General features: G+C 37.7%; 51 protein-coding genes (2 of these 51 cut by a window edge). 35 read left to right on the forward strand and 16 right to left on the reverse strand.

Features of this window, described 5'->3' with window-relative positions; translation table 11 throughout:
- Positions 1 to 104, reverse strand: partial view of a Crp/Fnr family transcriptional regulator gene (locus G6N06_RS11630; RefSeq protein WP_163516917.1) — the 5' end (the start) only. It extends 529 nt beyond the left edge of the window; the window shows 104 of its 633 coding nt (coding positions 1-104); it begins with the start codon at positions 102 to 104; its stop codon lies off the left edge, out of view.
- A gap of 911 nt (positions 105 to 1,015) precedes the next feature.
- Here G6N06_RS11630 and G6N06_RS11635 point away from each other — a divergent pair.
- Together G6N06_RS11635 and G6N06_RS11640 are read left to right on the forward strand one after the other, a co-directional pair.
- Positions 1,016 to 2,689 (forward strand): BCCT family transporter, encoded by a 1,674-nt coding sequence (locus tag G6N06_RS11635; protein ID WP_163516918.1) that lies wholly within the window; start codon positions 1,016 to 1,018, stop codon positions 2,687 to 2,689.
- Between the two features lie 52 nt (positions 2,690 to 2,741).
- On the forward strand, positions 2,742 to 3,620 hold the full coding sequence (locus G6N06_RS11640) for a universal stress protein (RefSeq protein WP_163516919.1): 879 nt from the start codon (positions 2,742 to 2,744) through the stop codon (positions 3,618 to 3,620).
- A 224-nt stretch (positions 3,621 to 3,844) separates the two neighbouring features.
- On the opposite strand, the gene G6N06_RS11645 is transcribed toward G6N06_RS11640, so the two are convergent.
- Genes G6N06_RS11645 through G6N06_RS11665 form a run of 5 tightly spaced genes read right to left on the reverse strand, consistent with a single transcriptional unit; the run spans position 3,845 to position 7,477 of the window.
- Positions 3,845 to 4,168: a metal-sulfur cluster assembly factor gene (locus tag G6N06_RS11645; RefSeq protein ID WP_163516920.1), complete on the reverse strand. Its 324-nt coding sequence runs from the start codon at positions 4,166 to 4,168 to the stop codon at positions 3,845 to 3,847.
- Entirely contained in the window at positions 4,165 to 5,445 is a 1,281-nt protein-coding gene (locus tag G6N06_RS11650; protein ID WP_163516921.1) for a cytochrome C oxidase subunit I, read from the reverse strand. The genes G6N06_RS11645 and G6N06_RS11650 overlap by 4 nt, the downstream gene beginning before the upstream one ends.
- A 1-nt stretch (position 5,446) precedes the next feature.
- Positions 5,447 to 6,259, reverse strand: coding sequence for a DUF2249 domain-containing protein (locus G6N06_RS11655; protein WP_163516922.1), 813 nt, complete (start codon positions 6,257 to 6,259; stop codon positions 5,447 to 5,449).
- Complete coding sequence (gene ric / locus G6N06_RS11660) at positions 6,259 to 7,206, reverse strand: iron-sulfur cluster repair di-iron protein (RefSeq protein WP_163516923.1); 948 nt, start codon at positions 7,204 to 7,206, stop codon at positions 6,259 to 6,261. Before ric ends, G6N06_RS11655 begins: the two co-directional genes overlap by 1 nt.
- Before the next feature lie 40 nt (positions 7,207 to 7,246).
- Positions 7,247 to 7,477 (reverse strand): DUF2249 domain-containing protein, encoded by a 231-nt coding sequence (locus G6N06_RS11665; RefSeq protein WP_163516924.1) that lies wholly within the window; start codon positions 7,475 to 7,477, stop codon positions 7,247 to 7,249.
- Between the two features lie 429 nt (positions 7,478 to 7,906).
- Between G6N06_RS11665 and G6N06_RS11670 the strand changes: the two genes are divergently transcribed.
- Positions 7,907 to 8,659: a DUF2249 domain-containing protein gene (locus G6N06_RS11670; protein ID WP_163516925.1), complete on the forward strand. Its 753-nt coding sequence runs from the start codon at positions 7,907 to 7,909 to the stop codon at positions 8,657 to 8,659.
- A 43-nt stretch (positions 8,660 to 8,702) separates the two neighbouring features.
- On the opposite strand, the gene G6N06_RS11675 is transcribed toward G6N06_RS11670, so the two are convergent.
- On the reverse strand, positions 8,703 to 9,239 hold the full coding sequence (locus tag G6N06_RS11675) for a hemerythrin domain-containing protein (RefSeq protein ID WP_163516926.1): 537 nt from the start codon (positions 9,237 to 9,239) through the stop codon (positions 8,703 to 8,705).
- 465 nt (positions 9,240 to 9,704) lie between these two features.
- On the opposite strand from G6N06_RS11675, the gene G6N06_RS11680 reads away from it, so the two are divergent.
- From G6N06_RS11680 to G6N06_RS11690, 3 genes are read left to right on the forward strand one after another with little or no spacing between them, the layout of a single operon-like run.
- Positions 9,705 to 10,487, forward strand: a complete 783-nt coding sequence (locus G6N06_RS11680; RefSeq protein ID WP_163516927.1) for an MlaE family ABC transporter permease — start codon at positions 9,705 to 9,707, stop codon at positions 10,485 to 10,487.
- On the forward strand, positions 10,488 to 11,237 hold the full coding sequence (locus tag G6N06_RS11685) for an ABC transporter ATP-binding protein (RefSeq protein ID WP_163516928.1): 750 nt from the start codon (positions 10,488 to 10,490) through the stop codon (positions 11,235 to 11,237).
- 4 nt (positions 11,238 to 11,241) lie between these two features.
- A complete protein-coding gene (locus G6N06_RS11690) occupies positions 11,242 to 12,231 on the forward strand; it encodes an MlaD family protein (RefSeq protein WP_163516929.1) in 990 nt (329 codons plus the stop codon).
- Between the two features lie 103 nt (positions 12,232 to 12,334).
- On the opposite strand, the gene G6N06_RS11695 is transcribed toward G6N06_RS11690, so the two are convergent.
- Positions 12,335 to 13,942, reverse strand: coding sequence for an FMN-binding glutamate synthase family protein (locus G6N06_RS11695; protein ID WP_163516930.1), 1,608 nt, complete (start codon positions 13,940 to 13,942; stop codon positions 12,335 to 12,337).
- Between the two features lie 437 nt (positions 13,943 to 14,379).
- On the opposite strand from G6N06_RS11695, the gene G6N06_RS11700 reads away from it, so the two are divergent.
- From G6N06_RS11700 to G6N06_RS11745, 10 genes are all read left to right on the forward strand, one after another.
- Positions 14,380 to 15,552 (forward strand): acyltransferase family protein, encoded by a 1,173-nt coding sequence (locus tag G6N06_RS11700; RefSeq protein ID WP_163516931.1) that lies wholly within the window; start codon positions 14,380 to 14,382, stop codon positions 15,550 to 15,552.
- A 69-nt stretch (positions 15,553 to 15,621) separates the two neighbouring features.
- Positions 15,622 to 18,603, forward strand: a complete 2,982-nt coding sequence (locus G6N06_RS11705; protein WP_163516932.1) for a serine hydrolase domain-containing protein — start codon at positions 15,622 to 15,624, stop codon at positions 18,601 to 18,603.
- A gap of 319 nt (positions 18,604 to 18,922) precedes the next feature.
- Complete coding sequence (glk, locus tag G6N06_RS11710; RefSeq protein WP_163516933.1) at positions 18,923 to 19,999, forward strand: glucokinase; 1,077 nt, start codon at positions 18,923 to 18,925, stop codon at positions 19,997 to 19,999.
- Positions 20,000 to 20,345: 346 nt separating this feature from the next.
- On the forward strand, positions 20,346 to 20,705 hold the full coding sequence (locus tag G6N06_RS11715) for a DUF2200 domain-containing protein (protein ID WP_163516934.1): 360 nt from the start codon (positions 20,346 to 20,348) through the stop codon (positions 20,703 to 20,705).
- A 68-nt stretch (positions 20,706 to 20,773) separates the two neighbouring features.
- Positions 20,774 to 21,199 (forward strand): VOC family protein, encoded by a 426-nt coding sequence (locus G6N06_RS11720; protein WP_163516935.1) that lies wholly within the window; start codon positions 20,774 to 20,776, stop codon positions 21,197 to 21,199.
- Between the two features lie 222 nt (positions 21,200 to 21,421).
- Positions 21,422 to 21,793 (forward strand): VOC family protein, encoded by a 372-nt coding sequence (locus G6N06_RS11725; RefSeq protein ID WP_163516936.1) that lies wholly within the window; start codon positions 21,422 to 21,424, stop codon positions 21,791 to 21,793.
- Positions 21,794 to 21,822: 29 nt separating this feature from the next.
- Positions 21,823 to 22,332, forward strand: a complete 510-nt coding sequence (locus G6N06_RS11730; protein ID WP_163516937.1) for a DinB family protein — start codon at positions 21,823 to 21,825, stop codon at positions 22,330 to 22,332.
- 299 nt (positions 22,333 to 22,631) lie between these two features.
- Positions 22,632 to 23,063 carry a DUF1801 domain-containing protein gene (locus G6N06_RS11735; RefSeq protein ID WP_163516938.1) on the forward strand — a complete coding sequence of 144 codons (432 nt, stop codon included), beginning with the start codon at positions 22,632 to 22,634 and terminating at the stop codon, positions 23,061 to 23,063.
- A 177-nt stretch (positions 23,064 to 23,240) separates the two neighbouring features.
- Positions 23,241 to 23,756, forward strand: coding sequence for a Gfo/Idh/MocA family oxidoreductase (locus G6N06_RS11740; RefSeq protein ID WP_163516939.1), 516 nt, complete (start codon positions 23,241 to 23,243; stop codon positions 23,754 to 23,756).
- A gap of 3 nt (positions 23,757 to 23,759) precedes the next feature.
- Positions 23,760 to 24,047, forward strand: coding sequence for an aspartate dehydrogenase domain-containing protein (locus tag G6N06_RS11745; protein ID WP_262890115.1), 288 nt, complete (start codon positions 23,760 to 23,762; stop codon positions 24,045 to 24,047).
- A gap of 140 nt (positions 24,048 to 24,187) precedes the next feature.
- Here the strand turns inward: G6N06_RS11745 and G6N06_RS11750 are convergent, their stop codons facing one another.
- Positions 24,188 to 25,186, reverse strand: a complete 999-nt coding sequence (locus G6N06_RS11750) for a baeRF7 domain-containing protein (RefSeq protein ID WP_163516941.1) — start codon at positions 25,184 to 25,186, stop codon at positions 24,188 to 24,190.
- A gap of 451 nt (positions 25,187 to 25,637) precedes the next feature.
- On the opposite strand from G6N06_RS11750, the gene G6N06_RS11755 reads away from it, so the two are divergent.
- Positions 25,638 to 25,982 carry a carboxymuconolactone decarboxylase family protein gene (locus tag G6N06_RS11755; RefSeq protein ID WP_163516942.1) on the forward strand — a complete coding sequence of 115 codons (345 nt, stop codon included), beginning with the start codon at positions 25,638 to 25,640 and terminating at the stop codon, positions 25,980 to 25,982.
- Between the two features lie 379 nt (positions 25,983 to 26,361).
- The gene (locus tag G6N06_RS11760) at positions 26,362 to 26,769 is read left to right on the forward strand and encodes a hypothetical protein (protein ID WP_163516943.1); all 408 of its coding nucleotides are present in this window, start codon (positions 26,362 to 26,364) and stop codon (positions 26,767 to 26,769) included.
- A gap of 139 nt (positions 26,770 to 26,908) precedes the next feature.
- Here the strand turns inward: G6N06_RS11760 and G6N06_RS11765 are convergent, their stop codons facing one another.
- A complete protein-coding gene (locus G6N06_RS11765; RefSeq protein WP_163516944.1) occupies positions 26,909 to 28,015 on the reverse strand; it encodes a mechanosensitive ion channel family protein in 1,107 nt (368 codons plus the stop codon).
- 361 nt (positions 28,016 to 28,376) lie between these two features.
- On the opposite strand from G6N06_RS11765, the gene atpD reads away from it, so the two are divergent.
- The 9 genes from atpD (at position 28,377) to G6N06_RS11810 (ending at position 35,474) form a co-directional block, all read left to right on the forward strand.
- Positions 28,377 to 29,786: a F0F1 ATP synthase subunit beta gene (atpD, locus tag G6N06_RS11770; protein ID WP_163516945.1), complete on the forward strand. Its 1,410-nt coding sequence runs from the start codon at positions 28,377 to 28,379 to the stop codon at positions 29,784 to 29,786.
- A 4-nt stretch (positions 29,787 to 29,790) separates the two neighbouring features.
- Entirely contained in the window at positions 29,791 to 30,192 is a 402-nt protein-coding gene (locus tag G6N06_RS11775; protein ID WP_163516946.1) for a F0F1 ATP synthase subunit epsilon, read from the forward strand.
- A 2-nt stretch (positions 30,193 to 30,194) separates the two neighbouring features.
- The gene (locus tag G6N06_RS11780) at positions 30,195 to 30,518 is read left to right on the forward strand and encodes an AtpZ/AtpI family protein (protein ID WP_240338049.1); all 324 of its coding nucleotides are present in this window, start codon (positions 30,195 to 30,197) and stop codon (positions 30,516 to 30,518) included.
- Complete coding sequence (locus G6N06_RS11785) at positions 30,511 to 30,825, forward strand: ATP synthase subunit I (protein WP_163516947.1); 315 nt, start codon at positions 30,511 to 30,513, stop codon at positions 30,823 to 30,825. The genes G6N06_RS11780 and G6N06_RS11785 overlap by 8 nt, the downstream gene beginning before the upstream one ends.
- The gene (locus G6N06_RS11790; RefSeq protein ID WP_163516948.1) at positions 30,815 to 31,519 is read left to right on the forward strand and encodes a F0F1 ATP synthase subunit A; all 705 of its coding nucleotides are present in this window, start codon (positions 30,815 to 30,817) and stop codon (positions 31,517 to 31,519) included. The genes G6N06_RS11785 and G6N06_RS11790 overlap by 11 nt, the downstream gene beginning before the upstream one ends.
- A gap of 511 nt (positions 31,520 to 32,030) precedes the next feature.
- Positions 32,031 to 32,297 (forward strand): F0F1 ATP synthase subunit C, encoded by a 267-nt coding sequence (locus tag G6N06_RS11795; RefSeq protein ID WP_163516949.1) that lies wholly within the window; start codon positions 32,031 to 32,033, stop codon positions 32,295 to 32,297.
- Between the two features lie 7 nt (positions 32,298 to 32,304).
- Positions 32,305 to 33,060 (forward strand): F0F1 ATP synthase subunit delta, encoded by a 756-nt coding sequence (locus tag G6N06_RS11800; RefSeq protein ID WP_163516950.1) that lies wholly within the window; start codon positions 32,305 to 32,307, stop codon positions 33,058 to 33,060.
- A gap of 1 nt (position 33,061) precedes the next feature.
- A complete protein-coding gene (locus G6N06_RS11805) occupies positions 33,062 to 34,600 on the forward strand; it encodes an alternate F1F0 ATPase, F1 subunit alpha (protein WP_163516951.1) in 1,539 nt (512 codons plus the stop codon).
- Positions 34,593 to 35,474 (forward strand): F0F1 ATP synthase subunit gamma, encoded by an 882-nt coding sequence (locus G6N06_RS11810; RefSeq protein ID WP_163516952.1) that lies wholly within the window; start codon positions 34,593 to 34,595, stop codon positions 35,472 to 35,474. Before G6N06_RS11805 ends, G6N06_RS11810 begins: the two co-directional genes overlap by 8 nt.
- A 212-nt stretch (positions 35,475 to 35,686) precedes the next feature.
- Here the strand turns inward: G6N06_RS11810 and G6N06_RS11815 are convergent, their stop codons facing one another.
- Both G6N06_RS11815 and G6N06_RS11820 read right to left on the reverse strand, forming a co-directional pair.
- Positions 35,687 to 35,992 carry a hypothetical protein gene (locus G6N06_RS11815; protein WP_163516953.1) on the reverse strand — a complete coding sequence of 102 codons (306 nt, stop codon included), beginning with the start codon at positions 35,990 to 35,992 and terminating at the stop codon, positions 35,687 to 35,689.
- A 375-nt stretch (positions 35,993 to 36,367) separates the two neighbouring features.
- Positions 36,368 to 37,228, reverse strand: a complete 861-nt coding sequence (locus G6N06_RS11820) for a universal stress protein (protein WP_163516954.1) — start codon at positions 37,226 to 37,228, stop codon at positions 36,368 to 36,370.
- Between the two features lie 408 nt (positions 37,229 to 37,636).
- On the opposite strand from G6N06_RS11820, the gene G6N06_RS11825 reads away from it, so the two are divergent.
- The 4 genes from G6N06_RS11825 (at position 37,637) to G6N06_RS11840 (ending at position 41,507) form a co-directional block, all read left to right on the forward strand.
- Complete coding sequence (locus G6N06_RS11825) at positions 37,637 to 38,710, forward strand: saccharopine dehydrogenase family protein (protein WP_240338050.1); 1,074 nt, start codon at positions 37,637 to 37,639, stop codon at positions 38,708 to 38,710.
- A 51-nt stretch (positions 38,711 to 38,761) separates the two neighbouring features.
- Positions 38,762 to 39,526, forward strand: coding sequence for an exodeoxyribonuclease III (locus tag G6N06_RS11830; RefSeq protein WP_163516955.1), 765 nt, complete (start codon positions 38,762 to 38,764; stop codon positions 39,524 to 39,526).
- A gap of 432 nt (positions 39,527 to 39,958) precedes the next feature.
- Positions 39,959 to 41,119 (forward strand): RtcB family protein, encoded by a 1,161-nt coding sequence (locus tag G6N06_RS11835; RefSeq protein ID WP_163516956.1) that lies wholly within the window; start codon positions 39,959 to 39,961, stop codon positions 41,117 to 41,119.
- Positions 41,120 to 41,321: 202 nt separating this feature from the next.
- A complete protein-coding gene (locus G6N06_RS11840) occupies positions 41,322 to 41,507 on the forward strand; it encodes a YtxH domain-containing protein (RefSeq protein WP_163516957.1) in 186 nt (61 codons plus the stop codon).
- 352 nt (positions 41,508 to 41,859) lie between these two features.
- On the opposite strand, the gene G6N06_RS11845 is transcribed toward G6N06_RS11840, so the two are convergent.
- Together G6N06_RS11845 and G6N06_RS11850 are read right to left on the reverse strand one after the other, a co-directional pair.
- On the reverse strand, positions 41,860 to 42,489 hold the full coding sequence (locus G6N06_RS11845) for a phosphoribosyltransferase (protein WP_163516958.1): 630 nt from the start codon (positions 42,487 to 42,489) through the stop codon (positions 41,860 to 41,862).
- Between the two features lie 390 nt (positions 42,490 to 42,879).
- Positions 42,880 to 44,712, reverse strand: coding sequence for a pyruvate kinase (locus G6N06_RS11850; protein ID WP_163516959.1), 1,833 nt, complete (start codon positions 44,710 to 44,712; stop codon positions 42,880 to 42,882).
- 793 nt (positions 44,713 to 45,505) lie between these two features.
- Between G6N06_RS11850 and G6N06_RS11855 the strand changes: the two genes are divergently transcribed.
- Both G6N06_RS11855 and G6N06_RS11860 read left to right on the forward strand, forming a co-directional pair.
- The gene (locus tag G6N06_RS11855; RefSeq protein ID WP_163516960.1) at positions 45,506 to 49,150 is read left to right on the forward strand and encodes a PAS domain S-box protein; all 3,645 of its coding nucleotides are present in this window, start codon (positions 45,506 to 45,508) and stop codon (positions 49,148 to 49,150) included.
- Between the two features lie 48 nt (positions 49,151 to 49,198).
- Positions 49,199 to 50,269, forward strand: coding sequence for a response regulator (locus tag G6N06_RS11860; RefSeq protein WP_163516961.1), 1,071 nt, complete (start codon positions 49,199 to 49,201; stop codon positions 50,267 to 50,269).
- 234 nt (positions 50,270 to 50,503) lie between these two features.
- Here the strand turns inward: G6N06_RS11860 and G6N06_RS11865 are convergent, their stop codons facing one another.
- On the reverse strand, positions 50,504 to 50,833 hold the full coding sequence (locus tag G6N06_RS11865; protein ID WP_163516962.1) for a YtxH domain-containing protein: 330 nt from the start codon (positions 50,831 to 50,833) through the stop codon (positions 50,504 to 50,506).
- Positions 50,834 to 51,049: 216 nt separating this feature from the next.
- Here G6N06_RS11865 and G6N06_RS11870 point away from each other — a divergent pair, with 216 nt between their 5' ends.
- Positions 51,050 to 51,550, forward strand: a complete 501-nt coding sequence (locus tag G6N06_RS11870; protein ID WP_163516963.1) for a hypothetical protein — start codon at positions 51,050 to 51,052, stop codon at positions 51,548 to 51,550.
- A gap of 863 nt (positions 51,551 to 52,413) precedes the next feature.
- Positions 52,414 to 52,629 carry a hypothetical protein gene (locus G6N06_RS19730; RefSeq protein WP_205334764.1) on the forward strand — a complete coding sequence of 72 codons (216 nt, stop codon included), beginning with the start codon at positions 52,414 to 52,416 and terminating at the stop codon, positions 52,627 to 52,629.
- A gap of 466 nt (positions 52,630 to 53,095) precedes the next feature.
- On the opposite strand, the gene G6N06_RS11875 is transcribed toward G6N06_RS19730, so the two are convergent.
- Positions 53,096 to 57,671, reverse strand: partial view of a GH36-type glycosyl hydrolase domain-containing protein gene (locus tag G6N06_RS11875; RefSeq protein WP_205334765.1) — the 3' portion only. Its footprint extends 4,076 nt past the window's final position; 4,576 of the gene's 8,652 nt are visible here — the last part of the coding sequence; its start codon lies beyond the right edge, outside the window; it ends in the stop codon at positions 53,096 to 53,098.

Consider the following 57,671-nt stretch of genomic DNA (forward strand, 5'->3'; position numbering starts at 1 on the left):
TTGAAACCTTCAGGAATCTCTTTGAAAGTCCCTGCCTGGACTATTTCATTGAGTAAAGCATCTTCAAATAAGTGCCCGTAACTTTTTTTTAATTCATTGATCATTTTTAGATTGCGTTTAGTTATTTAAAATTGATTTTAATTTAAAATAAGATCCATGTTATTGATCAGGTCCCAATCGTACAGGGTTTGTTCTTCTTAATGTTTAACGACATGATATATTGGTGTTTTGAAATGATGCTATAATAACTAATTGCAAGTTTATCCCATTTCAAAAATACCGGTTCAAGATAATAAAGTAAGTGACTATGTTAGGTAGAGATTTTACTTTTATTTTTTAGGGAGAGTATACGATTTGTTTTTTATTCCCACCAGTGGGTTTTAATACCCCGAGGTTCTTGATTCTATCATAAGAGATCTAGTTTTCATCAATATAGCTTTTGTAAAATTCAATACCACGATTGAAATTTTAAGTTGTGGTGTGTGATCAGCGAACTTTAGAATTTTGTGGGCTTAAAAAAATGTTACTATTTTGGAAACGATATTAAAATGGCTTCCAAAACAGAGGTTTGTTTTGCCGTCAAGTGTTTTACTTGTTCAGACCAATGTTGATCAAAATCCATTGAGTTCGAGCAAAATTACTTAAATCTTATCTGTTTCATGATGATTCTCAGTATTCAATGGAAGTTCTTAGAAGATTAGACGCTAAAAGTTTGTAAAGAACATTATAATATGCTATTATGAGCGGCACTAATAATTATAATATTTTTATGAAGATCATTAAACTTCATTTTTCTGTAATCCATAGAATTCATAACATTTTTTATACTTTATTATTGAGGCCTCATGCTATCCGAGGCAAAAACCGCTGACGCTTTTCATTATTTTTAGTAATTTTAAGATGCACTAAATAAAGACATCTCAAAAATTACATTTCCTATTTTTTCTATAGAGAAGAACTAGTCTAACTATTCATTTTATATATATATATATATATATATATATACCATTTTTTTATGTCGATTAAAGTTACCAGAAAAGAAAGTGCATCAAGATTCTTAGGTCTCGTTGTAAATAAAACTGTTTTTTTAAGCGCAATTTCTGTCATTATTTTTAGCATTGGCTTCACTCTGATATTTGAGCAGGAAGCCGATTATTATTTTGGAATGGCCCAAACTTTTGTATCTGCCCACGGCGGTTGGATTTACACTCTAGCCGTAAACTTATTTATTGTTTTTTGTTTATATATGGCCTTTAGTAAATTTGGTGCCATACGAATTGGAGGAAAGAATTCAAAACCTGAGTTTAGCCTATGGGCTTGGTTTGCAATGCTCTTTAGTGCTGGAATTGGAATTGGATTGGTACTTTTTAGTATTGCAGATCCTGTAAGGGATTTTTTAAATCCGCCGCGATTGGCGGGTCAAGAACCTGCGCTTATTGCCCAAGAGGCCATTAATTTTTCTTTTCTGCATCACGGCATACATGGCTGGGCTATTTACTCAGTTGTTGGTCTTTCATTAGCTTACTTTACGTTTAATAGAAAAATGCCCCTTACCTTACGTTCAGCTTTTTATCCTTTGCTAGGAAACCGAATCCACGGGTGGATGGGAGATTTGATTGATATTATGGCGGTAATTACGACGCTCTTTGGTCTGGCAACGACCATCGGGTTTGGTGTAGGGCAGATCAACTCAGGGCTTACCCATGTGTTTGGCGTTCCGAATGCCTTGTTCTATCAGGTTCTTATAATTTTGGGTGTTACGTTAGCGGCCACCATTTCAGCGTTTAGCGGAGTGAACAGAGGTGTTCAAATGCTAAGTAAACTCAACGTTAGAGTAGCATCTGCTATCTTTTTATTAGTTCTTATTTTAGGCCCTACAACCTTTATTTTTAAGTCTTATATCCAAAATATTGGAAGTTATTTGGTACATTTTGTAGATATGTCCACTTGGACCGAATCTTTACAAGGTACCGATTGGCAAAAAACAAGGACCATCATGTATTGGGGTTGGTGGATTTCCTGGTCGCCATTCGTCGGAACTTTTATCGCCCGGATTTCTCGGGGACGAACCATAAAAGAGTTTGTTCTGTGCGTTCTTATTCTTCCGGCCTTAGTTACTTTCCTATGGTTTAGTGCTTTTGGAGGAACTACCATGCGCGATATTCTCCTTGGAGATACAGCCATGATTGCTGCGGTAAATGATAATATTTCTACGGCACTTTATGTGTTTTTTGACAAGTTTCCATTAGCAATGTTGTTGAAGGTTTTGGGCGTGATCCTGATTTGTAGTTTTATTATTACCTCGGCAGACTCAGGAGCATTGGTCGTAGATAGTATTACCTCTGGTGGAAAATTAAAGACGCCAAGATACCAAAGAGTGATTTGGGCAGTTGCCACTGGGTTGATTGCTGCGGTCTTGATGTATGGAGGGGGACTGAACGCACTCCAAACCGTAGTGACCATTTCCGGATTGCCTTTTGCCATACTTTTGGTAATGATGTGTTTATCACTATACAGAGGAGTTAACGAAGATTATCAAAAGTCAGAACGAAAGGAAAAACTTTTGGAAAGGGAATCTTACAGAAAAAATATAATTGAATTGGTAAACAAGGAGCGAGAAGAGAGAAACTTGAAAAAAATAGACCCTGAAATCCAACCTAAAAAGAAGCCTAAAATAACTGATATATAAGTATTTGCAAATCGATGTTACGATTAAAGCTAGTAACCCTTAAACTATAAAAATGACAAAGAAAATAAAATTAGATAACGATTTAAAACTGATGGTCGCTTTAGACCTTACCGAAATGGATCCCATTTTGCTAAGTTACGTCAGCTTTCTTTGTAATGTGTGGAATATTGAGCATTTATATTTTACGCATAACATCAAACAATACAAGTTATACGATCTATACGATGAGTTCCTGGAAGAAGGCATTACAGTAGAGGATATTGTAGATAGAGGCTTGGAAAGATCAATCCAAAGGCATTATACAGCTGCCGTACCACATACCGTATTGATCACTTCCGATGATTATACGGAGAGCATTTTGACCCATCTCGCCAAAGAGTATAAAATCGATATTATGGTCACCGGCAATAAGGATGAACTGCAGGGTACTGGTGCATTGACCCAAAAATTGGTGCGAATGCTTGATGCCCATGTTTTATTGGTCCCTGAGGAAGCCAAGCACAGAATGGAAAACGTCTTGGTCCCGACCGATTTTAGCTCGGACTCCGCAAAGTGTTTTTCAGTTGCCGAAAGTTTGGTCGAACGTTCTGGCGGAAAAATAGAAGGTTTACATGTTTATAATATTCCTTCATTTTTCTTCCCCTATATTAACACAGAAAAGGCGATTGATAAAACGGAGCATCATCTAAAGGAAAAAGTCAAACAATTTCGAAAGAAATATAAACTTCGGGAAGAAATTCCGTTTCGCTACACCGATAGAGAAAATCTGTCCGTAGTCGAAGCCATTGAGCTTCACGCAGAAAAGGGGGATTTTGATATTGTCGTGGTTTCAGCTCGAAGTGGAAACACTATCACTTCCTTGTTTGTAGGAAGTGTGACCAACGATTTATTGATTAGAAATAGAAAAATGCCATTATTGGTGATACGGTAAATAACATTTTTCAAAATTAGGTTTTTGCTTTTGATGGCCTCTCTCGATTCTTTCAGGAGAGGCTATTTTCAATGGTCAACCTGTTTTACCCAAACTATGGTTTAATATGGAGGTTTCTAGTCGATTCCTATCAAATTTGTGCTGAGCGAAATCTGCACGAGAAATTTTATACTTTTTGACCAACACACAGAGACCTGCAATTATGAGGTCCTATTTTTAAAATGCTAAAGACTCAAAAATTTATTGCCTTCCTCAGAAATCATACTGACATCCCAAGGTGGATTAAAAGTGAGATTGACCCTAATTTTATCATTGGGAAACGATTGTTGCATAGATTGTGTTGTGGCATCCACGATGGATTCACCCATCGGACAGAAGCGGGTGGTCAAGGTCATCGTGACAACATTTTCTTTTTCTTTCTCGTTGAAATCGATCTGATATACCAGACCTAAATCGACGATATTCAAATCAATTTCTGGATCCATGACATGATATAACCCCTCTAGGGCGATAGCTTTTTTACTTTCGTTATTTGTTTTTATGTTCATTTTAGTTGTGCTTTATGAAATAAAATTTTGAATACATTTAAATTATATAATAGTGCGGTAGCAAGTAAGAAAACAGCCCCTACTTTTAATATAAGCAAATCCGTACTAACGATGCCGTATCCAAATACTACAAACCCTATGATATAAGCTGCCGTGGTAGCTATGAAAATTGGCGTACTGAAAAGTTCTTTGGGATTTGGAGTTTTGCCTAAGCCCGCAATATTGTGATATACTTTATTCCAGATAATGAAAGGAAGTGTTTTAAACGTCATGCCCAGAATGATGGCTGTGATCCATCCAAAAAATATGGTAAAGCCGTATAACAATACAAATTTTACGTTATTCATTGAAGTGAACACTGTAATGATCCCAACCAGAATGAGCACTGGAACGACCATGAAAGCAACAGAAACCATAGATATTCTCACTTGACCATCTACTTTTTTTCGAATACGCTTGCTATAGGATTGCTTTATATAATATCCAAAAAGTATAATGCCCATACCAATTAATACTATGGGGATGAGGTACAAACCAAATTCCAGCGACATAAAAATGATAGGAATGAAACTCAGCAATCCTCCATTAATAAGCGCATATACGAACCAAAGTATTTTTTTGTTTTCATATTTTGAAATTAGGAACATGGGTATCAATCGGAACCCCACGCCTAAGACCATAACTAGAAACCAACCAATAATTCCCATATGCGCATGAAAAGAAAGGTAATATAGAGAATCTTGTGAAAGAATATTATAGGTGAAATTATAAATCAACAATAACCCTAATCCGGTAGTCAGTATTAGCCAAAAGGCAGCAGTAATCGCAAATATGGCATGCACATTTCCTTTTTTGCTTTTGGAGATACTCATTATGAGATTGGCAATATAACAGATGATGGAAAGGTTTATAAGAATTGCTCCGGTCTGTGCTACGATTCCCATATTAAATTTATAAAATGAGAAAACTAACAAAGGAATTCCAATGGCGGCAAAATAGAAGGATAAGTGTGCCAATAAATTGCTGTGTAATTTACCTTCAATCAGTACTGGAAATAGCTGATGGCTCGCTCCAAGAATAATCATTGTGCCCCAGCCCAAGGCTAAAGTATGCGTAATTGCCAAGGTATAGGGGTTAAAATAATGCTGGGTAAATGCAACAGTATTTTGCATGATCAAAATGGTTGATAGTAAAAACGATAAAGCTGCATAGCCATAAAAAGGAATGACCACTTTATATGACGTGTTTTTAACTAAGTTGCCACCAGCTACAAACATGTTAATTTTTATATATTAAGAGCTGTACATTGCCATCGCTGATTTCATTGATGCGATATTCAAATTTCTGATCTGCCAATTCGGGCAGTAAAAAAACAGGAATACGTTTATGATATACAAACAAAGCTTTGTCCCTTGGTAGTTTATCAAGCTCAGTTAAAATGGTGTGCATGGGAAGTGGCATTTCAAGTTGACGTACATCTACCGTGACTAAATAGTCCTTATATCTATCCATGACCTCATCCCAACCGTTGCTGGCACTTGCTTTAGGTGTTGTTGAAATAGCTTCCGTTTCCGTTTTTTTATGAAAATAGGTTTCCACCAAATCATCACTTATCACATCTGAATAAACAGCGAATCCTTGATTTTCAAGCATTTTAATCAGCGGAACTGGTTCAAACGTGTTAATGATCTTTAAAGCTTGACCCGACTGGACGGTTTTAATTTTATTTAAAATTAAGTTAAGCGGATCTTTGCCTGATGCCAACAATTCACGCACATCAAAATCAATAATCTGCTCCTTAGACAGTTGGGAGATAAATGCGGGTAGCTTTTTTGTTTGCTCCTCTACGGGCAAAATTGCCTGGTCAATCTCAAATCCCAACGGTTTGAGTTTATTAAAGAAAACCGTCATCTCGCATCCCGCCATTTCTGCTGCCATGGCTAAGGTTGTCCTGCCAACAAACACTTTTCTCAATAGCGGATTTCTATAGGTCTCAAACTTTGAACTGATGTTGATAATCGCCTCCAGAGCATCCGGATGTTCTTTTATGATACGGGCGATTTTGGTATTGGCGTTAATTGGTTTCATCATTATTTTTCTAATTGAATGGCCTTAGGAAACAGAATGTTATTTTCTAAATGAATGTGCAGTAGCGTATCTTCTTCAAATTCCCTTAACATTCGATACAATAAGGAATAACTCGCGCAAGCATCTTCGGGCAAGACGTAGTTATGGGTAAGTGTCTTGATTCTATTCAAACTATTTCCAACGGTCTCGTGTTCCTTTTCATGATTTCCGACAACATCTTCTATAGATTTGAAATAAGCTGATTGGGGCCGTGGCGTACTTTTATCTGTACGAGCCAATTCTTTGATATAAGGAAACAGCATCTTTTCTTCTTTTCCTATATGTTCTATTAATTCGGAGTTTAAAGCTTTTACAAGATGATTGATTTCCACTAACTCAGGGTGGAGATCACTGTGGACTTCCATTACTTTATTCGCATTTGTAGTGATATCTGGAAGGTTTTTTCGAAGAAAACGGTGATGAGTGTTTACAATATAATCTACAAGAAAGTCTAATTCCCATTCATCATAAGGCATAGGGTGTGAGGCAGGTACCTTATCAGTTTGCTGTAATTCCTGTTCTACTTTAGTCACATCAAGTCCTTTCTCGGCACAAGCTTCTTTTACCGTTTTTTTCCCGCCGCAACTAAAATCTAGACCATACTTTTTAAAGACTTCCGCTTTGCGTAAATCCTTGGCTGCAAGTTCTCCCATGGTTTCATCGATTTCTCCAGCAATATTCTTTCTTATTTTAACTTTCCACCAGACAGGACCTTCCTCCAAATACTCCCAGGTAAATACATTTCCTCGCTCTCCAAGAAGTTGATAGTACAGGGGTTTAGGATCGTGATCATTATGAATGATTAAGCTTTCTCCTTCGTTTAGCGCATCGTAGCGCAAAAAAATGGTAGGATGTTTATGCTTAGGCTCTAACAAGGTGACATTAAGAATGTTATCTATTGTTGTTTCCATTTTGTCCAAAATTATTTAATATACGGGGTTGCCCGATTGTTTATTTTTTAGTGATTTTTATTTTAAACCATTCAGGGCCTTGCTCTAAGTATTCCCATATAAACACATCGCCTCTTAGTTGAATCAGTTGGTAATAAGGCGGCTTTGGATCATGGTCATTGTGTAAAATAAAATGCTCTCCCGGTTGAAGCGCATCATATCGGGCAAAGATGGTAGCGTGTTTAATTCTCGGTTCAAGAAGGGTTGCATTGAGTATGTTTGAATTTTCCATTTTTATTTGATTTAATAGATTATAGTATTTATTTCTTATGATTATAAATTGAGCCTGCATCACTTGTTTTTTGCAGGCCCTATTTTGGGATTTAATTTTCAGATTTTTGCCTTTGTTAATCAAATTTGTGTTGAATTGACAGGGTATGTCAAAGAATTTTATTTGGATGTTGTCTGATTTCTTAAAAACGATTAAGCATCAAAGAATAGGGTGTTTTTTTGTTTCTTACTTCCATAACTCTAAAAACAATTTTGCTGATTTTGGGTACAAATTTAAACAAAATTCTTTATTTAGGACAAAATTGTCCGATATAATTTATGTAGTGTAAATGAAACTATTTATCTTCGCCGTTAAGAATTATATGCTCTTGGATAGAGCGTGTAAATCATAAGAAAATCGTTAAAAATTCACATCTTAAACTAAATCATTTTGAATACTAAAACAGAGATAGATGCATTGGATATGCGCGTGCATATTCCCATTGAAAGACATCGACAATTACTTCAGCTTTTCAAGGAATTACCCGTTGAGGATAGTTTTGTTTTTATCAACGATCACGACCCGATTCCACTTTATTATGAGTTTCGCTCAATTTATGGCGATGTGGTTGGGTGGGAATATCTTAATAGAGGAGGTAGGGAATGGACTGTAAAAGTTACTCGAACAGAAGCATCACAAGGTAGAGAGTTTACCGAAATATCGACTTTGCTCGATCTTCGGAACGCTGACGAAAAAGAGTGGAAACAAATTGTCTTTCACCGTTATGGCATGATGGAACCAGGAGATATCTTGGAAATAATCGCTGCTGAAAATCCAAAGGAAATCCATGATATTTTTACTCAGAAATTTGAAGGACAACATTCTTGGACCTATAAAAAGCAAGAGCCAAATGAATATGTGGTTCATATCACTAAAAAAGTTAAAAGCGGATTAGGTGATGATGGATTTGCCATAGTAAATGAATTCGATTTGCGTCCGTTCCCACCAACAGAACGCCATGACATGTTTTACAAAGCCTTTGCTGATACAAAACTTGGAGAAGCGTTTGAATTCATTAACGACCACGATCCTATACCTCTCTATTATCAGATGGAAGCAGAAAGCGAAGACCCTTTTAGATGGGAATACATTGAAAAAGGTCCTGACCAATGGAAGGTCAGAGTCATCAAAACCAAAGAATGATTATTTAGGGAGCCGAGAAGGTTCCCTTTTTTCATGTTCCCTTTTAAATGTGTTTATTATTTTGGCTTTCAGCGTTTCGGAGCATGTTATCATAATCATAACCAGCTCTTTCCAAGGCACGCCTGGCGGATGCCATTGCAATTGGTGCGGGGTTGGGTGGATGGACTGGAACTTCTTTGGTAGCGAGAAGTTGGTCTAAAATCTCTTGGGTTTGACCCTGAGTCAAGCGCTCACACACATCGTATAAACCACCTGGTTCCTCCTCAGCCAGATCATGTTTATCTAACAGATACCGTATCACTTTTATTAATGACATGTTAGGTGGAGGCACCATAAGCGCGGTCAGTGCACCATGTTCAAGTCGGTACTGAGGAAGAAGTGCCTTTGCCACATCAGGATTTACTTTTTTGACGGCTGGAAATAGAATTTTTTCTTCCATTTTAATATGTCTTAATAATTGTGTTCGGAATTGATGATAATAGGCCATATCAATTCTGTCAGGGTTTTCAGTCGCGTTATTCAATATCTTCTCAATGCGATGATGATCTTTGGTGAAAAACTGGTGTAAGATTTTGTTCATGGATTCTTAAGTTCTAAATTCAATTCGCTTATATAGCTAATAAATTATATAGACATATCTCCTAACAAATATAGAATTTTCGTAGGAAAGCTGTTTGTATGCTCGTAATGGATGTTGATTTATGATTTTAAAATTGGTGATCAATTATTCCTAAAATAGCTTCATGATTCTGACTTCAGATCTTTGATGTCAGCGAGGTAGTCCATAAGTTTAATGAATGTTGTGGGAATTCAAATAAATAATTTGTCATCTATTGTCAAGCAAACCATTAAATATACTGCTTTTGGCAGTTTTTATTTTTGCCAATGGTCTATTGAATAAAAATTGAAATCAATAAAACCCATGAAAATTCACATCAATAGATTTTATAAACCTGTGAGGTCAGGAATGATGTCCCATTAATAGTGACCTAAATCATGTTTTTTAAAAAAAATCTGTTCTATATTTGAACTTCACCACCTTTACATGTCCAAACCAAACTCATTTTCTGACCGTACAAAATCGTTTTTCGCTGAAATAGGCGATATGACCTTTTTTGCCGGACGTTTTTTTAGGGAATTGTTCAGTGCGCCTTTTGAGTTTAAGGAACTGATTCGACAATGTTACAATATGGGTATTCGTTCCTTGTTTTTAGTGACCGTGACAGGATTTATTTTGGGCTTGGTATTTACGCTTCAATCCCGTCCCACTTTAATGGACCTTGGTGCAGAGTCCTGGATGCCTTCTATGATCAGTATTTCTATTGTAAGAGAGATTGGTCCAGTAATTATAGCATTGATATGTGCTGGAAGAATTGGCTCCGGAATAGGGGCTGAGCTCGGATCAATGCGCGTAACGGAGCAGATTGACGCTATGGAAGTCTCAGGCACCAATCCGTTTAAATACTTGGTAGTAACCAGAATATTGGCGGTTACCTTAATGTTGCCTTTGTTGGTGATCGCTGGTGATACCATTGCCTTGATTGGTTCTGCCATTGTTGAGAATTTAAAGGGTGATGTGTCTTATACTTTATATTTTAATAAGGTTTTTGATGCCTTGAGTTTTAGTGATGTGCTTCCGGCGACGGTTAAAACCGTTTTCTTTGGGTTTGCCATCGGACTTGTAGGAACTTATAAGGGATATAACTGTGCCAAGGGAACGGTTGGAGTAGGAGAAGCATCAAATTCTGCGGTGGTGTATACCTCTATGTTGCTTTTTATAATCGACTTTATTGCCGTATTTGTTTCTGATATATTTTTTGAACTATAGATGAATAAAGAAAACAGAAAACCCGTCCTTGAATTGAAAGATCTCCAAAAGAGCTTTGGCAATAACCATGTGCTCAAAGGTTTTAATCTTCAGCTATATGAGGGTGAAAACCTCGTAATTATGGGAAAATCTGGTTCAGGGAAGTCTGTAATGGTCAAGTGCATTGTTGGCTTAATTCAGCCCGACAGCGGGAGCATTACCATTAGAGATCAAAATATCATCACTATGGGCCAAAAGGAATTGGACTTTTTACGAACTGAAATCGGTTTTCTTTTCCAGGGAAGTGCCTTGTATGATTCGATGACCGTTCGGGAGAATCTGGAATTTCCCCTTCGGCGACATAAGGACAAAGTTGAGAACTTTCAAGGAACCGAAGAATCGGTAAAGGCTGCTTTAGAAAGTGTTGGACTTTTACACGCCATCGATTTGATGCCTGCAGAACTATCTGGTGGAATGCAACGTAGGGTGGCATTGGCTCGGGCGTTGATATTAAAACCGAAAATCATTATGTATGATGAACCAACTACAGGTTTGGATCCAATTACGGCAAACGAGATCATTCAACTTATGCGAAGCATTCAAAAGGAATATAACACATCATCTCTTATAATTACCCACGACGTAGATTGTGCACGTGTTATTTCTAACCGGATAATATTGCTGGTGGATGGTATCAATTATGCCGAGGGTACGTATGAAGAGCTTTCAAATTCGAGTGATCCGCAAACTCGTGCATTCTTTAAAAATTAGACTTATGGCAAAATCGACTTCACAAAAAATAAAGGTAGGAATCTTCGTGGTGGTGGGCACTATTCTTCTCATTGCTGCGCTTTATTCCATTGGGAAAAGACAGCATATTTTCAGTAAAAACATTCAGATATATGCTGTTTTTGGTAATGTGAATGGACTGCAAATAGGCAATAATGTGCGCTATTCTGGTATCAATGTTGGAACGGTCAGTAAAATTGAAATGACTGAAGTTGGCAAGATTATAATCCAAATGTCAGTAGAAGAGAAAACGGCAAATTATATTAAAAAAGATGCCGTCGCCTCAATTGGTTCGGACGGTTTGGTAGGTAGTATGGTCGTTAATATCATCCCAGGAAAACTCCGTCAAGCTCTAGGGGTTGTCTCTGGAGATACTATTCAGTCTTACAGTAAAATTGGAGCGGATGATATGCTTTCAACCTTGAACACCACGAATGAAAATGCCGCTTTATTGACTTCTGATTTATTGAAAATAACCAATCAAATCTTGGAGGGCAAAGGTACTTTGGGAGCATTTATCAATGACACTATCTTAGCTCAAAATATTCGTCAATCGATGGTTGAACTTAGAAAAACTTCAGAAGGTACCGGCCTGGCTATTGACAATATTAACAAGATAATTTCAAAAATTAATTATGACGAAAGTGCCGCCGCCGTAATTTTGAGCGATACTGCTGCAGCGACTCAAATTAGGAGCGTCATTGCCAATCTCGAAAAGTCAAGCGAGGATATTAATGTGGTCACAAAAAATCTGGATAACTATTTAAACGAATTAAAATCAGGTAAAGGAGCCGTAAATTATATTACTCAAGATGAAAATTTCGTCAGGGATATAGATTCTACCATGATTCAAATAAAAGAGGCATCAGAAAAGCTAAATGAAAATATGGAAGCCTTGCAGCACAATTTCTTTTTCCGCGGTTATTTTAAGAAAAAGGAACGGCAGGAGCGGAAAGAGGCCAAGAAAAATGAATAAGAGTTAGATCTTATCGAGCTCAAACCGATTTCAGAATATTTTTATCAGGTTGAACTCAATAAGACTCAATTGGCGTTGGTGGATAAACCAGCAATAATCCATTTTAAACTGCAATGGGATGGATGCCCCAGCGATTTTTGTTGGCCTGGGCAAAATCCGATTTATATTTCGCTGGAATAAGTTCTGGGTCAAGCATAGATCCTACTTTTATGGACGGGAAAAGCTCTTCATAAGTGATCATAGCATTTAGCGAAACACGACGATAAATATGGGAACGCGTTAAGTTTTTGGCTTCATCCAAGCCGGTTGCGCCCAAAAGTTCAACAAAGTTTTTTATTGTTTTTTCGTGATAATTTGCCACACGTACCTTCTTGTCTTCAGGCACCAACCCAATGGTCAGTTTTGGATCCTGAGTGGTGATTCCGGTAGGGCATTTATTGGTATTGCAGAGCAAGGCTTGAATACAGCCCAAGGCCATTTTCATGGCGCGAGCCTGATAGCATCCGTCAGCCCCCAAAGCAATTGCTCTAGCCACATGAAATGCAGAAGTAATCTTGCCCGAGGCAATGAGTTTGATATGTTTCCGTATGTCCAATCCATTCAGAATATTATGGACAAAATCGAGACCGTCAATCAATGGGGCACCAACATAATTACTGAATTCCGGTGGTGCAGCACCGGTGCCTCCTTCGCCACCATCTACAGCAATATAATCAGGATAGATATCAAGATCCAACATGGCTTGACAAATGGATATAAACTCACTTTTATAACCAATACACAACTTAAATCCCACTGGTTTTCCGCCAGAAAGATCTCTAAGTTTTTGAATAAACTCCACCATTTCAATGGGTGAATTAAATGCGGAGTGATAGGGTGGAGAGTTGACTCTGGTATGTGGCGTAATGTGTCGGATTCGAGCAATTTCCTCTGAGTTTTTCTCGGCCGGTAAAATACCGCCATGTCCTGGTTTGGCACCTTGGGAAATTTTGAGTTCAATCATTTTTACATTGGGGTGCTTTGCCTTTTCAGCAAAAAGTTCAGGATTGAATTTCCCATCTTCATATCGGCAACCGAAATAAGCTGTGCCAATTTGCCAAATTAAATCTCCTCCATGTTTTAAATGATAATCGCTCAGGCCTCCTTCTCCGGTATTATGGGCGAAATTCCCAATCTTGGCACCAGCATTTAAAGCTTCAATGGCGTTAGCACTTAGGGCACCAAAACTCATGGCTGAAATATTTAAAATACTGGCCGAATAGGGCTGTTTACAATCCTTATTCCCTATTATAAATCGAGGATCGTGATCCAATGACTCAAAAGGTTTTGGTGCGATGGAATGACAAATCCATTCGTAGCCCTCCGCATAGAGGTCCAGCTGGGTTCCAAAAGGAATAGTGTCTCGTACACCTTTTGCCCTTTGATACACCGTGGAGCGATCGACGCGATTAAAAGGACGGCCATCAATATCCGATTCAATAAAATATTGATACATTTTAGGTCGTAAATCTTCCAACAAATAGCGGAGCCTCCCTACTACGGGATAGTTTCGCATAATAGTATGTCGTGTTTGAATCGCATCATAATATCCCAGAATAGTTAGGACAAGTACGATGGCAAATAGCACATACCAATTAGGACTTAAAAAAATGGATAAGGCAAGGGTTATCAAAAGTGAAGCAGTTGATATGATATAGAAGTTAGTACGCATAACAGAGTTTTATTAGGCTCACAGCTATATATTAAGCATTTACATAGCACTCATGTGAATTTTTATTGATCCGTTTATTTCTAGCTGTAAAGTACTAAATATAAAGGTGTTTTTATCGAAAATTCAGATTGAAATTTAAGGAATGTACTGATCATTGATAATGAGGGTGTTGGTGTTATTGGGCAGCGATTTTTAAATTAATACATTCGTCTGCATCAGGACACTCCAATAAGAGCAATGGCACACTTTTATTCTATGAATGCTTAACAAAATGGGAATACAAGGATTTGATGTTTAGTGAATATGGTATAGAGTTCATCAAATCTTCAACTGTCCAAAAAAGTAAAGCCTTAAAAGATGATTTCTATCCGAAAATTTTCTATTTTGATGCGCAATTTATTCCATCTTAAAACTAAAATAGCGAGAGCCAACATAAAATGAGCACAGACCTTCCTGCAAATAAGCCAAAAACAGCAAATCCAACTACTATTCTTGAAAAACCACGTTATCTTTCACTTGATGTTTTGCGCGGACTTACCATTGCGCTGATGGTCTTGGTAAATAATCCTGGAAGCTGGGGAAGTATTTATGCGCCTTTTAAACATGCAGAATGGCATGGGTTTACGGTTACTGATCTTGTTTTCCCTACTTTCCTCTTTGTAGTAGGAAATGCCATGAGTTTTAGTATGAAGAAATTTGAAAAGCAAACAGATGCCGTTTTTTGGGGTAAAGTAATCAAAAGGACACTTCTCATTTTTGCCATAGGATTATTTCTGAGTGCTTTTCCTTTCGTGCAATGGTCTGAGGGCGAGCTGATTTTGAAAGATCTTTCTCAAATGCGGATCATGGGTGTTTTACAGCGTATCGCGTTGTGTTATTTTTTTGCCTCACTTATGTTGCGCTATTTAAAATTAAATATCAGTATCATCCTAAGTATTGCTTTACTTCTAGTTTATTGGGCAATCATGTATTATTTTGGCGATCCGTCAGCCCCATACAGTTTGAAGGGAAATGCGGCTTTAAAATTTGATCTTCTTGTCTTTTCTCCAGAAAATTTATGGAAGGGCCACGGCTTTCCTTTTGATCCCGAAGGCTTGCTCAGCACGATCCCGGCCGTTGTTAATGTGATAGCTGGCTATGTGGCTGGAAAATTTATACAGAAATCTGGAAACACCTTGGCCACCGTTTGGAAGCTTGGGGTTGCGGGGCTGATTCTACTTTTAATTGGCTTGCTTTGGGATGTGGTTTTTCCTATTAATAAAGGCATTTGGACAAGCTCTTTTGTGGTTTTTTCCACAGGATGGGATTTGATTATCATTAGCGGTCTAATTTGGATCATAGAAGTTTTGTCTTTTAGAAAATGGACGTATTCCATGGAGGTTTTTGGTAAAAACCCATTGTTTATTTTTGCCATGTCGGGTATTATTGTAATGGTGATGAACATTGTCAGATTTGATGGAATAGGCATGAAAACCTGGTTATATCAGAGATTGTACCTCAGTTGGCTCACAGATTATAATGCCTCGCTGCTATTTGCCATTAGTTTTGTACTGCTAATGTGGTTGATGGGCTATTGGATGGACAAACGAAAAATTTACATCAAAGTTTAATTCGAATCGTTGAATTTTAAAAATAAAAATCCTTCAGGGATAATTTCTATAAAAGTAAAATAACATAAAATGACTAAAAAATCGACTTCCATAATCTTCTATTTGATGCTTTTCATATCCGGAAAGGTACTTATGGCTCAACAAAACGCTATTGAAAAACCACCATTTTTAAAATATGAAAACAGTCCGTGGGTAGATTCCATAATGAAAAGTCTCTCTCCCGACGAACGCATTGCGCAACTCATTATGGTGGCGGCCTATTCCAATAGGGGTGATGATCATAAACAGGAAATCTTAAAGCTGATAAAAGAACAGAACATTGGCGGACTTATTTTCTTTCAGGGTGATCCAGAAACTCAGGTCAGGCTGATGAATGAATACCAAAACACCTCAAAGGTTCCACTTTTGGGGGCCATTGATGCCGAATGGGGTTTGGGAATGCGATTGGACAGCACCATAAGTTATCCATTCCAGATGGCTTTGGGCGCCATTAAGGATAATGCACTTATTTATGAAATGGGGACTGAGGTCGCTCGTCAGATAAAACGTACGGGTTTACATGTTAATTTCGCACCCGTAGTGGATGTCAACAACAATCCGAAAAATCCAGTAATAAATTTCCGTTCTTTTGGAGAAGATAAGTACAATGTGGCGGAAAAATCGGTGGCATATATGAAAGGGATGCAGGATAATTCTGTAATGACCACGGCCAAGCATTTTCCAGGGCACGGCGATACGGACACAGACTCGCATTTTGCCTTACCACAAATCAATCATTCAATAGAACGATTGGATACCCTCGAATTATTTCCATTTAGAAAAGTAATTGAAGCGGGAATCGGCGGTATTATGGTAGCACATTTGAATATTCCTGCGCTTGATTCCACTGGTATTCCTTCCACATTATCCAAGCCAATTATAACCGATTTGCTTAAAAATAAAATGGGTTTTGAAGGCTTGATAGTCACCGATGCCATGAACATGAAAGCCATTACCAATACGCATTCACCTGGAATTGTAGATAAGGACGCTATTCTTGCAGGAAATGATCTTTTGGAATTCACAGAAAATGTTCCGAAGGCCATTTCAGAGATCAAAAAGGCCATAAAACAAGGATTGATTAGTCAGGAAGAAATAGATCGAAGAGTCAGAAAAGTATTGGCAGTAAAACAATGGGTAGGATTAGATAAGTATAAGCCCATCACGTCCAAAAATATTGTGACCGAGTTAAATACACCCGAAGCCAGATTGTTAAACCGAATGTTGACTGCTGCGTCTCTCACAGTACTCAAAAATGACACCAATTTGCTTCCTTTTCGCCAATTGGATTTGGTGAAGTTTGCATCTGTTTCGATTGGGGCTGAAAGTGAAACTCCATTTCAGAAGAGTTTAAAACTATACACCAAGGTGGAAGATTTCCAATTACCACTTAAGGCCACTCCTGAGCAGGTTTTAGAATTGAAGAAAAAACTTAATGATTTTGATTATATCATCACGGGAATTCATGATACGAGTAAATTTCCTCGCAATAGACTAGAGCTTTCAACTTCGGTCCAAGAATTTATCAGCGAACTAACCGAGAAGGAAAATACAGTGTTCGCTTTTTTCAAAAATCCTTATGTCCTGAATGATATCGAAAATATTGAAAAGACTTCCGGACTTATAGTGGCCTATCAAGACAGCAAAAACACTCAGGAGCTGACCGCACAGCTTATTTTCGGTGGGATAGGAGCCAACGGGAAATTACCGGTGAGTATTGGGGAGAAATTTCAATCAGGAGATGGCTTGGATATTGAGGGCGGCCTACGTTTCAGTTACACCATTCCCGAAGCCGCTGGGATGGATTCCCGGATTTTGATTGGCGGAATTGATTCTTTAATGCAGCAAGCCATGCAAATAAAAGCCATTCCCGGCGGACAGGTTTTGGTGGCGAAAGACCAAAAAGTTGTGTTTTATAAAGCCTACGGACTTCAAAGTTACAGCGATACTATAAAGGTGAAAAAGGACGACTTATACGATTTGGCGTCAGTCACAAAAATTTCTTCTGCCATGGCAGCCTTAATGAAGTTATATGACGAAGGAAGGTTCGATTTGAATGGTACTTTGGCCGATTATTTGCCAAAATTCAAGCACAGCAACAAAGCAGATATTACGTTTCGTGATATACTGACCCATCAAGCACGTTTCCGACCGTGGATTCCTTTTTACCAAGACATGTACCGCAAAAACGGTGGTTTTAAATGGTGGACCGTGAAAAAAGATTCTTCTGCCAGATACCCGATAAAGATTACTGAAAATATGTTCCTGCACCGTAACTATTCTGATAAAATCGTAAAGGAGATAAGAAAAACCCCTTTGTTGGAAAAGAAGGCCTATGTCTATTCCGATTTCTTTTTCATTTTATCACCGCGCGTTGTTGAAAGTATGGTTGAAGAGGATTTTGAAGACTATTTACAAAGCAATTTTTACCAACCTTTGGGCGCAACTACAATTACTTACAATCCATTGAATAAGTTTATGTTAAAAGAAATTGTCCCTACCGAAAACGATTATTATTTCCGCCATATTCCTATTCACGGGACGGTTCATGATGAAGCAGCGATCATGCTTGGCGGGGTTTCCGGCCACGCAGGACTATTTGCAAATGCCAATGATCTTGCCAAATTGATGCAGATGTACCTCAATATGGGAGAATATGGTGGGAAAAGATATATTGAAGAGGAAACTCTGAGAAATTTTACTAAAACCCAATTTCCTGATTCAGATAATAAGAGAGGTTTAGGTTTTGACAAACGTCGTCGTCGTCCCGATAAGAATGGAATAGTGAATAATACTGCACCCGATGCCAGCGACCTGAGCTTTGGCCACACAGGATTTACAGGGACTATGGTTTGGATGGATCCAGAGGCCGATTTATTGTATATTTTCCTATCCAATCGTGTGACACCCACCCGTGAGAATCATCGTTTGTATCAACTAAACACCCGTACACAAATCCAGCAAATACTATATGATTCTTTAAAAGCAGCTGATGAAAAACAACAGCCATAAGATGCTTTATCCTGACAATGGAAATTGAATTATCAAAGTCTTACGATAAGTAGGGAAAGTTAAACGCATATTTGGAAAAGACCAAAAGATCAAAAACTAAAAGTTAGCTGAAATTATTGGTCTCGAATAAAATTAAAACAACGAGTGGGTTTATTAGCAAGATGAAGGATTTAATTCTGTCAAATCGGTTGGTTTCTTTTCTTGGGCAATACTGAAAAAAAACGATAATTTCAGATTGTGCCTATAGTTTATTGGAGGTAGATTGGTGGATTCTAATAATAAGAGTATTTTACAGTCTCAAATCAAATCTTGATCAATTATGGAAAAATTGAAATCAATTTCCTTGCCCGATATTCCCGATGCCAACATACCAATGGCCTATCCTTCAAAGAAGAAAAACCTGCCAGATTCGGGAATTGTCCTGGCGGCTGACGTTGGAGGTTCCAAAACTGATCTGGCACTTTTCAAAATTGAAAAAGGCAAATTGATTTCAGTCAAAAAACAACGTTATGCGACCAAAGATCACGCTTCTTTTGTGGAGTCCATCCGTAAATTTCGAGGTGAAGAGACCTATATAATTGATTGTGCCTGTCTGGGTGTAGCTGGTGTAGTGGATGGAGATAAGGTTAGAGGCGTCAACTTTGCTTGGGAGATAGATGCAAAAAAATTAGAATCCGATCTGAATATCAAGCGCATCATGCTCATAAATGATCTTCATGCCAATGCCTACGGACTTGCAGGACTTAAAGAATCTGATTTTGAAATTCTTACCGAAGGCAAGATAAGCAAAGGCAATGCTTCAATTATTTCTCCCGGTACAGGGCTGGGTGAAGCTGGCATGTATTGGGACGGTTCACATTTTCATCCCTATGCGAGTGAAGGTGGGCATTGCAGTTTTAGTCCCAGGGATCAAGTAGATATTGAACTTTGGAAATTTTTAAATGCAAAATTTGGACATGTCAGTTGGGAGAGAGTGATTTCCGGACAAGGCATTCATAATATCTATCAGTTTTTACGAAAGCATGGCGGTGAAAAGGAACCGGATTGGCTTACTAAACAATTTCTTGATGGAGATCCCGCTGTTGTGATTTCTACTGCTGCCAAAGAAAAAAGTGACCCGGTTTGTGTCAAAACACTTCAGCTTTTTGTGAAATACCTTAGTATTGAATCGGCACAACTTGCTCTAAAGAACAAATCTACTGGCGGTATTTATATTGGTGGCGGAATCGTGCCGAAAATTCTCAGTCTGATTGATAAAAAGGAGTTTTATAAAACGTTTATTGAGGTCGGTCGTATGGAGACTTTATTAAAATCCATTCCGGTAAAAATAGTGTTGAATGATAAAACGCCAATGATGGGTGCTGCTTATTATGCGGCAATGGGTATTGAAAATTGAGGTGTAAAAGCCCTGCTCAGTCCAATTGCCATGATGACTTCATTGTTCCTTTGTCTATTATCCAAGGCTTAACCAGAGAAATAAATACACTTTTATTTCATATGATTATTAAATTTTCACCGGAGGATTTAATCCCCGGAAGTTCTCGGATGGAGTTGATATTTGGCTGATTGTGAAGCTTATTAACTGTTTTATTAAATCTTATGTCAAAACACCGAGGTTAGGAAAATCAATAAAATCAGACCCTATAAACTCCCGCTGCAATCAGATATGAATTGGAAACAAGGTATATTATAGAAGAATAAAACTGAAAATTAGTAAATTAGAGCGATCAAATCCTGAATTGATGAAAACAACGCCAGAACACGATGAGAGAGTGGCAAAAATGACCTTTGCTTCAGTTTATCCTCATTATATCACAAAAATTGAAAAGAAAAATCGAACATTAGATGAATTGCATCAAGTGATTGAGTGGTTGACCGGTTTTGATGAAAATAAACTGCAAGAGCTCATTGTTGAGAAGGCTACTTTTGAAACTTTTTTTCAGGAAGCTAATTTGAATCCAAATGCTCATCTCATTAAAGGTGTCATATGCGGCTATCGCATTGAAGAAATCCAAACGCCATTGACGCAACAAGTGAGATATTTGGACAAGTTGGTGGATGAATTGGCAAAAGGTCGTAAGATGGAAAAGATCTTAAGATAGCACTATTTTTTTTCAGAAGATTAAGTTTTCTCGGGCTTGAAAGTAAAACGATTTAAACAAATAAATTTATGAGTGATGAAAAACCCAGAGTAACCGGGGTTGGAGGAATTTTCTTTAAAACTGAAAACCCTGATGGGATGAAGGATTGGTACAAAGAAAATTTAGGTCTTGATACCGACCAATGGGGAACCAATTTTGAGTGGTACCAAGGAGGTGACCCATCAAAAAAGGGGTTTACGCAATGGAGCCCATTTAAGGGTGATACAACACACTTTGAACCTTCGAAAAAGGAATTTATGATCAATTATAGGGTCGTTCATATTGAAAAACTTCTTGATCAATTGAAACAAAATGGTGTGACAATTTTGAATGAAATAGAGACTTTTGAATATGGGAAATTCGTGCATATTCTAGACAATGAAGGGAATAAAATTGAGTTATGGGAACCTAATGACCTAGAATATGAAAAGCTTGTTATAGGAAGAACAAAATAGTTTTAATACAGAAGAATAAAGTTATAATAATTGGATCCTCAGAAATATTTCTGACAACTATAACTGTGAGAGAGGATCAGAAGATGTTGAAATGCAGATTTGACATTATGATGATCTAATTAATATGCTTGAAATTGTCATTTCGGGATGATGAAATGAATAGGCATGATTATTAAGTCTGCTTTAAAAAGTTATAAATACGATTAAAAAACGATTAAAAATATGAAATTAGGTGCATTTTCAATTAGTTTATCGGTAAAGGACATTCATAAATCAAAAGAATTTTATGAAAAATTGGGTTTTACTTACAAAGCTGGAAATTTGGATGAAAACTGGATCGTTCTTAAAAATGAAAATGCCGTAATTGGTCTTTTTCAAGGCATGTTTCAGGATAATATTATCACTTTCAATCCAGGTTGGGATGGAGACGCTCAAAATTTGGAGGATTTTGACGATGTAAGAAGTATTCAGAAGAGATTAAAAACTGATGGGATAACATTAATCAAAGAAGCAGCTGAAACTACCACCGGGCCAGAATACATTACATTGACAGATCCAGACGGGAATAATATATTGATTGACCAACACAGATAATTTTAAGTCTAATTTAAAAATAGGAAACCATGATCAAGCAAGCATTAATCGGGGAATTTGAACATGAAGCCGAAAGCACAAGAACACTTTTATCAATGATTCCAGATAGCGCGTTAAAGTACCGTCCACAGCCGCATCTTTGGTCTGTTGCCGAATTAGCATCGCACATTGCGCAGGTGTATAATTGGTATGATGTAACTTTTAATAAAGACCGTTTTGAAATGAGCAATTACAAATACGATAAAGGTGACATCAGCAAGGCATCAAATATCTTAAGGAAATTTGAATCCAATTTAAAAGTTGCCCGAGCTGCAATTGAGAAGTCTGATGAATCTCAATATATGAATGAATGGTCGATGACCATGAACGGAAATTTAGCATTTCCTGCTATGCCTAAAATTCAAGTCATTAGAGGGTTTTTATTCAACCATTTGTATCATCACAGAGGTGAGCTCATTTCACACTTAAGAGCTACCGGAAATAAAGTGCCTTCCTTGTATGGACCTAACTATGAGGAATCGAAGGAAATGGCTCAATAATTTTTATGGACTGTATTAAATAAAATGTAGTTGGCTTTTAGAAGCAATTCGAAAAACTATCAGCAGGGGCAAAATAAGTATGCCTGAGTCGACACCTTCCATCTGCTTATTATAGGATTTTTTTTCGCATATTTAGTGTTCTAGAGGATTCTGACTAACGTTTTTTTAACTGTTTAATAATCAATTGGTTGGGAATTGATTATTTTGACTTAAAACCTGCCTAAACGTTCGCCCAAGAAGTCAATGCTTCGGAATAGGGAGGATTGACTTTAACGTATAAAAAACTTCTAAAAATAAAAATGGCAAAAAACAAAACACATGAAACGACTGAAAATGTTGAAGATTTTATTGCATCATTTGCAAACACAGAACAAAAACGGCAAGATAGCTTTGAATTGATTAAAATAATGCAAGACCTCACCGGATTTGAACCTAAAATGTGGGGGCCTTCCATTATAGGTTTTGGCTCTTATCATTATAGATACGAAAGCGGACACGAAGGAGACATGCCGCTAATTGGTTTTTCACCGCGAAAAAATGCCATTTCCTTATATGTATTTACAGGAAAAGAAGAGCACGAATATTTATTGAAAGATTTAGGCAACTTTAGAAAGGGTAAATCTTGTATTTATATAAACAAACTTTCTGATATTAACCGCGATGAGCTTAAAAAGTTGAGTAGAGAAACCATTAAATTCCTAAACTCGGAATATGGAAAAAATTCGACTTAAAGTGAATTTCATGATTACGGTTTAAATTTGGGTGTTATTAGAAAAAGAAAATCTTGCCAAGTACATTTAAAATTAAAAACCTCAATTCGATCTTCGTAATTCCTGCAATAATCACTATGTCACCGATACTTAGCAATATAAAATTAATTGTAAAATTATAAAGAAATGGGAGGTCAAGTGAGAAGATTTAAATTAGCCATTATAGGCAGTGGATCATTAGGTAGCATTATTGCAAGGGTCGTTGCCAAGGATTTAAATGAGGACTTTGAAATCTTAGGTATCTTTAGCGGTAAGTTGGAAAATGCAATAAAATTATCCAATGAAATAGGTGGGAAGGCTTATAAAACCTTAGATGAAATAATTGACGATAAACCAGATTATATTATTGAGGCTGCGTCTCCAGACGTACTTAAAGAAATTGGCATTAAAATCCTTGCGAATGGTATTGATCTAATTCCCCTGTCCGTAGGGGCTCTTGCGGACAAAGAGTTTTACCATAAAGTCCAAACAATAGCGCGTAAATACAAAAGTCGTTTATATATCCCATCTGGGGCTGTAGGTGGTTTTGATGTGTTACGAGCATCAATGGCAATGGAACATGTTGATGTTGCTATTACAACAGAAAAATCACCAAAATCATTAAATGGAGCCCCATTTTTAAACGGTAGAAAACTCTCTGAAGAAGATGTATAAGAAATATTTAGCGGCGATGCATTGGAAGCAATAGAACATTTTCCGGAAAATGTCAATGTTGCGGTAGCTACTGCCTTGGCTACAACTGGCGTTGAAAACACTAAAGTGTCCATTAGAAGTATTCCCGGTTTAAAAAGCAACAAACATAAGATTGCACTGTCAGGAGAGACAGTAAAGGTTGAGGTTATTATTGAGACAACCCCGTCAAAGGACAATCCTAAATCGAGTACACTGGCTGCCTATAGCGTAATAGGTCTGCTCAAAAACTTAGTGACTCCAATTACTTTTTAATTTTTTGAAAAAGGACGAAAAAAAAATGCCAATTTTTAAAATTAGCCCTTGTACTTTAATAGTTTTTATAATGAAGGATCGCGTTAATCAGCTTTATAAGATCAAAAAACTTGATTTCATTACAACATGATTTTTCAAACTTAATACCTGTATAAAGCATTTACCCTTGAATTTGGGTTAGGCATTTCTTCTTTATCCAATAAATAAACGGTACCACCTTTTAAAAAGGTTTTTATGGCAGCCATGTTCATTAATGAAATATGATTGTTGTTTTCTTCCCCTTCGGTAACCGTTATGACATTGTTCTCGTCTTTATATGTTCCAAAAATGTCTTCTAGGTTTTCACAAAATAAGGTTTCAATTTTGCCGTGGATTGCTGCTGGTAATATCTTACCTATCCCAATAGAGGTCTTGCCTTTACCTTGTTCATCCAAGAACTGTGCGATATCATCCTTTCGTTTTTGGTCAAATACAGGAGCCATTCGTTCCCAAGCCAATTCATGGATTTCGAAGATATCGGTGTCACTGAAATCGATGGTTAGATTTTCTTCCATGAGATTTGGATAGGTATTGACTTCTTTGTAGATATCAAAAAGAGGACTTTGAGCCGCAATTAGCAATGGTGTCGTTTTCTCCCTAAAAATAGGGGCAAGCCCGTCGTTTATGGCCCTGAAATATTTTTTAATTTCGTTCTTTCTTTTTCCGGTAGCAGCTTCCTGCCCATGATACATTGTTTGACCGGACCCTGTAGCTCCTGATCTAAATTGGAGATTCTTTTCTTCATAGTCAAAACCAACACGATCTTGTTTGGTTTCTGGGATCAAATCGTCAATAACAATTTCAGTGAAACTGTGTCTTCTACATTCGTATAATTTCACATTATCCCTATTGAGGGTTAACAAATAAAAACTGCCATCGCCAACAAACATGGGCATCAATGGTTTTAAATAGAATGAATTTGATACATAACTATACTCTTGAAAATGGACTGGAAGTGTGTAGGTTTCAAAAAAACCATCAGCAGCAAAAATAGCAAGACCATCAGATTGTTCTCGCCAAAATGAGCTATTATCGATGAGTTCCTGTATAGGTTGGGTTAACTTATTGATGCTATCGGTATTCAGCCCTTTTTGGGACAACTTATTTTTAGTCTCTTTTAATTGGTTTTTTAATAATAGTGCATCTTCTTCCTGTAAGACCTATTCACCTGCTCTATGTGTCGGAATGAAAATTGAAATACAATGGTCTTGATTTACGTCGTGTAAATCGGCAATTTCTTTTTTTAGTTAGTAATGGCATATTCTTTTTGTTTAATGATTACAGAAGTTTGGATACTTCTTTATGTATATCTTATAATATAACATTAAAATACACAGTAACAAATGATTTGGATCAGTTTATGGAAAGTGGCCTATGGGTGATTTTCCCGCGGATTTTGAATATTGATTAAAAAATAGGTTTACACCATAGGTTTAGACCGGGAGTGACCTGGGTCATTTTATATTTTAGCTATTCCTGATACATTTGAAATTGTTTCAGATGATGATTTCAATAAATCATCTTAGCACATAACCTTTTAAATTTAATGACATGATCAAGGACTATCCAAAAAATTACAACGAACTTGCCAAGTTGATGGGTGAATTGGGGACTAAGATTCCTGGCACAATGAAAGCATTTAATAATCTTCATAAAGCAGCCACAGAGGAAGGTGCTTTGACCACAAAAACCAAGGAACTTATTGCCTTGGGGATAGCAATAGCAGTAAGGTGCGACGGCTGTATTGCTTTTCACGTAAAGGATGCCTTAGGTTCAGGAGCCACATCAGAAGAAATAATGGAAACCATTGGGGTTTCCGTAATGATGGGAGGTGGACCAGCGGTAGTGTATGGATGTGAAGCCATGGAAGCGTTACGACAGTTTGCTGAATTGTAATCTTAAATGTAGGGCTTAACAAAAAATCTCCTAGTGTAAGAAACAATGCAGTTTTATAATTCCTTAAAGTAAATTTAAGCTGTCTTATAAGTTAATAGTGTGTTGCCTGGACTGAAGCAATAGTTTGATGGAAAGTTTAAGATCTATATCTAAAAATGATGTATTTCGCGATTGCTGAATCAAATATATGGTGATTGGGAGCACAGACAACTTGGTAAGAAATGCAATTGTTTGATCAGGTTTAAGACAGATTATCTTTGGTTAACGAATTGAAGCATCAAACGATTGGTTTTAAGAATTTGCTCAAAAAGATGAATATCATTTAAAATTTAGATATTGAATTGGATCTGTGAATAGTCAATCTTAAATAAATAACACCATGGAAAAATCAGTTTTATACAACTCAAATTGGGAGTTTGAATACCAACAATGGAAAAAGGAAATTACTATTTGGAAAGAGGAATTGAAAACGTTTACCATGAGATTGAGTGAGTTTATCACCCGTTGGGGAAGTAAAAGAGTTCTCGATCAGATGGGCGATTACCAGAAATTTTTTATTTTTCATAGTGGTGTTATAGAGGAGTTGTCAGAGGCTCTTGAACGCCAGAAAGAGCTTATAATGGCACAAAGTGATTCGGGCAAGATCAAACAAGATGTAGATTTGGTCAAAGTACATAAGGATTTTAGAAGCAGAATGGAAATCCAAAGAGAAATTTATGCCGAACTTAAAAAAAACGTATTCAGGTTTAGAAAAGTATTTATGGCCTTTTATCCATTATCATCCTGAGGAAAACTCCAATACAGAAACGTTGATTCAGCTTTTCTGCCAGAAGAAAGTATGGAATAGACGGATTGTTATTTCTTAGGTTTATATCCTTCTGCAGGCAGCCTATTGGCTATAGTCATGAGTGGCTTGTACTAAACAGTTACTCTGAACCCTCTATGCTTTTTTCATTAAAATCCTTCATTACAATGGTTCTGTATGGGTAAGGAATTTCAACGCCCTCTTTATCAAAACGTTTTTTAATGCTTTCCAAAACATCACATTTTAACGAAAATGAGTCTGAATGATTGCGTACCCAAGCCCAAGCCCTTATGGTTATTGAAAAATCGTTTAGCGTAGTCAATGCTGTTCTTACCAATGGTTTTCCTTCTTCTAAATCTGTTACTGAACGGGTGTCGAGAATTAATGGATGATTTTCGCATTCTTCCCGTATGATTTTTTTTGCTAAATCGATATCACTATCATAAGAAATCCCTAGTTCTATATGTTCACATAAGATGTGTTCTTCGAAATCGTAATTTATCAATTTTTCTTTATTGATAATGGCATTTGGAATGACAATCATTTTGTTTTCAAAGTTTTTAATAATAGTATGGCGCAATGTGACATCGGTTACCGTCCCCACCATAGTGTCTGAAACCTTAATCCTATCGCCAACTCTAAACGGTTTAAAGGCTATGATAAATAGGCCTCCGGTTATGTTTGACAGGCCTTCTTGTGCTGCGAAACCAACAATCAACGCCATAATGCCGGCACCTCCTAATGTGGTCTGTGCAACGCCCTTAAGCGATGGAAACGCTAATGAAGCAATTAGGGCGCCCATAATTCCGATAACAAATAAAGCAACATAACGGAAAAACTTATAATTGGTTGGGTCTTCATTTCCTTCAATTTTTTGCGAAATTTTATACTTGAACCATAAATTGCTTATCATTAATGAAATTATGGTCAGCACTGCCACGACACCTACATAGCTGAACAATTTGAAATACTCTGTTATAATGGCTTCTCTTTCATCATCGATGATGATAAAACTCAAGGCCGTTATACCGAGAAGAAACCATAGCAGTGTTAAGATGCGTTGAATTAAATGTATGGGTCTTACTGATGCTCCCGGAAGTTTTTCTTGAATTTTTTTAGTGAACCATTTGCGTAAAGCTCTGGTCAATAAATAAAGTAATACCACTATTGCGACAACAGATGCTGCATAGATAATATCGGATTGATGGGTCTCTAAAAATTTGGTCATAATTTCGATAATATTGATTATAGCAACACCTTGTTAGTTCGGAATCTTAGGTGATTGCTTTGGTCTTCGCCTTAAATTTATGATTGACAGAAAAATAATCTGGTTGTGCATCCGAATAAATTATTTAGTATATCTCTATTAGTATATCTCTAGGTGATCCCATTTCTAAGTCTTAGGACATATTTATCCATGCACAGATTTTTCCAATAATATCAAAACCGTGGAATATTTTTCAAATTTGTAGTTTTTACGTTGGAAAAGTCAAAAATAACGATTGAAAAAGTAATGCGACATGATAAAGGTCATTTCAATCGGATTTAAAGAACGATATCTTTACATTTTATTAATCTTCAGTATTCCCATGCAAAACGAAAGAACCTTTCAAGTTAAAAATTTTGGTCGTGTAATTGCTGTACGCGGTAGCGTAGTGGATATTGAATTTAAGAAAAATCTGCCTTCCATTAATATGGTTGTAAAAACGGGTAAGGACATGGATATTATTCTTGAGGTCCATATGCAACTGGATGACAAACATATTCGATGCATTGCGTTGAATCCAACCCAGGGATTGGAAAGAGGAATGAAAGCCGTTTCTACCTATGCACCTTTGAAAGTACCGGTGGGTACTGAAACATTGGGGCATATGTTTGATGTTTTTGGAAATACACTCGATAATTTCGTGTTACCACCCGATATGGAACGACGTAGCATCCAGAATCAACCACCGCCGTTGACCGAGCGGTCAACCACTTCACAGGTTTTTGAAACTGGCATTAAGGCCATTGATGTTTTACTGCCTCTTGAGCGTGGAGGAAAAGCGGGTTTGTTTGGAGGTGCCGGTGTTGGCAAAACGGTTTTATTGACCGAGCTCATCCATAATATGGTAAAAAACCACCAAGGTGTCAGTATGTTTTGTGGCATTGGCGAACGAAGTCGGGAAGGTTTGGAACTGTATCAAGAGATGAAAGAAGCAGGAGTGCTCGATGATATGGTGATGATATTTGGGCAAATGAACGAATTGCCCGGTGCTCGCTTTCGAGTTGGCCATGCGGCATTGACCATGGCTGAATATTTTAGAGACGACGAACATAAAGATGTACTATTGTTGATAGACAATGTGTTCAGGTTCATCCAGGCAGGGATGGAAGTATCCGGGCTATTGGGGCAAATGCCGAGCAGACTTGGATATCAACCCACCATGAGTACCGAACTTTCACAATTGGAAGAACGGATCGCGAATTCAAAAACAGGCGCCATTACGTCTATTCAGGCCGTCTATGTTCCCGCAGATGATTTGACGGATCCAGCTGCTGTGCATACCTTTTCACATTTGTCGGCTACCATAACCTTGTCTCGAAAAAGAGCCAGTGAAGGAATGTATCCAGCCATCGATTTGTTGCAATCGGGTTCTAAAATGGCAACGCCACACATTATTGGGGAACGCCATTATAACATTGCACAAAAAATAAGACAGACCTTGGCAGAGTATGAAGAGCTTAAGGATATTATTGCGATGTTGGGCTTGGAGCAGCTATCATTAAACGATCAAAAAACAGTCAACCGCTCCCGACGACTTGAACGCTTCCTGACACAACCCTTTTTTACAACAGAACAATTCACCCAATACAAAGGAAGAACCGTGAGCCTTAAGGATGCCTTAGACGGATGTGAACGAATTCTGAATGACGAATTCAATGACTACCCTGAAAGTGATTTTTATATGATTGGAACCATTGATGAGGTGAAAAGGAAAACAGCAGTTAACGTATAGATAGATGGATACTAAACTAATGCAGCTTAAGATTCTACTTCCCTCCGGCGTTTTTGCTGATATAAAAAACGTGAAACGCATTGTCGTGGAAACAACTGATGGGTCTTATGGAATTTTACCTCGTAGACTCGATTGTACAGCGGCATTGGTGACTGGAATCTTAACCTACGAAATTGAAGGTGAAGATGAAAAATATATTGCGGTGAATGACGGTATTTTGATAAAAGCGGGACCTAAGGTATCGATATCCGTTCGGCATGCTATCGGAAATGCACCATTAGGGAAGCTTAGGGCCATGGTGGAAAAAGAAATGGTAGAACTTGATGAACTGGAAATGACCGCTCGCAATGTGATGGCGAAGTTGGAAACTGGCTTTTTGCGTAACTTCCAAAACTTGAGAAAATAATTGTGAAAGAGGAACAACCAAATAAGAACAGCCTTTTTGGGAAAGTGGTCGGCGACAAGGAAGAACGGAAATTGCAGGCACAACGTGAAACAAAAAGCGTATGGTCCGGATTGGGTTTATTTGGAATGATCGGCTGGTCCATCGCGGTACCGATCATATTGGGAGCGGCCCTGGGGATATGGCTCGATAAAAACTTTAAAGAAGATTTTTCATGGACGCTCAGTCTTTTGGTGGCAGGATTGATGTTAGGATGTTTGATTGCGTGGAATTGGATTCAAAAGGAAAATAAGGAAATTCATAAAAAAAATAAAGATGGAGATGAATGATGTATTAAGCCTACTTCCTGCGGTGTTTGCGGGAATATTATTGGGCATTATATTTTTTGGTGGACTTTGGCTCACCGTGAATAAAGGATTGGGTTCAAAAAGAGCGACTCTGATATTTTTTGGCAGTTTGATATTAAGAATGGGAATCATCCTGATCGGGTTTTATTTCGTGGGTGGCGATAGTTGGCAGAAAATGCTGGCGTGCCTCGGGGGCTTTTTAGTAGCAAGAATTGCGATTACAAACATCACGAAAAAAATCAAGCAGACAGATCCGGTTTTCATAAAAAAAGTAGGCGATGAGAATTAGTCCTGATCAAATGGTTTTTTGGGAGTATGGGTTTATTAATATTAACCTCACCATCGTTACCACTTGGGTGCTGATGCTTCTGCTCGCACTCGGTGCGTGGCTTATCACCCGCAATTTGAAATCGGAAATTAAGACCTCTCGCTGGCAGAATGTTTTGGAGATGCTGGTCATTATGATTCGAGATCAAATTAAAGAAGTGGGATTGAAAAAACCTGAAAAATATATAGGCTTTATTGGTACCCTATTTCTTTTTATTGCGGTTTCAAATCTGTTGACCATAGTGCCATGGTATGAGGCGCCAACCGGCTCTCTTTCTACCACTGCGGCACTGGCCATATCGGTTTTTATTGCGGTTCCCGTTTTTGGAATTGCCGACGGCGGACTTAAGGGATATCTACGTTCCTATTTACAACCAAATTTCATTATGCTTCCTTTTAATATTATCAGCGAGATTTCACGAACACTGGCATTGGCGGTCAGGTTGTTTGGAAATATTATGAGTGGCGGCTTGATTGCCACAGTTTTGATCTCTATAGTTCCGTTTTTCTTTCCCATGATCATGAGCGCATTAGGCTTGTTGACGGGAATGATACAGGCTTATATTTTTGCCATTTTGGCGACGGTGTATATAGCGGCGGCTACGCAGGAGGAGAAGAGGGTGAGAGATGAGAGGGTAGAGGGAATTAGGGATTAGTGGGTAGAGGATAGAGGATAGGGGATTGATCGAAACTATAAACCCGAGACAAGAAACCTGAGACAAGAAACTTTAAACAAGAAGCAAGAACAAGAAACAAGAGTATAGAGAATAGAAAATAGAGGGATTAGTGGGTAGAGGGTAGTGAATAGACAGTAGAGAAACTATAAACCCGAGACAAGAAACCTGAGACAAGAAACTTTAAACAAGAAACAAGAACAAGAAACAAGAGTATAGAGAATAGAAAATAGAGGGATTAGTGGGTAGAGGGTAGTGAATAGACAGTAGAGAAATGAGTGATTAACGGATAATGATTGAAGATTGTTGATTTTTGAACAACGGTCAACTCTAATCAGGGATGTTCAGATAGAAAATAGAATCAGTTTGACAGTTTTCGGTTATAAAATTGTCAAAAATAAGTCAACTTTCTTCAGGCATGCTCAAACACAAGACAGATAACAGACAACCAACAACAGATAACTGACAACAGAAAAACTTAGATTTATAAAACATGGATAACGTAACAATCATCGCAGTGGCATCAATAATCACTGCAGGAATTACAACAGGAATTGGCAGTATGATGCCTGCGATAGGTGAGGGAAGAGCGGTTTCAAAAGCATTGGAATCAATTGCGCAACAGCCAGATGCCGCACCAACTATTACCAGAACCTTATTTGTGGGATTGGCAATGATTGAATCGACAGCTATTTATTGTTTTGTGCTTTCGATGATCCTCATTTTTGCGAATCCGTTTTGGAATCATTTTATAGCATAATTAGTTTATGGAAATCAACTGGTTTACAGTCATAGCACAAATAGTCAATTTTCTCATTTTGGTCTGGCTTTTAAAACGGTTTTTATACAAACCGGTATTAGACGCTATTGATGCGAGGGAAAAGAAGATCGCTTCACAACTTGAGGACGCTGCGACAAAAAAAGCAGAAGCCAAAAGAGATAAAGATCTATTCCGTCAAAAAAATGAAACTTTTGATAAAGAACGTGCAGAAAAAATGAATGAAGTCCACGAACAGATCGATTCTGAAAAGCAACGTCTTTTCGAAGAAGTGAGAAAGGAGTCAACCGTTTTGCGATCGAAATTCGAGGAGTCGCTCAAGCAACAAGAACAAGAAATAACGGATCGGCTTAAGAGAAAAACAAAGGATGCCGTTTTTGAGATTGCGAAAAAAACACTTTCAGATTTAGCCGATGTCAATCTCGAGCAACAAGTCGTTACTGTTTTTATCGAAAAAATCAGAAGTTTGGATGGGGCAGCCAAGACAAAATTTATAGATGCACTCAAGAATAATGAAGGTTCGGTTACCGTAAAAAGTGTGTTTGAGCTATCGATGGGTTCAAAACAGGAACTCGAAAAAGCGATGGAAAAAATTACGGAAAAACAAAATGATTTTCAATACCAATTGGAACCGGAATTGGTTAGTGGCATTAAGATAGAGACGGCAAGTTACCAACTGTCATGGACTATAGATTCCTATCTCGATGCCTTAAAAAAGGAGAGTATCATTTCAAAGGATAAATAAAATGCGATCAACTGATTTGGACCAAATAATAGACGATGCCTTTCATGAAATAAGCAGTAGCAAGCAAAACTATGATCCTACTATTCAATTTAGTGAAAAGGGTATCGTGAAGAATGTTTCTGCTGGGATTGCCACTGTAACGGGTTTGCCGGGAACAGGTTTTGAAGAGCTGTTGGAGTTCCCTAACAATTTATATGGCATGGCTTTTAATCTTGATGTAGATGAAATAGGCGTGGTACTTTTGGGCAGGAACGATCAACTTCAAGCTGGTGATCCTGTTTTAAGAACTCATCGGGTTGCCGATATTCCTGTAGGCGAAGGCCTTATTGGTAGGGTCGTCGATTCGCTAGGAAATCCGATGGATGATAAAGGCCCTATTTCGTTTCAACAACGGTATCCCATTGAAAGACCTGCACCGCCTATTATGAGTCGCGAAGCCGTTAATGCGCCTTTACAAACAGGGATTAAGGTTATCGATGCCATCATCCCTATTGGTCGTGGGCAACGTGAATTAATTTTTGGGGATCGGCAAACGGGGAAAACTTCTATTGCCATTGATACCATTCTCAATCAGCACGATAAAAATGTGTTGTGTGTGTACTGTGCTATTGGCCAACGTACCGCGGCCGTTGCCACAGTAATTTCAGAACTTCAAGAAAAAGGCGCCATGGAGTATACCGTGGTCGTATTTTCGGAAGGGAACAGTTCGCCTGGACTTCAATACTTAACACCTTACGCTGCTACAAGTATTGCGGAATATTTTATGGAACAGGGACGCGACGTTTTGATTGTTTATGACGATCTTACGAAGCATGCGCGAGCGTATCGTGAACTTTCACTTTTATTACGTCGACCGCCAGGTAGAGAAGCATTTCCTGGTGATATTTTTTACATCCATTCCAGACTTCTGGAAAGGTCCACCCATCTAAATAAAGCCAATGGTGATGGTTCCTTGACGGCTTTGCCCATTATAGAAACGCAAGCACAGGATATCTCGGCTTATATCCCCACAAATATCATTTCAATTACGGACGGACAGATTTACTTATCTCCAAAACTGTTCGAATTAGGACTACTTCCAGCGGTAGATATTGGAATGTCCGTATCTCGGGTAGGAGGCAAGGCACAGTTAAGAGCCTATCGAAAAATAGCGGGGAATTTGAAACTTGCCTACGCCCAATCTGAGGAATTGGAAACATTTTCACGCTTTGGCACCCGTTTGGATGCCGATACTCAAAAAATGATTGAGCGTGGAAAAAGGATCCGGATGATTTTTAAACAACCCGAAATGGAACCTGTTTCGGTGCCGGAGCAACTCTTGGTTTTGATAGCGCTTATCCATGGTGTTTTTGACACTGTACCACTGGATAAAGTGACAAAGGCAGAAACCCTGATTAAAAGGAAGTCTTCCCATTTACCCGATGAGGTTTTACGACGGATCTTTGCCTCAGAACCATTGAACGAAGTGGATGAAAGAGTTATCGTGTCTCTGGCAAAGGAAGCAATTGTAAACATTCCTGAACTCAATAGTTATGAGTGATACTTTAATCAACTTACAAAGACGACAAAAAAGTGCTGGCGATATGGCATCTGTGGTACGCACCATGAAGGCTATGGCCACTTCCAATATTACCCAATATGAAATGTCAGTACAGTCATTACAAGATTATTACCGCACCATTTCCCTTGGGATACACGCCTGTTTTAAAAAGGAAAGGATTTCGTTGATTGCAGATCATCATGATAAAAAAAACTCGAAATCCGTGGCCATCATCTTTGGATCAGATCAGGGATTGGTGGGACGATTTAACGACACAGTAAGTTCTTACGCCCAAGATATCATAAAAGAGATTCCGGGCCAAACGGAAATCTGGGTCGTTGGCGACAGAGTGTATGCCTTGCTTTTGGATGGGAATTTTTCACCCACAAAACGTTTTGGAGTTCCAAATTCTGTTTCTGCGATCACGCCTTTGGTCAATGAGATTTTAATTAAAAGTGAAGAATACCGACAGAGAGACCAGTTTTATAGTTTTTATATTTTTCACAATACCCCAATGGAAGGGGCGCATTACCGACCAGAGAGCCAACAATTGTTTCCGCCTGATAAAAAATGGGAAGAAGACATAGCGAGCATGGAATGGCCGTCGCAAAATGTACCACAAGTTATTGGAGGTACTGAAAATACTTTAAGGACGCTGATAAGCGAATATCTTTTTGTGTCCTTGTATAAGGCAAGCGCTGAGTCTTTGGCCGCCGAAAATGCCAGTAGATTGGAAGCCATGGAGCGGGCAGAAAAAAATATAGATGAGATGTTAGACGATCTGAAACGAGGATACAATCGCCTTAGACAAAGCACTATCGATGAAGAGCTTTTTGATGTGATCGCGGGGTTTGAGGCACTGAGAGAAAAGTGATGTGAGACAAATGATTGATCGTATCTACTTAATGTATGATGGTTATATATTTGGAAATTAGAGCAATCCTATCTCATTTCCACCAAATCATAAATATAACTGAAAAGGCCTTTGAAGTTTTCAAAGACCTTTTCAGTTTATAATAATTGTTAAGCTTAATATGTTTTTCATCTCGCTTTTATTTTATTGGAGATCACGAAGTTTCAATTAAACTAAAAGTCTAATGCAGGGCCACTATAAGGAACCATTCCAGCTGGTCGGTGTGTTAATCGTGCACGTCGGGCTTCCCGTTCGTTTTGAATCTCTAGTTTCTGAGCTTCCATTCTTCTCGCTGCATCCTTAATATATTGTTCGGTTTGCTCGCGAATGGTTGCTTTCAATTCTTGTTCCTGCTGTTGCTGATAAATTCTAAGATTCCTTTGGTTTTCCTCTGAACTTATCCGTTTATAGTTTTCTTGAGCAGACACTCCCATAAAAGAAAAAGCTGCAATTGACAGGCAAATAAAAATACGTTTCATTTAAATAGTTTTAAAGTTATTAATTTTTGGAACACATCTAATCAGACTAAACATCTCGGCTATTATGTTCCAATCTGTTTTTAATATACTTGATAATTAGAAGGTTAGCAATGACTTGGGTCAGTTGTATTGTTTTACAATGTCAATTGGGATGACTTATGGCTGGATGCAGTGACAAGGCCTGAATAGACTTATTTGCCTAATAAAACTTAGGATAGTGAAGGTTGAGAGCAGAATCTGAGCGATATGTCTGGGCCATTAAGAAGGAAGTTTGAAAATATAAAAAAAGTCAGATCAGTGGAGACCTTATGATTCCTTTTTCCTACTTGGTTTTATATGAATGTCTTTTTATTGAATGGTTAAGTTGTCATAATTCTAAAGATGGAACTTGCCATAATTCTTGGCATTAAAACTCATTAAAGGAATTTTACCGTAAGACTTCATTTTTTTCAAGAGATTTCGGTAAAATAGATCCGAGGCATAACTTGTACTTTCGCGCTCAAGCATCCCGATGATATCTGCATTGGTTTTGTCGGAATATGCTTTCAGTTCATTGAAAATATCATCCGAATATAAAACATCCAATTCCACCTTGGCATATTTCACATGTTTATCAATCTTTTCTTTTCTTTGTGACTTCTCTATGTCACATATGGTTTTGTCCAATGGGCAAATATGAACTATTTTGATGATAGCATCAAGAGGCTTGGCTATTGTTGCCAGTTTACAAATGGCGTCGAGATCCTCTTGTTGAAAATCGGTAGCATATACAATGGTTTTGATTGGATTATACGTCGTATCTCCTGGAATTGTCAATACGGGATAAGGTGCTTTTTCGACAAGACCTCTTGCCGTACTGCCCATGATCAGTCTTCGTAATTTGCTTGTACTATTCATCCCGGTGACGATCAGTAGCGATTGGATCTTTTCGGCTTTTGATACAATGCCATCCACTGCCGATTTGTCCTGAATGGCTTCTACAGCCACATTTAATGTTTCTATATCACCTCCTAAATGTTTATTGCAAAACTCCTCAAGCTGGTTATTATGCTTCTTAAAAACATCCTTTTCAAGATTTGGGAATGGAATTCTTGCTCTGGATTGCATAGTTGAGGGACTTTCAAAAACGTGAACTACCCATAATTTGGCTTTTAGGCTCAAACTCATATTATAAGCATATTTTAAGGCAGCGACGGAGTTTTCAGAATAATCAGTGGCGTATAAAATCGATTTCATTTTAACTTTAGTTTTAATTAAAAATCAAATTTAAGAAACGAATCGTCAAAAGGATATGATATCAATCATCTTGACTATTAATTCTTTAAATATGGTTAATTATTTGAAACGTTTCATCTTGACAATTTTTAGACTTAGGAAAACTGTTGGAAGTTGAACTGTTTTAACCATTGTAAAATGTATTTTTTTTTGGAATTGCGTATATGTTATGATAAATGCCTCCGTGCCTGTCCACAAAAATCTACTGTAATTCTTTTTCAGAGTGCCATTGAATTTCAGGTGTGTTATTTTTTATAAATTGGAAGTACAAAGTTTTCCTATTGTCGTTTTTTACTAGTAAATTCCATCTTTCTTATTAAAACAAACTGAAACAATGGACTTTTAGTCTCAAAACCAAATAAGATAACTATGATTGACAAAATAGGTATTCTCGGCTTAGGTAGAGTGGGTAGTCTTGTGGCTACCTTGTTAAGTTCGAAATATGAAGTAGAAGGTATGGATCGTCTAGAACCTGATGATTCGCTCCCTTTTAAAATTATAATAGGTGATGTTTCCAAAGATGAAACGATTCGTGAATTTCTAAAACACAAAAAAGCCGTAGTATCTTGTTTGCCTTTTTTTCTCAATGTCAACATAGCTCAAATAGCATCCGACATGGGTGTACATTACTTCGATTTAACTGAAGATGTACCCACACTGAATGCTATTCGCGAAATGTCCAAAAACAGCAAGGCTGTATTAGCTCCTCAATGCGGTTTGGCACCAGGATTTATCGGAATACTAGGTGCTGGATTGTACGCTCAGTTTTCTGAAATTCGAGCTGTAAAACTTAGAGTGGGGGCATTGCCTCTTCATCCTATGGGGCAATTGGGCTATAGTTTTACTTGGAGTGCAGAAGGAGTGATCAATGAATATCTTAATGACGCCGAAGTCATTCACAACAGTCAGCGAAAAATGGTTAGCTCCCTCGACGATGTGGAATCCATCAATATCAACGGACGCCAGTATGAGGCTTTTTCTACTTCAGGTGGGCTGGGGACTATGTGTGAAACTTTAGATGGCCAAGTAGATACCTTAAACTACAAAACCATGAGATATCCCGGACATCGAAATGCCATGAAATTGTTGCTTTATGATCTACAGTTAAAAAACGACCGAAAATTGGCGAAGGAAATTTTGAACAATGCCTTGCCGCTGGTCGATGATGATATCGTTTTGATTTATGCCGCTGTGGAAGGAAAGATAAATGGCGACTTGAGAAGAAAGGAATTTAGCGAATCTTACCGAAACATTACTTTGGATGGTAAGGATTGGCGGGCTATAAGTTGGACTACGGCTTGCAGCATTTCAGCTGTCGTAGACCTTGTTTCTGAAGGGAAATTAAAAAGCAAAGGTTTTATTAAACAGGAAGAGATTCCGCTGGATATGTTTCTACAATCGCATTTCGGATCGATGTATGAGACTTATAAAGACCCTAAATAAATTGAGGAAAGTGTTTTAAAAATGCTTTCCAATAGTTCCAAAAACAAAAACATGAATATAATCTCTTGGAATATTAACGGTATACGTGCAATCACACAAAAGGACTTTTTTGAGGATCTATCAGAAATGGATCCATACGTATTATGTCTTCAAGAAACAAAAGCGCAAGATGAGGAAGTAGAAAAAGCTTTATCCCAATTGACCGATTATCATCACTATTATAATTCTGCCGATAGAAGAGGTTACTCCGGAGTTGCTGTGCTATCCAAAGTAAAACCTATAGCTGTTACCAATGACATGGGGATAGAGGAGCATGATCAAGAAGGTCGCGTGATATGTGCTGAGTTTGATACTTTTTATTTGGTCAATGTCTATGTCCCCAATTCTGGACAAGAATTGGTCAGGTTAGATTATAGGCAGCAATGGGATACAGATTTTAGAAATTATCTGATGCGTTTGAAAGAAACTAAACCGGTGATTCTATGTGGCGACTTAAATGTAGCGCATCAAGCCATCGACCTTAAAAACGACAAAGCCAATTACAATAAAACTGCAGGGTATACCCAAGTTGAAATTGACGGAATGGACCATCTTCTTGATTCTGGGTTTGTGGATTCGTGGAGACATTTTCATCCGGATACAGTGGCCTATACCTATTGGAGTTATCGATTTAAAGCTCGCGAACGCAACACGGGATGGCGAATCGATTATTTTTTGGTCAGTAATTCCTTATTGGATAAAGTTAAGAACGTTGAGATTTTATCCGACTATTATGGCTCCGACCATTGTCCTATTCAGTTGACGCTTGAAGTGTAAGATGTTGTGCTAATATTCTCAAAAAGGGTTTGAAAATATTCAAATATCAGAAAACCAGTTTGGACTCATAACTCTATTATTTTTTCAATCATAAATGAGATATGCTTGACCGGATGTCTCTTCCTCTCAAAGGTCAAAGCGCTATCAATTAGCACCTTCTTAGGTAAAATACCGACTATGAGTGTCACATAAATACTCCTAAAAATCGATATCGGCGTTATACCTTATGGAAATAAACACGATATTAAAAGATTAAATTGATAAAATCTTTTGGCTGAGGCATTGAAAGCAAAGTGATGATGGGTCAGATCAACCCTTGCATATTTCGAAAATCAGGTAGCAGACTGACCTTGGTCATTGCAAAATTGGAAACAAAACCATAGGTTTATCAGTTAAGTCTATACACAAACACATTAAAAAGAATAAAAAGATATGAAAGCAGTCATTACAACGGAAAAAATACCTATAAAACTATGGTTGGAAGAAGAACAGGTGGAAGAAGGAGCCTTAGACCAAGCCCGTGATCTTGCAAATCTACCTTTTGCCTTTAAGCATATTGCCATCATGCCCGATACCCATTTAGGGTACGGTATGCCTATTGGTGCTATTTTGGCCACCAAAGGAGCAGTGGTCCCGAATGCTGTTGGAGTAGATATTGGCTGCGGGATGTGTTCCTTACGAACAAATCTGACAGATATTGAAACAGCTGATTTAAAAGAAATCATGTCCATTATTCGAGAGACCGTCCCAGTGGGATTCAATCATCATGAGAGTCCCCAAGATGAATCTTGGATGCCTGAGAAAAAAGGTAATTTGCCCATAGTGGAGCAGGAATATAAAAGTGCCCTTCATCAGGTTGGTACTTTAGGTGGAGGAAACCACTTTATCGAAATACAAAAAGGGTCTGATGGATACATTTGGATCATGATCCACTCAGGTTCGAGAAACATCGGTTTTACCGTGGCCAACCACTATAATAATATTGCCAAAGAGAAAAATAAAGCCTTGGAGTTACGAGTTCCGAAAGACTTGGCATTTATTCCAGAAGATTCTGAGTATTTCGATCTTTATTGGAATGAAATGAACTACTGCGTCGAATTTGCATTGGCCAATAGGAAGTTGATGATGGAACGGACAAAATCGGCTTTTAAAGAGATTATCCCTGAGGTGGAATTTTCCCATTTTATTAATAAACCCCACAACTTTGCTGCTTTGGAAGAGCACTTTGGTGAAGAGGTGATTGTACATCGAAAAGGGGCCACCCGGGCCAGAAAAGGTGAATGGGGTATGATCCCTGGATCACAGGGCACCCAATCCTTTCTCGTAAAGGGGAAGGGAAATGTTAATTCGTTTGAATCGTGTTCCCACGGAGCAGGACGAGTCATGAGTAGGGCAGCAGCGCGTAGAAACCTTGACCTCAAAGAAGAAAGAAAAATCCTTACGGACCAAGGGATACTACATGCCATCCGCCACAAAGGGGATTTAGACGAAGCTCCGAGCTCATACAAAGATATAGATGAGGTCATGGCAAATCAAGAGGCTTTGGTGGAGGTGCAAATCAAATTACAACCCCTAGCTGTTATCAAGGGGTGATATAGAAACACCCATCGATTTCTTAACTCCCCGAGACTCTCTCGTTTAGTTTTTTTTAATTTGAATACCTCGTGGGCTCTACCTGTCCGTGTTGCTTGGAAGGCCCCGGGGTCGTTTATTGGACGTGACCTGGGTCATTTCAAATAAGGAGATTTCATCATAACTTAGATATTTTAAAGAATAACTTAAAACATAAAAAATCATGAAAAATTGTAATGGAAAATTAATGCTCGCACTTTTAACAGGTGCAACACTCGGTGCTGGACTTGGAATTCTTTTTGCGCCATATAAAGGCAGTAAAACCAGAAGAAAAATAAAAAGGTCAGTTACAGATGCTTCTCAGAACGTTTCGGAATTTGTAAAAGACGCCAAGGACGCGCTTATCTAAAATGCAGATGTTAAGTAGACGATAAGTTTTGGAAAAACCCCTAAAGAAAGACCTTAAAACATAGAAATATGTTTTAAGGTCTTTTTCTATAATATTAATTCCATTAATATCACTTTAGATTAAAATACGTTGGTTTTTTACGCCAATTAGTGCTTTTGCCACGTGCTGCCACACAGTTGGATAGGCTACCCTGACCATGAGTTCTTGTACGGCAACCAAATGATTGGAAACCTGAGTTTGATATCATGCGCAATTAAAATTTTTAGAAAAGCAAAATATGAATTTATATCCTACAGCCGCTATGAATGCGCTGAAGCTGATTAGAGTGAATAAGACAATTTATTATTCAAACTTAGGACATTCTTGACTTTAATATGGCTTTTACTTCTGCATCGTCAACCTGTTCAAAGTCTTCATAGAACTGACCAACAGACATAAAATTAGCCGGAGCCGAAAGACAAATAACTTCATCAATATAAAGTGAGTCTTGAAGCTTTTGTAACGTGCTTTTAGGAGACACGGGAATGGCCACGATTATTTTTTCAGGTTGCTCTGCATGCAACATTTCTATGGTTGACATGATGGTGTTGCCAGTCGCAATGCCATCATCTACAATAATTAAAATCTTATCTTTTAATTTAAGCGGTGCTTTTTTGCCATAATAATCTTGATAACGTTCGGAAAGTAAGGCTCTGATTTCTTTGGTTTCTTTCTCAATATAACCGTCAGAGACTTGAGAGGCAGAATCACTTAAAACCCGACTTCCCAAGGTCACTGCGCCAATGGCGAATTCTTTGTGAAGCGGATGCCCTATTTTTTTGGAAAGCACCACCTCTAAGGGTAATTTAAGTTGATTTGCAACAACATTTCCCATGGGTACTCCACCTCGTGGAATAGCCAAGATTATGGCGTTCTTGTTTTTATAGGTTGCAAGTTTTTCTGCTAACAAATTGGCAGCTTCAATTCTATCTTTAAATTTCATTGCGTTTATTTTTTACATAGTTTGTAAACCAATCGTAGGTTAATTTTGTCACGAATAGCGACTTGCCTGGTTTGGAAAATAGAGATGTTATATCTTTAATGATGATATTATATGTGGACCTATTTATTGGTCTGAAAGGTTTATGGCTGACATCTATCAGAGGGATTTGTGCTTTTGATCGACAATCCTGAGATCAACAATAAAACTCCATAAACTTTATTAACTTCTTTATTTTCAATAATTTTAATTGGTTAAGTTATATTGAAAATAAATTAGGCCAAATGATTTGGGTCAGACATTTCGATAAACGTCATGCTGGTTCTAATGCCATTGAACATCATTTTTTATGCGCAAATCCTGATAATACCTACTTAAAATTTAATAGGTGGTTTATAGATTTTCATTGAATTCCAACTGTGGCAATAAGGCTCCTTTTTTGTTTTGGATCCGCTGCATTTTGCACAGAATCTGATCCAACATTTTAACGGTTTGTTCTAAATACGGGCCTTTGTTCAACATGACGCAGGTGGCGCGTTGTGCCATTGCCGCATCGGTGATTTCTGCCCTGGTGGGAATCCCTTTTTTTGTCAAATTCTCCAAAACCTGCGTAGCCCAAATATCTGGTAAATGTGCGGCATCGCAAATTTGTATTATTTCTTCTTGGATGATGGCAAAATTTTTCCAACCGGTTTCAATGGCCAAATCGCCTCGGGCAATCATGACTCCGATAGGATAGTTTTCCATGGCTTTTAACAGAATACTTGGCAGATTCCTAAAGGCTTCTGATGTCTCAATTTTTAAGACTATGCCAAGATTGGCATTCAGTTTTTTCAATTCTTCCAATAAAGCGGCGACATCCTCTTTATTGTTTACAAACGAAAAATTGACGATATCAGCGTTTTTCGCTATAAATTTTAAATCTTTTTTGTCCTTATCGGTCAGGCCGCTAAAATCGATTTTACTGGAAGGTAGGTTTATCCCTTTATCGGCTCTGAGTTTGCCACCTTTCTTTTTTGCGTTGGTGATTTCAATAATCAGATATTTAGGATGGGTCTCTATGACCGTGCCTCCAATCTTGCCATCATCAAAAAAGATGGGATCTCCAACCTGTACATTGTTCAGAAATTCGGGTGAAGTACTTGAAATATGGGCTATTTCAACAATATTGCCATCATCGTCAAGGACAGCTGGATTTCCTGAGATGGGCTCTTTATCGAGTCTCAGCAGATCGCCATTGGACAGGAAGATGATAGCTTCCAATGGTTCCAAATCGTGAACACTGTGGACCTCAAAGGTGGTGTTTTTCTCAAAAAACACATTTAATACGGTTTCAATGGTTACAAAGGCCGACTTGTTGCATAAACCCCAAATGCCGTTGTTTTCTTTCTCGTCAATAATGATCTTACGTTTTTTTCCTCGTGCATCCTTAAAGACAATCGTGCTGCCTTTTTCACTTTTATTGATCCATTTCTCGTTAACAGTAATGACCGCATCTACTTGCTTGTCCTTTGGTGGTTCAATTCCTTTTGGAGCCAACCAGACCCTTGCAGGCGCTACTAATTTGCCCAACATGTTCCGCTTCGGTCTTATGTGAATTACCTTGGCTCCGGGCGTTATTTTGCCCGTTCTTATTTTTAGACCTGCAAGATCCATCGCAATCTTACATTCGTTTTCAACCTCTTTAATATTGTTTATGATTTGTTTCCAAACAATCTCATCATCATGTGCACAATTGATTCTGGCACAATCCATACCCAGTTTCAACAAGGATTCAACAAAGTTTTTATCAGTTGCGGCCTCAGTTGGCTGGGTTATCATAATGGCCGTCTCCCTTTTGTTCTTTATCGTTCCGAAAATCACTTGACTATTGCGATGCTGAATGATCTTTGCTTCCTTGTTCGTGAGATGGATGTCCTCATGAGCGGGTGGATCAATGTTCAATAAACTATTAAGGATGGTTTTGAAATTCAGTAATCTGTGATAAATGCTATTTTTGGATTCTGGAGAGATTGGCAAACCAATTTCATCCAATTTTTCCTGTAAGTCGCTGATGTCAAAAGAGCGCAGGGCAAGGTAATGAATCAGATTCCTGGCACTTTGGGTGTAATTTGGATGCACATTGTCCAATTGGACTTTGTATTTTGATTCAAATTCCAAAATTTTATCAATTACCGAATCAATGACTCCTGATATTACTTGCAATTTCTTTTCTGGGTAGTGCATAATTGGAAAGTATTGGGTTTATTACTGATTGTTAGAAAATAAATGATGGCAAATGACGTCTATATGTTTCTGATTTAGCATAAGAATGATATGTGAATACCACAGGTTTTCACGTCCTTAAATCTTTACAGCATTTTCTATATGTGCAAAGCATAATTAAACCTATCAACTGGAATTGAAATTCCATTATTATGTTTAGCTTTCACAGAATGTTCAAATCAAGACATTTTGTGCTCTGAAATACTGTTTTATGGGATTATCCATCAATTTCGTTATCATATTGCCTTGCCAAGCTTTCTGAAATGTAATTTTTGAATGTGTTTGACAATTCTTTTTGCCCTGGTTGATCATTCTCATGCCAAATGAAGCAAAATTATGAATAAACCCAAGGAGTTAGCATGACTTTGCTCAGTATTTATAACTTTAAAATGAGGTTATTTGATATTTGGATCAATAACCGCTTTTATTGAATCGCATGGAATTCGATTTAGCCCAGTTAGGCTGTTCTGAACAATAGCATTTACCAATTACGGTACTAGTTTGCGTCCGTGAATAATCAATTTTGGTGTTTCTCAAGAACAGGGGCATAGGTCTGCTATTATGATGAATATCATATTAAATGAAAGGCAAACCTTTTAACTTTACAGGAAAGACTAATTGGCCATCATTCGGCGCTTTAGTTGAGAGACTTGTGGTTGATAGCGTTACGATGAGATTTCATAAATCACGTGGCGCAATTATGCCTGTCTGATTGAATGGAGCATCTTTTTATTTATTAATATATTTTATACAGATGAATAACAAAACAAAAAATAAAGACTTGTTCCAAACTGTTTTTGAAGCTTCTGTCGAAGGTATTTTAGTTGTCAGAAAAGATGGGCATATTTTAATGGCCAATCCTGCTTGCGAACATATTTTTGGTTATGGCGCTGGAGAGTTACTGGGTAATAATATTGATATTTTAATTCCTAAAAAATATAAACAACCACACGAGAAACATATAAAATCCTATTCTGAGAACCCCAAACCCAGAGCATTAAATAAACATCTTGATTTATGGGGAATTAAAAAAAACGGAACAGAATTTAGTTTGGATATTAGTTTAAGTCCAACGCTATTTGAAGGAGAACATGTGACTATTGCTTTTTTAAGAGATGCCACAATACGTAAAAGCAATTTTGAAAAACTTAAACAAACAAACGATAAGCTGATTGAGAGCAATCGTAAATTTAATACCTTGATTAATAATGTGAAAGGTATTTTATTTCGCTGTGAAAACAATAGAGATTATACCATGCATTATATCAGCGAGGGGTGTTTAGAAATTACAGGTTATCCATATGAAGATTTTAAAAACAGAACTATAATTTATGGAGACCTTATTTTGGAAGAAGATCGCGAAAGTGTCTGGGAACATATACAAACGGCCATAAAACAGAGAACATCCTATGATTTTGAGCATGGCATCCAACATAAAGATGGTAGTATAAAGTACGTTTGGGTAAAGGGCGAAGCCATTTATAACAACCAAAATGAGGCAATAGCCTTAGAAGGCTTTGTAACCGATATAACCGTGCAAAAGGAGCAGGAACTTACTATAAAAGCAAACGAAGCCAAAATGAAAGCTTTGATATCTGCTATGCCGGATATGACCTTCATCCAAGATCGTAAGGGCAATTATACAGATTGGTATGCCAACAATCCAACAAAATTATTTATGCCACCGGAAAAGTTCATTGGCTTAAATATGAAAGACGTATTACCATCCCATCTTTATAAAAAAATGATCGTGTCTCATCAAAAAGCCATAGAGACCGGAGAAATGCAAATTGTAGAATATAGCTATAAAGGTGAAAAGGAAATAGAACATTATGAGGCACGTGTGGTACTTATGAGCGACCATAGCCTTCTGACCATCATTCGGGATACCACTGAGAAACAAAAACTAAAAGAGAGAATCGAGGAGGAGGAGGTGAGAAGTAAAGCTATTTTAGCTGCTCTTCCAGATTTGATTTCGGTCCAGGATGAACATCAAAACATAATTGAATTGTATGCCCAAAATCCTATGTGGTTACCAAAGCCAAAGGAACAAATGCTGGGCAAAAATATCCTGGAAATTGCACCTTCAATGGTGTATAGAAAATTTATCCAAGCTTTTAGGAGAGTCGGAAAAACAAAGACGATGGAAGTTCTTGAGGTAGAAATAGACACTCTATCCGGACCGATGGTCTTTGAGACCCGTTTGGTGCCATTGGGCAAGAACAGAACGTTGACCATAGCCCGGGATATTACAAATAAAAAAGCCCAAGAGGAAGAACTGCTTATTAAGGACAGGGCATTGGCTTCCGCTAGCAATAGTATTGTAATTTCAGATGCTCAAAAACCAGGAACACCTATAGTTTATTGTAACGAGGCTTTTGAGAAATTGACAGGATACAATAAAGACGATATCTTAGGTAAGAATACCCATTTTTTACAGAATGATGAAAGAGATCAAGAAGAGATCACTATAATGAAAAATGCCATTTTAAATGGCCAAGCTTGTAATGTCGTGTTACGTAACTACAGAAAAGATGGGACTCTCTTTTGGAATGAGGTGACCATAACGCCTGTACATAACAAGGAGAATAAATTAACCCATTTTATTGGTATTCAGAACGACGTAACAAATAAGGCTAAAGCAGAAGACCTAAAGGATAGAACCCAAGAAATATTAGAATTAATAGCGCAATACAAACCTTTAAAAACCATTGCTGAAAAAATTATTGAAACGGCAGAAGCACATCTTAAAAATTGCATGGGTTCTATTTTACTTTTGAATAATGAAGACAAATCATTGCACGTATTGGCAGCACCAAAGTTGCCAAAATCATTCTGCAATTGTATTGAAGGCACTGTAGTTGGTCCAAATGTGGGATCTAGTGGTACTGCGTCATTTTTGCGAAAAGATGTTATTGTTTCTAATATTGAAACTAGTGTGCTATGGAGAGATTATAAAGAAATGGCCAAAAAGAATGGTTTAAAATCTTCTTGGGCATTTCCTATTATGTCATCTACCAATCAAGTGTTGGGTACGTTTAGTGTTTATAGCGCATTTACAAAGCAACCTTCAACCAACGAAAAAGAAATGCTTTTAGATTTGACCTATCTGGCAAGTATTGCCATTGAAAATCATAATCACACTATGATGTTGGAAAAGAATAAAAAGCAGTTAGAGAAATATGCTCAAGAATTGGAAGATAAAGTTCAAGAGCGCACCCAAGAAGTTATGGCAACTGTAAAGGAATTGGTGGCATCTAATCTCCATCTCGAAGACCAAATACTCCTCACCAAACAAATAGAAAGTGAAGTTGTGGCAAGTCAGAACATGGCCTCAGCAATTGCTAAAAATTTCCCAAATGGCTTTGTTGTTGTCGTGAACAAGGATTTTAAAGTACTCTTTGCCGAAGGTGAGGCTTTAACTCAATTAGGATTAAAACAGTTCATTACCAACGGTACAATTCTTAAAGATATTACTGTTTTTTCTGAAAAACGAAAAGCACGAATTAAAGAAAATTTCAAAAAAACACTTTCTGGACAGTACCTCTCTTTTGAAATCTCTTATAAAAACAGATATTTCGCTACAAATACTGCCCCTTTATTTGATGATAATAATCAAATAAGTTATGCATTGCACGTTTATAACGACATTTCCAACCAAAAGGAAATTGAATTTAAGATACAAAGCGCCTTAAGAAAAGAGCAAGAATTAAACGAATTGAAGTCGCGTTTTGTTTCAATGGCCTCTCATGAATTTAGAACTCCGTTAAGTGCCATACTTACATCTGCAATTTTAATTGGTAAGCAAAATGATCAAGGGAATGAGATTAAACGAGAAAAGTATGTGGCTCAAATTGAAAAGAATGTGGATAATCTTGTGTTGATCCTTAATGACTTTCTCTCCTTGAGCAAATTAGAAGAAGGACAGGTAGTACCAACGCCAAAACGAATCGACTTAGTTTCTTTTTCTAAATTGATAATTAAAGAAATCTATCCAACCTTAAAAGCAGGGCAAGGAATTGATTTTAGGAGTGATAGTGAAGTACTCTATGTGGATTTGGACGAAAAATTATTACGTCTTATTCTAAACAACCTATTGTCCAATGCATCAAAATACGCATTGGAGTCAACACCGATAGATTTTAAAATCTCCCAAACCCAAGCCAAGGTGATCATAGAAATTTCAGATCAGGGCATTGGTATCCCAATAGAAGAGCAACAGTTTTTATTTGATCGCTTTTTTAGGGCAAAGAATGCTGCCAATATCGAAGGCACAGGATTGGGTTTAAATATTGTAAAAAGTTACACCGAATTGATGAATGGGAGGATTCGTTTTAGAAGTAAATTAAATAGTGGCACTACGTTTTGGGTTGAATTTCCTCTAAAAGCAAATAAATGAAATGGCGTGAGATTGCCAAAGACTTGATGATGATTAATAAATATGTCTATGAAAAAAGTACTAATAATTGAAGACAATGTGGATGTTCGCGAAAATACTGCCGACATTCTAGAGCTTGCAGGTTATAAAGTTGCCACCGCAGAAAACGGAAAAATTGGACTTGAAAAAGCAAAACAGCTACTTCCTGATGTTATTGTTTGTGATATTATGATGCCAGAAATGGATGGCTATGAAGTATTACGTGACTTAAATAAAAATGCAAAAACAGCAAGTATTCCATTTGTTTTTCTCACCGCCAAAACAGAAAGGACAGACATGCGGAAAGGTATGAATTTAGGTGCAGACGATTATTTGACCAAACCTTTTAGTGAAAACGAATTATTAGAGGCTATAGAATGCCGAATGAAAAAACACGACTTTTTGAAAAAGGAATACTCTAAAACCATTGAAGGCGTTTCCGAATTTATTGAAGCGGCCTCAACCTATATGGATTTAGATCATTTATCCAAAGACTATTCGCCACAAAAATTCAATAAGAGAGATGTCATCTATATGGAAGGGAGTGCGGCCAACTCCCTGTATTTCATACACAGCGGCGTTGTCAAGACCTATAAATCTACTGAAAAAGGAAAAGAGTTTGTAACAGGCTTGTGCAGTGCTGGACATTTTTTTGGCCAGTTATCATTATTGACGGATACAGGTAAATACATTGAAACTGCTACGGTGCTTGAAGATGTTGAACTTTACGAAATTCCCAAATCGGATTTTAAAACCCTCATGCATGGAAACAAAGAAGTTGCTAATAAGTTTGTAAGCTTAATTTCTAACAATCTGGTGGAGACGCAAGAACAAATGGTAAATGTGGCGTATGGAACTGTAAGGCAACGTGTAGCAAAGGCATTGTTAGATATACATAACCAACGTATTTTAATCGATAGTGAAGATAAGGGTATTAGCATTGCTAGAGAGGATTTTGCAGGTCTTATTGGTACGGCAACAGAAACAGCCATACGTATGCTCACCGACTTTAAGGATGAAGGTTTAATAACCATTGGGTCTGGCAGAAGAATTGTATTGGAAGATATAGAAGCCCTTGAGGAAATTGTGATATTTGGGTAGGAAAAGAACAGTACGACTCAATGAGGTAAAACTTATTATATGGTCTACTTCAATACTCAACTGCTCTATGTTCAACCAATGGGGCTAACAAGAGTATCGATTTAACCCAACGGGTGCGATTTTATAACATTGCTAGTTGCCCCATTTGTTTTAGTTTTTTCTCACTAGATTGGCTTTGTTCTGTTATAGTTTGAATGTATGGCAACAATAATTCCTGGACAAAGCCATTGATCTCTATTTTTGCAATCGCGCGTTTTTCTTTTTTAGATCTTCCAATTTGGCCTCCAAAGAGGTGATGATATCTTCAGCCTTATAGCTCATGTTGGATAGGGTAGCATCTAATTTTTTCTCGAAAGCTATCTTTTTTTCGTTTGCAGTTTTGGTAAGTTCTTCTTTGGCATGTTTTAACCGATCTGAAATTTCGTGTGTCGCATCGGTTACTGTCAGTTTTATTTTTTCCCTGGTTTCACTTCCTTTATTTGGAGCAAATAAAATACCGAGTCCTGTGCCAATTGCTGCACCAGTTAAAAACGAGAGAACTAGTTTTACATTATTGTTTTTCATGATATTGATTATTTGAGTTATTTCTATACAGTAAAAATATAAAGAGAAAGTGGTGTACAAAATGATGTAGCTCAGTTGTTGTTCTTATGATGACTTTCATACTTCATAATACTAGCAGTCCTTCTGATGCCAATTGACCTACATCATTTCTAATGCTCAACGATCGCGCTATATTGGGTTAACATTTGGTTTTACACCATATTTTTATTGTTGATAATGACATCAGATAACTATAATACAAGGCAGAAACAGGTTTATTTTAAAGCTTTTCAAGAACTTCCACAACTAGAGAATGTTTTGGAACAGATTAAAGAAAAAAATGCTTCTGAATTTCAGATGACTATTTTAGGAAAGGTCATCCAATTTTATAGCGATAAAGACATGGAAATTCCAGAGAATACTTCTTATATAAAAGCATATTGGAAAGATTTGTTGGGCAAAACCGTAAACTTTGGACAGTTTTATAATCCGGAAAGTGGATTTATTTTTATAGTGGGTCCTTTGGTATCTACATTTCTCCAAAAAATAAACGGGAGGTATTTAGCTACCCTATCTTCTGGACCTTACGGAATTTTTAGGGGAATAGGAGTAACTGAAACCGAGGCAACAACCTATCTGAGACTCTTGGATAGCGGCCAATATTTATTAATTTTAAGAGGTTTTTCAGACGAAATACAAAAATTGGATATGATTCTTAATAGCCCTGTTGAGTGTTAGGGTTTATAGGAACCCACAAATATTTTGTGTGTTATAAATAGCTTTAAAACAGAAACGAGAAGTCGTAACTTCTCGTTTCTTATGAAGTGATCATTATGTTTACCACTGTTTAATTGTTTAAACCAACCTATCTCAGACTATTAAACAAATAAAGCGCTGGTTACATAGATTACCACCTCATATGAGTTACACTTTGCTTTTCAGCTGTTGGTAACCATAGCTTTTAGGATAATCTGGGACATTTTACTGTCCCAGATTCTTGGAGCAAATTATTCTTTGGAATCTTTAGACATTGCATACACTTTTTAAGAAAGTCAACACAGTACACTTAAAGCTTTTACAAGAATATTGCTGCCATGGGGATGTTGTTCGATCCTACATCAAGTAATTGTTTTTCAAAAAAGGTATTTTGATAATCTTATTCACAATTTCGAGACGAAAAATAAAAGAACAAATGACCACCAAAATTGGACACGATAATTCTATCATAAATGTTCAAGATAAAAACTGGAAGCCGAAACTTCCAGTTTCCTTTTGGAACGATTCATTTTATTCGTAGGTTCAATCGATTCATTTTGTATTTTATTTTCTAAAATTCTAAAACACTCAACTAGCCAATCTTAATAAAATAAACTCAATCGTTCCATCTTAGTTATACTTGCTTTACAGTAGTTGATAGCCAATGTTTTAAAATAATCTGGGACACTTTACCGTCCCAGATTACTGGTACAAATTATTCTATGAAATTTTATGCTATTATACACTTTGAAAAAGTCAATATAATAACTCAAATTTTTAAGAAACCTTTGATACCCAAGATTCCCCTGTACATCTACAGCAAGAACCTATATTATATGTTTTCAATGAACGGTCTAACCTGTAATTATACTGCTAACTTACAATGGTTTATGGTATTAGGAAATGACCTAGGTCAGTTGCAGCATTTTTTAGCTTTTTTTAGAAAAGAAACTGGAAGCGGAAACTTCCAGTTTCCTGTTGAAGCGATTCACTTTATCTCTACCAACAAACAGCCGATCAAGTCCTCCATTTCTGGAAATTTTGAAAAACACCGATCTTGATAAACTAAATTCAATCGCCTCATACCGGCTATACTTTCTTTGCAGTAGTTGATAGCCAATGTTTTAAAATAATCTGGGACACTTTACCGTCCCAGATTATTGGTGCAAATGAGTCTATGGAATCTTTAGGCATTATACACTTTCTAAAAAGTCAATATAATAACTCAAACTTCTAAGAATCCTTTGTCACGCAGGATTCCCCTGTACATCTACAGCAAGGAATCCATATCTTTTGTTTCAAAGAACAACTATAACATATATTATAATACCAATTTACAATGGTTTATCGTTTTAGGAAATGACCCAGGTCAGTTGTACGATTTTTTAGAATTTTTTTTTAAAATAGAAACTGGAAGCCGAAACTCGCAGTTTTCTGTTGAGACGATTTATTTTATTGAACTTTCTGTTTTCTTACGATTAATGAAAGAATTTAACATGTAATAGTTCGCAAGTGTTCAAACATCTCTTAAATCAAAATATGAACCTCAAGATCATGTTGCATACCATCATCTTTTAATGGAACAACAGCTCCTTTGCCTTGCTCATTTTCCATTTTCCACCACGAACCTTCAATATCTTTTTTCTGATATATTGTGATGTTATAGGTGGTCGTTTTGAAGCGGTAATGGATTGTGACTGAAGGCCATTCTTCAGGATAGCAGGGTGTAAATTTAAGTTGATCTACCAATAGTTCCATGCCTAGCATCGAGCTAATAATAAATTGATTCATCCAGCCTGCTGAACCTGTGTACCAGGTCCAACCGCCACGGCCGCGATGGGTTTCGTTCGCGTAAACATCCGCAGCCATGACATAGGGCTCTACTTTATAAACCTGTACATCATCTTGTTTTAGAGCATGATTAATGGGTTGTATCATACTAAAGAGTTCATAGGCAGTCTTTCGGTCCCCAAGCGCAGCAAAAGCCATTAAGGTCCAGATGGCGGCATGGGAATATTGTCCTCCATTTTCTCTTACACCGGGCACATATCCTTTTATATATCCGGGATTCAAATCAGATTTATCAAACGGCGGATCGAGAAGCTGGATGATTTTTATATCTCTTCTAACCAAGTGTTTATTTAAAGACTCCATCGCTTGAATTCTTCTTTTCTCCGGAGCAGCATTAGTCAATACAGACCAGCTTTGAGAAATGGCATCTATGCTACATTCATCATTTATCTTTGATCCAAGTGGTGTTCCGTCATCAAACCAGGCACGTCTATACCATTCGCCATCCCAAGCAGATTTCTCAATATTGGCTTGTAATTGAATAGCCTCGTCTTTACAGGTGGCTGCAAATTCGGCATCACCATACTGACTAGCTACTTTCTCAAAGTTTAAAAGAATGTCATATAGGAAAAATGCCAACCACACACTTTCACCTTTACCTTTATTCCCTACTTGATCCATACCATCATTCCAATCTCCGGAACCCATTAACGGTAAGCCATGTTTTCCGAATCGGAGACTATGTTTTATGGCAAGTCGACAATGTCGGTATAAATCCGTGCTTAAACTTCCGCTCGTCGGTAGGTCATAAAGTGAATCTTCTCCGTCAAGCAACAGTCTGGATTCTAAAAATCCAGTGTGCTCTTTCAGGATTCCCAAATCGCCCGTAGCATTTAAATATCTATAAACCGCAAATGGCAGCCATAACAGATCGTCAGAACAATTTGTACGCACACCTCTTCCTTCTGGCGGATGCCACCAATGCTGAACATCTCCTTCTATAAATTGTCGTGAGGCATTTAAAAGTATTTGTTTCCGTGCCAATTCGGGTTTATTGTGCAGTAAAGATAGTATATCTTGAATCTGGTCTCTGAAACCAAAGGCCCCTCCAGATTGATAGAATCCACTGCGGGCAAATAACCTGGAAGCAATAGTTTGATAGGTAAGCCATCCATTGGCCAGAAGATTTAAGGCATCATCTGGAGTCTGAACCTGGACCGTATTTACGATCTCATTCCAGTAATCCTTAATCTGATCAAAAGATTGATTGACGCTATTCAGGTCTGAAAAGGTTTGAATGAGCTTAATCGCTGAAGATGTGTTATCACCACTGCCAATTAAAAAAGCAATCTCTCTTTCTTCCCCCGGCAGCAAATCAAACTTTCCTTGTAAACCTGCGCAGGTGTCACGTCCGGCACCAATTTTTCCTCTAAGATCCTGGCGGTACAAGGCCTGAGGATTGGAAAGGCTTCTGTTTCTGCCAATAAAATTCGACCGGTCAGTGGTATTGCTAAACTTACTCACTCCAATAATTTTAAAAAATGCCACCCGATTGGCAAAAGCATCATTGTACCTGTTTCGAAATAACAAGGCACCATTCTGAACATCATACTCTGAAAGAATATGCATATTGGTTTTGGATCGGACATTGCCTAAAATAATTTCCAAGTACCCTGTAGCAGAAAGTTTTCTTTGCTGGTCGGTATTATTTTTTATCCTAAGCATTACAAATTTAATGGGTGCCTCTTTGTCCACAAACACTTTCATTTCGGAAGATATCCCGTTTTCTATATGATCATAGTTGGTATAGCCAAAGCCATGTGTAGCAATATAATTTGTTTTTCCTTTTACGGGAAATGGCGCTGGTGACCAAAATAATCCGGTTTCTTCGTCCCGAAGATAAAAAGCTTCACCACTGGTGTCCGATACTGGATCGTTATGCCAGGGAGTTATGCGATATTCATGCGCATTCACAGCCCAGGTATAGGCCGAGCCACTTTCTGAAACCACGGTTCCAATGGTCGGATTTGCAATGATATTAACCCAAGGGGCCGGCGTGGTTGCTTCATTATCAATTAGAATCTTATATTCTTTTCCATCTGCAGTAAAACCTCCTGTTCCATTAAAAAATTTAAGGTCGGTTGGCATCACTACATTTTCGAGATTATTTTTTTCGGAAGTCTTTTGTTTGACATCTAATAATGGAGAAGAACCTATTTCTCTATACAACTTTGAAATTTGCTTTGATAGGGGGCCATTATTGTCAGTGATAATTACCTTGGCAACACTTTCAAATAGGATATGGTCCTCTGAGGTAATTTGATCGATTGATTTTACATATATTTTTCCGGGGATATGGCTAGTTAATGTGTCACCAGCCGAAATCATTCCTACAATCTGATCTTGTAATTCATGTCGGTATGATCCATGGTCCTCATTCCAGATCACAAGATCTACAGACAATCCTTTTAATAGCCAATAACTATGGGCCTTGATCATTTGAGTAACTAAATCCAGGTTTTCCAAATTATATATTTGTAATAATACAATTGGTAGGTCGCCTGATATTGAATGGCTCCATAGTCCAGATTGACCTCTAAAATTGCTTTTGATCACTGCCTCATTGGCGCGCAATGCCGGATTGGAATAAATAATCGAAGCAGCTAACTTTCCAAACATCTGCGCTTCTGCTTCTGTTGCATTGATCTGTCTTAATAATACTTGGCTATGTGTCCATGAAAGGTCCAGAGCTCGTTTTCTAAGATTTTTATCTCTGTATTTATGCATGAGCGTCTCACTCTCTTGACGACTTTCGCAAATACCATATACGAGATTGATTGTTGCGGTGGTGTGTGGCTCAATGATTATACGCTGTTTGGTAGCCATAACAGGATCCAAAACTGCTCCCTGATTGCCAGCCAATTTACCGATATCCAACGCCTGGGGATGGGTTAAGGATTTCCCTCTTCCAATAAATTGCATCCGGTCTGTTTCAAAGGAAACTTCTTCCACGTGTGCTCCGTATACATCCATGAGATGAAAAAAATGAGGAGGTACTTCGTTTTTAGACCGGGGCCTTCTCGTGCCAAATATGGCGTTGTATTCCGGTTGTATCTCTGTTTGGACAAAGAGGTTGCTAAATGCCGGATGTGACTCATCGGAGGCATGAGTGGCCAGAACGATCTCTGCGTAACTGGTAATTTCCATAGTTTTTGGAGATTGCGACCGGTTTGTAATCCTGATTTTTCTGATTTCTACATTATCCTCAGGGGATATCACAATTTGGGTTTTGGTTTCAAAATCAAAATCCTGTCTGCGGAACTCAACCATGCCCTGAGAAAATATAGCCTCATAAATTTTGTAAGGTTGAAGGGTAGGATTATAGGTGTTGGACCAAAAATGTCCACTGTCCACATCTTTTATATAGCAAAAGATGCCGTAATTATCCTTTATGGCATCTTCCCGCCATCTGGTAACAGCTAGGTTTTTCCAGCGACTGTAACCGCCTCCAGAATTGGTCACCATGACTTGGTAATCACCATTACTGAGCAATTGTAATTCAGGGATTGGCGTATTTGGCGTATTTGTAATTCTTAATTGTGCATCTGCGGCACTGGTGTGCATATCAGTTATTTTAGCGGTATGTGCGTAAAAAATGGATCTTTTTGGAATACGTTCCTGTAGGAGAAGTTCGGTCGCCTGAAAGCGCAATTCTGAGGCAAATCGATTTTGCATGGGTTTGTTTAATAAAACATAGGCAAAGGATAGAAACCCCATCCCTTGGTGGTGGGCCATATAGGAATTGATGGCCACATGTTTTTCGCCACGCGGTAAACGTGATTTGGTATAATCAATGGCTTCTAAAAAGCCATATTCGCCTTCAAAACCTTCCTCCGATAAACGCTTTAAATTGGATGTTGCCTTTTTAGGCTCAACCATTAAAGCCAGCATAGTGGCGTAAGGCGCTATGACCAAGTCTTCCTCTAGTCCACGTTTTAACCCTATCCCGGGCACACCGAAAGCTTGGTATTGATAATTCAGATTGGTATCCACACTGTTGTATCCAGATTCTGAAATGCCCCAAGGAACATCACGTTTTTTAGCATATTCTATCTGTCTTTTTACCATGGCAATATTTGTTGCATGCAATAAAGTATTTTCATATGTTGGCATTACTAATTGAGGCATTAGATATTCAAACATCGAACCACTCCATGACAGTAGGATAGCACCATATTTCGAATCGGTAAGCAATCGGCCTAAGGAGAACCAACTTTCCTGGGGTAACATTCCCTGCGCAATGCCAACAAAA

It is taken from the genome of Gelidibacter japonicus (assembly GCF_010725055.1).
Classification (GTDB): Bacteria; Bacteroidota; Bacteroidia; order Flavobacteriales; family Flavobacteriaceae; genus Gelidibacter; species Gelidibacter japonicus.

Bases quoted from the DNA above. Each gene is read 5' to 3' on its own strand.
- G6N06_RS11650 (WP_163516921.1), bottom strand. From the start codon at position 5,445: ATGTTTGTAGCTGGTGGCAACTTAGTTAAAAACACGTCATATAAAGTG.
- G6N06_RS11800 (WP_163516950.1), top strand. From the start codon at position 32,305: ATGGAAATCAACTGGTTTACAGTCATAGCACAAATAGTCAATTTTCTC.
- G6N06_RS11685 (WP_163516928.1), top strand. From the start codon at position 10,488: ATGAATAAAGAAAACAGAAAACCCGTCCTTGAATTGAAAGATCTCCAA.
- G6N06_RS11725 (WP_163516936.1), top strand. From the start codon at position 21,422: ATGAAATTAGGTGCATTTTCAATTAGTTTATCGGTAAAGGACATTCAT.
- G6N06_RS11850 (WP_163516959.1), bottom strand. From the start codon at position 44,712: ATGCACTACCCAGAAAAGAAATTGCAAGTAATATCAGGAGTCATTGAT.
- G6N06_RS11645 (WP_163516920.1), bottom strand. From the start codon at position 4,168: ATGAACATAAAAACAAATAACGAAAGTAAAAAAGCTATCGCCCTAGAG.
- G6N06_RS11760 (WP_163516943.1), top strand. From the start codon at position 26,362: ATGGAAAAATCAGTTTTATACAACTCAAATTGGGAGTTTGAATACCAA.
- G6N06_RS11840 (WP_163516957.1), top strand. From the start codon at position 41,322: ATGAAAAATTGTAATGGAAAATTAATGCTCGCACTTTTAACAGGTGCA.
- glk (WP_163516933.1), top strand. From the start codon at position 18,923: ATGGAAAAATTGAAATCAATTTCCTTGCCCGATATTCCCGATGCCAAC.
- G6N06_RS11690 (WP_163516929.1), top strand. From the start codon at position 11,242: ATGGCAAAATCGACTTCACAAAAAATAAAGGTAGGAATCTTCGTGGTG.
- G6N06_RS11860 (WP_163516961.1), top strand. From the start codon at position 49,199: ATGAAAAAAGTACTAATAATTGAAGACAATGTGGATGTTCGCGAAAAT.
- G6N06_RS11830 (WP_163516955.1), top strand. From the start codon at position 38,762: ATGAATATAATCTCTTGGAATATTAACGGTATACGTGCAATCACACAA.
- G6N06_RS11765 (WP_163516944.1), bottom strand. From the start codon at position 28,015: ATGACCAAATTTTTAGAGACCCATCAATCCGATATTATCTATGCAGCA.
- G6N06_RS11715 (WP_163516934.1), top strand. From the start codon at position 20,346: ATGAAAACAACGCCAGAACACGATGAGAGAGTGGCAAAAATGACCTTT.
- G6N06_RS11820 (WP_163516954.1), bottom strand. From the start codon at position 37,228: ATGAAATCGATTTTATACGCCACTGATTATTCTGAAAACTCCGTCGCT.
- G6N06_RS19730 (WP_205334764.1), top strand. From the start codon at position 52,414: ATGAACGGTCTAACCTGTAATTATACTGCTAACTTACAATGGTTTATG.
- G6N06_RS11825 (WP_240338050.1), top strand. From the start codon at position 37,637: ATGATTGACAAAATAGGTATTCTCGGCTTAGGTAGAGTGGGTAGTCTT.
- G6N06_RS11735 (WP_163516938.1), top strand. From the start codon at position 22,632: ATGGCAAAAAACAAAACACATGAAACGACTGAAAATGTTGAAGATTTT.
- G6N06_RS11695 (WP_163516930.1), bottom strand. From the start codon at position 13,942: ATGCGTACTAACTTCTATATCATATCAACTGCTTCACTTTTGATAACC.
- G6N06_RS11790 (WP_163516948.1), top strand. From the start codon at position 30,815: ATGAGAATTAGTCCTGATCAAATGGTTTTTTGGGAGTATGGGTTTATT.
- G6N06_RS11700 (WP_163516931.1), top strand. From the start codon at position 14,380: ATGAGCACAGACCTTCCTGCAAATAAGCCAAAAACAGCAAATCCAACT.
- G6N06_RS11640 (WP_163516919.1), top strand. From the start codon at position 2,742: ATGACAAAGAAAATAAAATTAGATAACGATTTAAAACTGATGGTCGCT.
- G6N06_RS11835 (WP_163516956.1), top strand. From the start codon at position 39,959: ATGAAAGCAGTCATTACAACGGAAAAAATACCTATAAAACTATGGTTG.
- G6N06_RS11805 (WP_163516951.1), top strand. From the start codon at position 33,062: ATGCGATCAACTGATTTGGACCAAATAATAGACGATGCCTTTCATGAA.
- G6N06_RS11635 (WP_163516918.1), top strand. From the start codon at position 1,016: ATGTCGATTAAAGTTACCAGAAAAGAAAGTGCATCAAGATTCTTAGGT.
- G6N06_RS11785 (WP_163516947.1), top strand. From the start codon at position 30,511: ATGAATGATGTATTAAGCCTACTTCCTGCGGTGTTTGCGGGAATATTA.
- G6N06_RS11755 (WP_163516942.1), top strand. From the start codon at position 25,638: ATGATCAAGGACTATCCAAAAAATTACAACGAACTTGCCAAGTTGATG.
- G6N06_RS11730 (WP_163516937.1), top strand. From the start codon at position 21,823: ATGATCAAGCAAGCATTAATCGGGGAATTTGAACATGAAGCCGAAAGC.
- G6N06_RS11795 (WP_163516949.1), top strand. From the start codon at position 32,031: ATGGATAACGTAACAATCATCGCAGTGGCATCAATAATCACTGCAGGA.
- G6N06_RS11675 (WP_163516926.1), bottom strand. From the start codon at position 9,239: ATGAACAAAATCTTACACCAGTTTTTCACCAAAGATCATCATCGCATT.
- G6N06_RS11775 (WP_163516946.1), top strand. From the start codon at position 29,791: ATGGATACTAAACTAATGCAGCTTAAGATTCTACTTCCCTCCGGCGTT.
- G6N06_RS11720 (WP_163516935.1), top strand. From the start codon at position 20,774: ATGAGTGATGAAAAACCCAGAGTAACCGGGGTTGGAGGAATTTTCTTT.
- G6N06_RS11855 (WP_163516960.1), top strand. From the start codon at position 45,506: ATGAATAACAAAACAAAAAATAAAGACTTGTTCCAAACTGTTTTTGAA.
- G6N06_RS11815 (WP_163516953.1), bottom strand. From the start codon at position 35,992: ATGAAACGTATTTTTATTTGCCTGTCAATTGCAGCTTTTTCTTTTATG.
- G6N06_RS11810 (WP_163516952.1), top strand. From the start codon at position 34,593: ATGAGTGATACTTTAATCAACTTACAAAGACGACAAAAAAGTGCTGGC.
- G6N06_RS11665 (WP_163516924.1), bottom strand. From the start codon at position 7,477: ATGGAAAATTCAAACATACTCAATGCAACCCTTCTTGAACCGAGAATT.
- G6N06_RS11680 (WP_163516927.1), top strand. From the start codon at position 9,705: ATGTCCAAACCAAACTCATTTTCTGACCGTACAAAATCGTTTTTCGCT.
- G6N06_RS11870 (WP_163516963.1), top strand. From the start codon at position 51,050: ATGACATCAGATAACTATAATACAAGGCAGAAACAGGTTTATTTTAAA.
- G6N06_RS11865 (WP_163516962.1), bottom strand. From the start codon at position 50,833: ATGAAAAACAATAATGTAAAACTAGTTCTCTCGTTTTTAACTGGTGCA.
- ric (WP_163516923.1), bottom strand. From the start codon at position 7,206: ATGGAAACAACAATAGATAACATTCTTAATGTCACCTTGTTAGAGCCT.
- atpD (WP_163516945.1), top strand. From the start codon at position 28,377: ATGCAAAACGAAAGAACCTTTCAAGTTAAAAATTTTGGTCGTGTAATT.
- G6N06_RS11705 (WP_163516932.1), top strand. From the start codon at position 15,622: ATGACTAAAAAATCGACTTCCATAATCTTCTATTTGATGCTTTTCATA.
- G6N06_RS11655 (WP_163516922.1), bottom strand. From the start codon at position 6,259: ATGATGAAACCAATTAACGCCAATACCAAAATCGCCCGTATCATAAAA.
- G6N06_RS11845 (WP_163516958.1), bottom strand. From the start codon at position 42,489: ATGAAATTTAAAGATAGAATTGAAGCTGCCAATTTGTTAGCAGAAAAA.